Source organism: Pseudomonas sp. NCHU5216 (genome assembly GCF_052156495.1).
Lineage (GTDB): Bacteria > Pseudomonadota > Gammaproteobacteria > Pseudomonadales > Pseudomonadaceae > Aquipseudomonas.
In genome coordinates, this window is the sequence record NZ_JBQLIX010000006.1 from 55,566 (window position 1) to 111,968 (window position 56,403).

Here is a 56,403-nt window from a genome sequence, read left to right on the forward strand (position 1 = left end):
CTACTGTTACCTGAACAACGCCGCCATCGCCGCCCAGGCCTTCCTCGACCAGGGCCGCAAGAAGGTGGCCATCCTCGATGTCGACTACCACCACGGCAACGGCACCCAGGACATCTTCTACCAGCGCAGCGACGTGCTGTTCGCCTCGATCCATGGCGACCCGGCCGAGGAATTCCCGTTCTTCCTCGGTTACGCCGACGAACTGGGCGAGGGCGCCGGCGAGGGCTACAACTTCAATTACCCATTGCCCATGGGCAGCACTTGGGAAACCTGGAACGCAGCACTGCAGCAGGCCTGCCAGCGCATCGCCGACTACGGCGCCGAGGTGTTGGTGGTATCGCTGGGTGTGGACACCTACATGGAAGACCCGATATCGCAGTTCAAGCTCGACAGCCCGGACTACCTGGCCATGGGCAAGCGCATCGCCGCGCTGGGCCTGCCGACGCTATTCATCATGGAAGGCGGTTACGCGGTCGAGGCCATCGGCATCAATGCAGTGAACGTGCTGGAAGGGTTCGAGGGCGCGTAACTGGCGCTTCTCCATGCACCGGGCGTCAGACCTGGCATTGCAACGGTGGACGGATAAGGCGTCAGCTACGCGCCCCGATCCACCCTAACAAAAGACCAACAACGACACTTCAGGGGTGAGAAACGATGAAAGCCATCCAACAGATGCTCGGCGCCGCCTTGTGTGGCGCCACCCTGCTCAGCGGTGCGGTGCAGGCCAAGGAGCTGCGCGTGTACAACTGGGCCGACTACATCCTGCCGTCCGTGCCCAAGGACTTCCAGAAGGAAACCGGCACCCGGATCACCTGGGATACCTTCGAGACCAACGAGGCGCTGGAGGCCAAGCTGCTCACCGGCAACTCCGGCTACGACCTGGTGATCCCCTCCAACCAGTTCCTCGAAACCCAGATCAAGGCCGGCGTATTCGCCAAGCTGGACAAATCGAAGATCCCCAACTGGAAGAACCTCGACCCTGCGCTGCTCAAGCTGCTGGAGAAGAACGACCCGGGCAACCAGCATGGCGTGCCCTACATGTACGGCACCGTGCTGATCGGCTACAACCCGGACAAGGTCAAGGCCGCGCTCGGCGACAATGCCCCGGTCGATAGCTGGGATCTGGTGTTCAAGCCGGAAAACATGGAGAAGCTGAAATCCTGCGGCGTGGCCATGCTCGACTCGCCCAGCGAGATCATCCCCATCGCCTTGCATTATCTGGGGCTCGACCCCAACAGCACCAACCCGGCCGACTATGACGAGGTCACCGAGCTGCTGCTCAAGGTGCGCCCCTACGTCACCTACTTCCATTCCGCCAAGTACATGACCGATATCGCCAACGGCGACATCTGCGTGGCCATCGGTTACTCCGGCAGCTTCTACCAGTTCGCCAACCGCGCCAAGGAAGCGGGCAATGGGGTGAAGATCAACTGGCGCCTGCCCAAGGAGGGCGCGCCGATCTGGTTCGACACCTGGGCCATCCCCAAGAGCGCGCAGAACGTCGACGAGGCCCACGCCTTCATCAACTACCTGCTCGACCCGAAAGTGATTGCACCGATCAGCGATTTTCTCGGTTACCCCAACCCCAACGTGCCCGGCATGAAGCTGGTGAGCAAGGAGATCGCCGCCGACCCTGACCTGACCCCGACGCCGGAGATGCAGAAATCACTGTACGTGGTGCAACCGCTGCCGCAGAAGATCGAACGCGTACGCACACGGGCATGGACCTCGATCAAGTCGGGCATGTAACGCACTTCTACCGATGCTGCCCACGCCCTGCGTGGGCACCTGCGTTCGTGACGCTCCGCGTCATACCGGGCAGCACTGGCAACTACGAAGACCGCAACGGACACAGAAAGTAGGAATGACCCAACCCCGTAGGATGGGTAGAGCAACGCGAAACCCATCAGCCGACCCCGGGTTTCGCTGTGCTCTACCCAGGCTGCGTGCTAAAGCCCCTCCTACAGATGGCCTCACTTTGTGGGAGGGGCTTTAGCCGCGACAGCTTGGCCAGCGCATGTGCCCTACCTGCCCAACCAACGAATAGGTGCTGCAGAAATACTGGCCATGTCACATTACTGCCACTGGACTGGCGTCTCCAACTGATCGACACTCTCGCCCAGCGATCCCCCTGTGCAATGGAAGCCCTTGAACGCCGTTAACGCTTCGAGACGAGGACACGATATGGACAATCTCTACCCCGCCGGGCCCAGCGATGTGCCGGCAAACCTGACCCGCCCCAGCTCCCTCTACAAACGCCAAGCGTGGCTCGCCGTCGGCAGCCTGGCCTTGTTCGTCGCGCTGTATTTCGCCTTGGCCGGCTGGTTCGGCTGGACCGCCTGGCGCCTGATCAACAGTGGTCTGGCCGGCAGCGAAGAAGCCCTGGTGCACTTCCTGGTGGGCGGTTGCTCCGCCTTCCTCTGCGTGTTCATGCTCAAGGCGCTGTTCTTCGTCGAGCGCGGCGGCACGCCGAACCATGTGGAACTGCGCCCTGAAGAACAACCGCAGCTCTTCGCCTTTCTCTACCGCCTGGCCGATGAAGCCGGTGCACCACGGCCGCATCGCGTATACCTCTCGGCGCGAGTCAATGCGGCGGTGTTCTATGACCTGTCGGTGCTCAACCTGCTGTTCCCGTCGCGCAAGAACCTGGAGATCGGCCTGCCTCTGGTCAACATCCTCACTCTGAGCGAATTCAAGGCGGTGCTGGCCCACGAGTTCGGCCACTTCGCCCAGCGCTCCATGGCCATCGGCAGTTGGGTCTATATCGCCCAGCAGATCGCCTCGCACATCATCAGCAAGCGTGACGCCCTGGACAAGCTGCTGCGCGTGCTGTCGAAGTTCGACCTGCGCATCGCCTGGATCGGCTGGCTGCTGTCGTTGGTCGTCTGGTCGATCCGCTCGCTGCTCGACACCCTGTTCCGCCTGGTGGTGCTGGCGCAACGCGCGCTGTCGCGGCAGATGGAGTTCCAGGCCGATCTGGTCGCAGTCTCCCTGACCGGTAGCGACGAACTGGTGCATGCCCTGCACAAGCTGCAAGCCGCCGACGAAGCCTGGGATCGCACCCTGGCCTTCGCCAACGCCGAATACCAGCAAGGCCGCTCGGTGCAGGATCTGTTCAGCATCCAGACCCAGGTGCTGGAGAGGGTCACGCAGATTCTCAACGACCCCAGCTATGGCAAGGTGCCGCCGCGCTCCAGCGACGCTCCAGAGCAGCACCGCGTGTTCGTTTCCGGCTTCGCCCAGCCGCCGCAGATGTGGTCGACCCACCCGGCCAACAGCGATCGCGAAGAGAATGCCAAGCGCCTGTACCTGCCCGCTCCGCACGACGAGCGCAGCGCCTGGGTATTGTTCGACGAGCCGACGGCGCTGCGCCAGCGCCTGACCAGTGACTTCTTCCACGGCGCGCAGCTCGAGCCCGTCACCCTGGAAGAATCCCTGCGCAACCTGGCCGACCGCTACGACATGCTGCAATACGCCCCCGACTACCAGGGCGCCTACCTCGGCCGCAGCCTGACGCGCCACGCCGAGCAAGCCGCCGAGCTCTATCAGAACTCGGCACCCATCACCGATCTGCACGGCGCGTTGCAGGCCCTCTATCCGCCCAGCCTAAGCCAGCAGCTCCACCAGTTGCGCGCCCTGGAAGAAGAGCGCGGCATGCTGCAAGCACTGCGGGACAAGGTCTACAAGGCCTCTGGTGGCAGCATCGTGTTTCGTGGCAGCAGCGTTGCCCGTCGCGACCTGCCGCGCCTGATCGAGCAGGTCAAGGAAGAAACCGAAGCCCTGCGCCAGGAGATCCTCGATCATGATCGGCGCTGCCGGGCCACTCACCTGGCCATCGCCGAACGCTTCGGCAACGGCTGGCCGGCCTACCTGATCGGCCTGATCGAAGTGCTGCACTATGCCGAACACAGCCTGGCCGACCTGCGCGATGCGCAGGGCCTGCTCGCCAACGTGACCGCCGTGGTGCTGGCCGATGGCAAGGTCAGCTCCCGCGAACTCAAGCGCCTGCTGCAAACGGCCAACGCGCTGCATCGGGTGATGGCAGCCATCCACGAAGACAAACAGCTCGTGGTGCTCGATGAGCCGCTGCTGAAGCGTCTGGGCATCGACTCCTGGGCAGCCTCGCTGGAAGACTTCACCTTGCCGCAGGCGAGCACCGACAACGTCAACGAGTGGATGCAGGTGATCGATGGCTGGGGCAACAGCCTCGCCGCCCAGCTATCCGGCCTGTGCAGCGCCACCCTGGAGCAGTTGCTGCACAGCGAAGCCGAACTGGCTCGCCACCTGCGGCAAGACAGCCAGCCCGAAGCAGCACCGACACCTTCCCGCACGCCGCAACGTTATGCCGTGCTCCTGCCCGGGCAGGAGCGCAAGCGCCAGTTGAAGCTGGATTGGTGGGATCGCTTCCAGATTGCCGATGGCGCCTTCGCCACCAGCATGCGCTTGCTGGTGGCGGCGCTGATCGTCGGTGCCGTGCTCGGCTTCGGCAGCCTGACCGGCGTGGACACCCGAGTCGCGGTGTACAACGGCCTGGGTACCAGCGTACAGGTACGCATCGGCAAGCAGAGCGCGGTGGTTGGGCCCTACTCGTCCACCGAGCTCAAGACCGAGTTCACCCCCAACACCCAGGTGAGCGCTCGTACCCTAGATGGTCAGTTGATCGAAAGCTTCAAGCCCAGCCTGGGCAACCCAGGGCTGCATTACGTCTACAACATCGCCGGCGCCAGCCCGCTGGTTGCCTGGACGGCCTCATACGGCAACGCCGCCGAGGAAGAGCCACGCTTTCTCGGCGCGCCGCGCTGGCTCGACGCCCGTGCCGACTTCTTCTTCACCGACCCGCCCGAGTCCATCAGCAGCAAGACCGGTGGCGCCACGCGCCATATTCTCAGTGGCATGGGCGACAGCACTCCCGAGGAGGTTCTCAAGCTGGTCGGCAACGAAGCACAGGCGCAACAGATCATCCAGGCCCATGTGCGCTGGGATGCACCGAACGCAACCCACGCCAGCCTGTGGAAAGCCCATGCCCAAGGGCCCGCCAAGGCCGGTCAGAACGAATAGGGCACCTCTAAAAACTACCTGCGTGGCCATCACTGCGTTAAAAACAAGCTCAAAATGCTCATTTACAACTCGTAAACTCCGCTTTTTCGCTTGTTTTTGCCTTGTGCTGGCTGCCTCGCCTACGTTTTTAGAGGCGCCCAATAGGCGCACGCCTTCGTTAAATTCATTCGCGATAGGGTTTACCGCCCTGGCTGATCGTGATCACGAATGAATTCGCTCCTACAGGTTCTTGCGCAGCTCGTTGACCTGAGCCGCGCCAGGCAAGGATGCCGGGCGCACCTGCCGCTCGCTGCGCAGCACCACGGCCATATAGCCCACCACGATCAGATTGACCATGAGCACGGCCAGGCTCAGCAGGCTGGGGCGGGCAACCAGCTCATAGACCTCGAACGGCAGATAGATCGCCCCGCTGGCCAGGGCGAACCATTGCGTCCAGACCAGCCCCTTCCACAGGCCATAGGCCTCGATCAGGCGAATCACGGTGTAGGCGAGCGCGCCGAAGGCCAGCAGGGTCAGGTCGATATCGGGCAAGGCACTCACGGCGTGGATGAAAATACCGGGCCAGTGGCTGGCAGGGTTCAGATGCGCATGGCTGACCAGCGCCTCAGCCATCTGCTGCAGATTGCGCCCCGCCAGCTCATGCAGGCCAAGCGCGACCAGGAGCGAAGCAAGGCCCTTGCAAGCCTCCATTGCAGCGACGACCCGAAGACCGCTTCTCGTGGATGTCATCATCGACTCTCTAGCTTAGTCGCGCACATACACGCATTTTCAACGCCTTCGTCGTTTGCAGGAACCACAACTTCGTAGGATGGGTAGAGCAACGCGAAACCCATCAACGGCTGGCTCCCGGGTTTCGCTGCGCTCAACCCAGGCTACGTAGCTGAGACGGCGTTGCCATCTGTGAGTAAGGAGCGCAAGGGCAGCTCGCGCGCTCGGCTACTTTCCCGCCTCCAACTTGCGCCAGAGCAAGCGCACCGCCGCCTTGCGCACCAGGGCACAGCGGTACAGGCGGATTTCCAGGGGAATCTGCCAGTGTTCGCCGCCGCATATGGCCAGTTCGCCACGGGCCAGTTCGCCGCTTACCGACAGCCGTGGCACCCAGGTCACGCCCATGCCCTGCAGGGCCATGCTCTTGAGGCTGTCGGCCATGGCGGTTTCGTACACGGTGGTGGAGCGCAGCACGCGTTGGCGCAGCAGCAGGTTGACCGAACGACCGAGGAAGGCGCCAGCCGTGTAGGCCAGCAAGGGGATGCTCTGGCCGCTGTCGAGGTCGAACAGCGGCGCGCCACGCTCATCGGTGGCGCACACCGGCAGCATGGCGGTGGTGCCCAGGTGCAGGGAGGGGAAGATCTGCGGGTCCATCTGCAGGGCGGCGTCCGGGTCGTAGTAGGCGAGGATCAGGTCGCAAGCACCTTCGCGCAGTGAGTGCACCGCCTCGCCGACGTTGGTCGCCACCAGGCGGGTGTTGAGTGGCAGGCCGTCGCGGCGCAGGTCGGCGATCCATTGCGGGAAGAAGCCGAGGGTCAGCGAGTGCGCAGCAGCGATCTGCAGCACTTCGCCCTGCTGGCCTTCCAGATTATGCAGATGGCGCACCACCTCGCCGAGCTGCTCCACCAGGCTGCGTGCGGTGACCAGAAACAGCCGCCCGGCCTCGGTCAGCTCGATGGGGGTGCAGGAGCGATCCACCAGGGTCAGCCCGAGCATGGCTTCGAGGCTACGAATGCGCCGGCTGAATGCGGGCTGGGTAACGAAGCGCTTCTCGGCGGCCTGGGAGAAGCTGCGGGTGGCGGCCAGGGTGACGAAGTCTTCCAGCCATTTGGTTTCCAGGTTCATTGCAGGCTCCGGAGGATTGACCCGATAGATAGGGCGCGAACCTTGGGAGGGGCTTCAGCGGCGAGCAGTCGTGGTTGAAGCCCCTCCCACAGCGCGTAGCCCGGATGCAATCCGGGGCTCGAATGGGCATTCCCGGATTGCATCCGGGCTACGTGGTACGTCCAAATGCAAGCGAACGTCACATGGACATTATGCCGATCATGCATAGGGCAGCAAACAACGGCATTGGCCCGCACTCCGCCGAAAACCTTAATCTATAGGCATCGCGGCACTTGCCGTATCTCCCAGAGAGTCTGTCTCATCATGTCCGCTGCTGCATCCTTCCGCGTCGAAAAAGACCTGCTTGGTACCCTCGAAGTCCCCGCCGATGCCTACTACGGCATCCAGACCCTGCGTGCGGTGCAGAACTTCCGCCTGTCCGGTGTGACCCTGTCGCACTACCCCAAGCTGGTGATCGCGCTGGCCATGGTCAAGCAGGCCGCAGCCGACGCCAACCGTGAGCTGGGCCACCTCTCCGCCGCCAAGCACACGGCGATCAGCACCGCTTGTGCCCGCATCATCCAGGGTGAGTTCCATGATCAGTTCGTGGTGGACATGATCCAGGGCGGTGCCGGCACCTCGACCAACATGAACGCCAACGAGGTGATCGCCAACGTCGCCCTGGAAGCCATGGGTCATGAGAAGGGCGAGTACCAGTACCTGCACCCGAACAACGACGTGAACATGGCGCAGTCGACCAACGACGCCTACCCGACCGCCATCCGCCTGGGCCTGCTGCTCGGCCATGAAAGCCTGCTCAACGCACTGGACAAGCTGATCCAGGCGCTGGCAGCCAAGGGCCTGGAGTTCGGTCATGTGCTGAAGATGGGCCGCACCCAGTTGCAGGACGCCGTACCGATGACCCTCGGTCAGGAATTCCACGCCTTCGCCACCACCCTCGGCGAAGACCTGCAGCACCTGAAGATGCTCGCCCCGACCCTGCTGCACGAAGTCAACCTGGGCGGTACCGCCATCGGCACCGGCATCAACGCCGACCCGAAATACCAGGCCCTGGCGGTCAATCGCCTGGGCGTGATCAGCGGCCACCCGGTCAAGCCGGCCGCCGACCTGGTCGAGGCCACCAGCGACATGGGCGCCTTCGTGCTGTTCTCCGGCATGCTCAAGCGCACCGCGGTGAAACTGTCGAAGATCTGCAACGACCTGCGCCTGCTGTCCAGCGGCCCGCGCACCGGCATCAACGAGATCAACCTGCCGGCGCGTCAGCCGGGCAGCTCGATCATGCCGGGCAAGGTCAACCCGGTGATCCCCGAGGCGGTCAACCAGGTGGCCTTCGAGGTGATCGGCAACGACCTGGCGCTGACCATCGCTGCCGAGGGCGGTCAACTGCAGTTGAACGTGATGGAGCCGCTGATCGCCTACAAGATCTTCGACTCGATCCGCCTGCTGACCCGCGCCATGGATATGCTGCGCGAGCTGTGCATCGACGGCATCACCGCCAACGAAGCGCATTGCCGCGCGCTGATGGAGAACTCCATCGGCCTGGTCACCGCGCTCAACCCCTACATCGGCTACGAGAACGCCACCCGTATCGCCAAGGTCGCGCTGGAAAGCGGACGCGGCGTGCTGGAGCTGGTGCGCGAGGAAAAACTGCTGGATGACGCCACCCTCGACGACATCCTGCGCCCCGAGAACATGATCGCCCCGCGCCTGGTTCCGCTGCAGGGCTGAGCACGCGCATGACACACGCCGCCGCAAGGGCGGCGTGTTCGTTTCCATGGCAATAGCACCAAGGCCGCTCAGACGGCATCACAACAACGACAATCCAGGTGACAACCCACATGAATCAGAACCCCGCTGCAAAGTCTTTTCTCGCCCGCGTGCCACTGTGGCAACAGATCCTCGTCGGCCTAGTGCTCGGCGTGGTGGTCGGCATGCTGCTCAAGAGCGTCGCCGAGGCCCTGATGCCGATCGGCGCGTTGTTCCTCAACGCCATCAAAATGCTCATCGTGCCGCTGGTCTTCGTCTCTCTGGTGGCGGGCATCACCTCGATGAGCGACAGCGCCAAGCTCGGCCGCATCAGCGTCAAGACCATCGCCATCTACCTGGTCACCACCGCCTTCGCGGTGAGCATCGGCCTGCTGTTCGGCACCCTGTTCAGCCCCGGCGAGGGCATGCACATGGTCGCCAGCGGCGATGTGCAGGCCAAGCAGGCGCCGTCGCTGGTACAGATCCTGGTGGGCCTGGTGCCGACCAACCCGGTGACCGCCTTCGCCGAAGGCAACATCCTGCAGATCATCGTCTTCGCCATCGCCCTCGGCCTGAGCATGAATCTGGTAGGCGAGAAGGCGACCCCGGCGATTCGCCTGTTCGACAGCCTGGCCGAGGTGCTCTACAAGCTCACCGACCTGGTGATGCGCTTCGCCCCCATCGGCGTGTTCGCGCTGATCGCCGGTGTGGTCGCCTCCCACGGCATCGAGGTGCTGTTGCCGCTGGCCGGGGTGATCGGGGTGATCTACCTGGCCAGCCTCGCCCATATGCTGCTGATCTACGGCGGCCTGATCGGTGGCCTGGCACGCCTCAGCCCGCTGCGCTTCTTCCGTGGCATCGCCCCGGCGCTGGCGGTGGCCTTCAGTACTTCGAGCAGCTCCGGCACCCTGCCGGTGTCCATCGAGTGTGCACGCAAGAACCTCGGCGTATCCCAGGGCGTGGCCGGCTTCGTGCTGCCGGTGGGCGCCACCATCAACATGGACGGCACCGCCATCTACCAGGGCGTGCTGGCGCTGTTCATCGCCCAGGGCTTCGGCATCGATCTGAATGCCGGGCAATACCTGATGATCATTCTGACCGCCACCCTGGCCTCGGTCGGCACCGCCGGCATTCCCGGCGCCGGCCTGATCATGCTCGGCCTGGTGCTGAGCTCGGTGGGCCTGCCGCTGGAAGGCGTGGCGTTGATCGCCGGCATCGACCGCATCCTCGACATGGCGCGCACCACGGTGAACGTCGCCGGCGACCTGATGACCACCACCCTGGTCGGGCGCAGTGAGAACGAGCTGGATCGCGAGATTTACAACAGCGACAACGCCGCCTGAACAACGATTTTCATAGGAGGCCTCACCAGCCTCTCCACTTCGGGATGGCTTCGGCCATCCCTTTTTTTGCCTGCCATTCAAGGGTGGCTGCCGTAGGGTGCGCTGCGCGCACCGCAGGTTGGTTCTCCATGCTCAAACACTCCGCACTAATTCTGGGTTACCGCAGGTTCAGGCGCGTGCAGAGCCCGCCCAGGAGGGCGAACGGAATCGTCGTGGAAGAGGTTGAGCGACATGGATGTCGCGACGACTGCATGGAAGCAGGAGGTAGAGCGGCGCAGGATGCCAAAGCCGAGAGCCGCGATGGGCCACCGCGGCGGGCCTCTGGAACGGCGATGGAGTGAGCGAACCCCGGCGCAGCAGGGCGGGGGCGCCTAGCTCGGGAGGGCGAAACCAGAAACATCAGCAAAAACGCGGCAATCCGGAACAGACACCCGAATAACCAACACCGTATTGCCAATCCGGTGTCAATCAAGCATCCCCCCTAAAATGCTAAAGTTTCCAGGCCTGCCGGAGCCGTCGCACGGCCTCGACGATCTGCGCCTCGGGCACAGCAGCAAAACCCAGCACCAGCCCGGCGCGGGCGTCCTCAGCTACTTCGCTGTCGGGCAGCCAATAACCGCTCAGCGGGTTCATCTCCACCCCGGCAGCACGCGCCGCGCTGACCAATTCCTGCTCACGGGCCAGGCTATCAACACGCAAACACAGGTGCAGGCCGGCCTCCACCGCCGGCAACAGCGCACCGCCAGGGATCGCCTGCGGCCATTCACGCAGCAAGGTGTCGCGCCGCGACCGCGCGGCCTGGCGCATGCGCCGCACATGCCGCTGGAAGTGCCCGGCCGCGATAAATTCGGCCATCACCGCCTGGGTGCCGATCTCCAGATGACGCATGTCCAGCGCCAGACGGCGACTGAAGCCCTCGACCAGAGCCATCGGCAGCACCAGGTAGCCAAGCCGCAGGGCAGGGAAGGCCAGCTTGCCGAAGGTGCCGACATAGATTACCCGCTGCAAGGCATCCAGCGCGGCCAGAGGCGCCAGCGGCGTGCCGCTGTAGCGGTATTCGCCATCGTAGTCGTCCTCGATGATCCAGCCACCCGAACGCTTGGCCCATTCCAGCAGCGCCAGGCGCCGAGGCAAGGACAGGGTCACGCCGCTGGGGTACTGGTGCGAAGGCGTCAGGTAGGCCAGCCGGCAATCGTCGACACCTTGCAGGGCATCGACCTGCAGGCCTTCACCATCCACCGGCACGCCCCGCACCTGCGCTCCGGCGACGGCGAAGGCATGCCCGGCAGCGCGATAGCCGGGGTTTTCCACCGCCACCCGCTCACCGGGCTGCACCAGCAATTGGGCGCACAGGCTGATGGCCTGCTGCGCACCCGTGGTGAGCACGATCTGCCTGGGGTCGCAGTCCAGACCACGGCCATTGCGCAGGTAGGCGGCGATCAGCTCGCGCAGTTCCAGCAGGCCGGCGGGGTCGCCATAGCCCATGCGCGCCAGCGAAGGCTTGCGCCAGAAGCGCGCCTGCAAGCGTGCCCAGGTGGCGAAGGGGAACAGGTCGAAGGCTGGCACACCGATGCGAAACGCTCGTGGCGCACCCTCGACCGGCATCGGCAGATGATGCCCACGCAAGCGCTGCAGCGCAGGGGTGCCGTTGGCCGTGGCAACAACGGCGGGCGAGGCTGGACGCGGTTGCGCCAGCTCGACGACATAGGTGCCATCACCCACCCGCCCGGCCACATAGCCCTCGGCATAGAGCTGGTCGAGGGCGCGGGTCACGGTATTGCGCGAAATACCGAGCAAGCCGGCCAGCTCACGACTGGCGGGCAAACGAGTACCACCGACCAGACGACCGTCGAGGATACGCTCGCGCAGCGCCTGATAGAGCTGGCGCGCCAGGCCCTGACCAGGCTGCAGGCGAATGCCGGAAAGATCGAAGGGCAGGGCGGGCGAGTTGGCCATGGCAGCGGTGATTGGCTCCATCGAAGTAATCTGAAATGGATCTTACGTCAGGCCAATATCCTGCCTAGCATGGGTTCATCACGCTAGGAGAAACCCTCATGTACTGCCCCGCTGCCTTTCGCCAGGAGGATCTGACAGCGCTGCACGCGCAGATCCGCGCCAGCGGCCTGGCCCTGCTCAGCAGCGCCGGCCAGCAAGGCTTGCAGGCCAGCCACCTGCCGCTGTTGCTGGAGGCCGGCGAAGGAGAGTTCGGCACGCTTTACGGCCACTTCGCTCGCGCCAACCCGCACTGGCGTGATCTGGCCGACGGCGCCGAGACCCTGGTGGTATTTAGCGGCCCGGAGGCCTACGTGCATCCCGGCTGGTATCCGGCCAAGGCCGAGCACGGCAAGGTGGTGCCGACCTGGAACTACATCGCCGTGCACGCCTGGGGCCAGGCCGAGGTGTTCGACGAGCCCGAACGCCTGCTGCAACTGGTCAGCCGCCTCAGCGAACGCCACGAACAGGGTCGCCCGCAGCCCTGGGCGGTCAGCGATGCGCCGCGCGACTACCTCGACGCCATGCTACGCGCCATCGTCGGCTTCGCCCTGCCGATCCGCCGCCTCGAAGGCAAATGGAAGCTCAGCCAGAACCGCTCGACGGCCGATCAGGCTGGCGTGCGCAATGGCCTGGCCGCTTCAGCCAACCCGCGCGAACGGGAACTGGCAGCGCACATGCCCCTTAGCGACTGAAGACCAAAGGAAAGCCCCATGCTCGACATCCGCCCCATCACCGCTGCCGATCACACCGTCTGGCTGCCGCTCTGGCAGGGTTATCAGCGCTTCTATCAGGCCGAGATTGCGGCCGAAACCAGCGCCCTCACATGGCAGCGCTTCCTCGACCCGAACGAGCCGATGCAAGCCGCACTGGCCTGGCAGGATGGCGAGGCGGTCGGCCTGGTGCACTTCATCTACCACCGCAGTTGCTGGACGACGGGCGATTACTGCTACCTGCAGGATCTGTTCGTCGCCGAGCACATCCGTGGCGGCGGGGTGGGTCGCGCGCTGATCGAGCATGTCTACGCCCAGGCGCGCGCCGCAGGCGCCAGCCGCGTGCACTGGCTGACCCAGGAAACCAACTACCAGGGCCGCATGCTCTACGACCGCATCGGCGACCGTTCCGGGTTCATTCAGTACAGGAAGCTGTTCCAATGACCGACGATCTGAGCCACTGGCAACCATGCCCGACACCCGACCAGCGGCTGCTTCAGGGTCGTTTCGTGCGTCTCGAGGCACTCGCCGCCTCGCGCCATGGCGATGACTTATGGCACGCCTTGCAGGGGCCGGATCCGAAGCTTTGGGATTACCTGCCCTACGGCCCGTTCGGCGAGCGCGCCGCCTTCGATACCTGGCTGGCGGGCAATGCCGAACACCGCGACCCGCTGTTCTATGCCGTGGTCGATCAGGCCAGCCACCGCGCCCTGGGCTTGTTCAGCTACCTGAACATCGCCGCGCAAGACGGCTGCATCGAGATCGGTCACGTCGCCTTCGGCGCGGCAATGCAGCGCACGGCAGGCGCGACCGAGGCCGTTTACCTGCTGGCCCGCCACGCTTTCGACGACCTCGGCTACCGCCGTCTGGAATGGAAGTGCAACGCGGCCAACAGGCGCTCCGTGCGAGCGGCCGAACGCTTCGGCTTCAGCCATGAAGGCCTGTTTCGCCAACACCGGGTAATCAAGGGCAAGAACCGTGACACGGCCTGGTTCTCCATCATCGATGGCGAGTGGTCGCGCTGCCGGGAGGCCTTCCAGCGCTGGCTGGCGCCGGAAAACTTCAATGACCGAGGCCAGCAAAAACAAGCCCTGGAGGCCCTGCGCCAGTAGCCGCCGCTCACTCGATCTCGAACAGCCCATCGCGCAACTGCACACCGCCCAGGCGCTGGCGGATGTCGTCGTCGATGCGCGGGTCGTCCGGGGCGTAGAGCATCACCTGGCGGTAGGCGTTGACCCGGTTGATCTCGTTGCCCAGGTATTGCCAGACCACGCGGGTGCAGGCCGGGGTGCGCCGGTCGCCGCTGGAAACACCGGTCTTCAGGCCATTGAGGCGGGTGATATGGCTCTTGAAGCTGGGGATAAGGATGGTCTGGCTCATCTCGTTGCCGGTCAGCGACTCGTAGTCGATGAGAAACAGCCGATCCTGCAGGTAGAAGGCGGCCCCCAGGTAACGGCAGCGCACCCAGTCCTCGGCGACGCCGCCGCGCGCACGCTCCTGCCGTTCCTGGCGCTCGAACACGTAGCTGCCGCGCTCCTCGCGCAGGTGCACCAGCGACAGTAGGATCTGCCCTGGCACCGACATGCAGTTGGAATATTCGAAGTAGTAGCCGCAGTAACGCGCCAGCGAACTGGCATGGCTGCGCAATGGCTCGAACAGCTCCAGTAATGGGTCGCTGCCATGGCTCGACTGTGGTTCGCCATGGCGCGTGCCCATCAGCCGGGCAAACGCTTCGCTCGGCAGCGCCAGTTCGTGGGCCTCGACGCCGAAGAAATCGCAGATGCGCTTGAGGTTATGCGCGGTCGGTCGACTCTGCCCGGCCAGGTAGCGATTGAACTGCGCACGGTTGATGGCCAGCTTGCGGCAGACCTCGGCAATCGAACGGTAATGACTGCAAAGCAGCTTGAGATTGCTGCCGAGGGAATCGGACATATGGGCGCCCCAGGTGATGCGAGTGACGCGATTCTAGCATCAACTCGCATCAGTTCGCCGCGACCTGCGAAATTGCCCTATGAGGCTCCTATCGCGAACCATTCCGCTATCCGCCCAGAGGGCACCTCTAAAAACTACCTGCGTTTTTAGAGGTGCCCCAGAGAGGCGTATTTCCCATTCAGAACAACAAGAGAGAAAGCCTCCATGCTCGATCTTCTCAATGACCTCATCTGGAGCAAGCTGCTGATCGTGATGCTGATCGGCCTTGGCCTGTTCTTCACCATCGCCTCACGTTTCGTCCAGTTCCGCTACTTCAGCAGCATGTTCCGCATCTTCAGCGAGGCCTTCCAGCGCCAGCCGGGGCAGCTCAGCTCGTTCCAGGCGCTGATGCTCTCGGTGGCCGGCCGCGTCGGCGCCGGTAACATCGCCGGGGTATCCGTGGCGATCATGCTCGGCGGCCCAGGCGCCATCTTCTGGATGTGGGTGGTGGCCCTGGTCGGCATGGCCACCAGCTATTTCGAGTGCTCCCTGGCCCAGCTCTACAAGCGCCGCGAGCCCGACGGCAGCTACCGTGGCGGCCCGGCCTTCTACATTCAGCATGGCCTGAAACAGCGCTGGTTGGGCATCGTCGTCTCGTTGCTGCTGCTGGTGACCTTCGGCTTCGGCTTCAACGCCGTACAGTCCTTCACCGTGGCCAGCTCGCTGCACGACACCTTCGGCGTACCGACCCTGGTCAGCGGTATCGCCCTGACCGTGGTGATCGGCCTGATCATCTTCGGCGGCATCAAGCGCATCGCCCAGTTCGCCGACGTGCTGGTGCCGGTCATGGCCTTCTCCTACATCGCCATGGCCGTGCTGGTGATCGGCATGAACATCAGCGAGGTGCCGGCCACCTTCGCGATGATCCTCAAGAGTGCTTTCGGCCTGGAGCCGGCATTCGCCGGTGGCATCGGCGCGGCCATCATCATGGGCGTCAAGCGTGGCCTGTTCTCCAACGAAGCCGGTCTGGGCAGCGCGCCGAACGTGGCCGCAGTCGCCGAGGTCAAGCACCCGGCTGCACAGGGCATCGTGCAGTCGCTGAGCGTGTTCATCGACACCCTGATCCTGTGCACCTGCACCGCGCTGATCATCCTGCTCTCCGGCGTCTACCAGCCAGGCATGGAAGAGGCTGGCGTGGTGCTGACGCAAACCGCCATCGCTGCCGTGGTCGGCGAGTGGGGCCGCGTCTTCATCAGCATCGCCCTGCTGCTGTTCGTCTTCACCACCCTGATCTACAACTACTACCTGGGTGAGAACGCTCTGGGCTTCTTCAGCGAGAAGCGCGGCCCGGTGCTGGTCTACCGCGTGCTGGTGGTGATTCTGGTGCTGTGGGGTTCGGTTCAGGATCTGGGCACCGTGTTCGCCTTCGCCGACGTGACCATGGGCCTGCTGGCGATCTGCAACCTGATCGCCCTGGCGCTGCTGTTCAAGGTGGGCCTGCGTCTGATGCGCGACTACGACGATCAGATCAAGGCCGGTGTCGAGTCGCCGGTGTTCGATCCGCAGAAGTTCGCCGACCTAGATCTCGACCCCAAGGCCTGGCATGCCCCGGCACAGGCGTCGGTCAACCAGGCCGAACTGGGTGATCGCGCTCACCAGCGCTGACAGCCCCTGCTCGAAGAAGGGGGCGCTACAGACCGTGTGAAAACGTAGCGAGCGAAGGTCAGGCAAGGCAAAAAACGGCGAAAAAGCGCAGTTTACGAGTTGTAAATGAGCATTTTGAGTCGTTTTTTAACGCAGCATGACCGAGCGCAGTAGTTTTCACACAGTCTGGCTGCCCCCTTTTTTATCGCCCGAATTTCCCGAGTAAAGCCCATGGCAACCCCAGAAAAACTCCTGGTGCTGTATACCGGCGGCACCATCGGCATGAAGATGAGCGCAGACGGCCTGGCCCCGGCCTCCGGTTTCGAGGCGCGCATGCGTGCCCGGCAGAGCGAAGAGAACCCGGCCGAGCTACCGCACTGGGTGTTCCGCGAGCTGCTGCCGTTGATCGACAGCGCCAACATGACCCAGCACCACTGGCTGGCCATCCGCGATGCCATCGTCCAGGCGATCGAAGGCGACGGCTGCGACGCCGTGCTGGTGCTGCATGGCACCGATACCCTGGCCTATAGCGCAGCGGCCTTGAGCTTCCTGTTGCTCGGCCTGCAGGTACCGGTGGTGCTCACTGGCGCCATGCAGCCGGCTGGCGTGCCGGATGGTGATGCCTGGCCCAACCTGTTCGGTGCCCTGCGTGCGCTGCACAAGGGCGTGGCACCCGGCGTGCACCTGTATTTCAACGGCCAACTGATGCACGGCGCGCGTTGCGCCAAGCTGCGCAGCGATGCCTTCGACGCCTTCCAGGTGCTGCAGCGCACGCGCCAGGCCGAACGGGCTGCCAGCATCGACGCGACCATCGACTACCGCCAGCAGCGCCAGCCGGTCAGCCTCGCCGTGCTGCCGTTCTACCCCGGCCTGCAAGCCGCCCAGGTGCACGCGCTGGTGGCCAGCGGCGTTCGTGGCCTGCTGCTGGAATGCTATGGCAGCGGCACCGGCCCGGCCGGCGATGCCGAGTTCATGGCGGCGTTGCGCGAAGCCCATGAGCAGGGCGTGGTGCTGGCCGCCATCAGCCAGTGCATGCGGGGCCATGTGCAGTTCGGCGTGTACGCGGCCGGCAGCCGCCTGGCCGAAGCCGGCCTGGTGTCCTGCGGCGGCATGACCCGCGAAGCGGCGCTGGGCAAGCTGTTCGCCCTGCTCGGTGGCGGCCTGGCGCAGTCCGAGGTGGAACACTGGCTGGGGCTGGATCTGTGCGGGGAAATGGCTGACTGAGGGGCAGCCATCCAAAGGTTCTGTCTAGCGCAAGCCTGCTGATTAGCTGGCCTTTGGACATTATTTCGTCATAACGCCCGGGCATCTTCGTTGGCCATTCTTATTCCAACGAAGGGTGCCCGCCATGAACCCGCTGCTGCGTCCACTTCCCCTTGCGCTGGCCTTGCAGGCTCTGATCGCCAGCCCGGCCCACGCCGACTTCACCATCACCGCCGGCAGTACGGAAACCTCCGGACAGAATCTCAGCGGTACCGGCACGGTGGAGCAGACGGCCAGCCTGGCAACCAGCGGCAGCACAGTGGCGGTCACGGTGGCCAGCGGCAGCTCGCTGCTGAACAACGCTGGCAGCATCAGCCAGAGTGGCACGGCCAGGGCCATCGACGCCAACAGCGGCACCCCCGACTTCACCCTGCGCAACGCCGCTGGCGCCCTGATCGATGCCACCGGCAACGTCGCCATCCGCCTCAACCGCGCCAATGGCCACTACCTCATCGACAACCAGGGCACCATCTCGCAAAGCGGCGCCAGCGTGGACGGTGAGCGGGCGATCAAGGCCGACGCCAATTACAGCAGCAGCGGCAACCAGATCATCAACGGCAGTGCCAGCAACCGCGACGCGGTGATCAGCTCCAGCGGCAACGACGCCCTGCGCCTGGGCAGCAACTTCACCCTGAGCAACTATGGGCGCATCTTTTCCACGGGCCTGGTCAACACCAGTTGCCCGAGCTACGTGAACTGCGTGAACGATTACTCCGCTGCCGATGGTCTGGCCATCGAGGATGGCCGCAGCAATGTGGCCATCCTCAACCATGGCAGCATCGAAGGCCCACGCCATGGCATCGATGGCGGCGACCCCGTGGCATTCAACCCCGACGCCAATCTGCTGGGGCTGGAGCGCCTGATCATCACCTCCGCCGACGGCAATGGGGTGACCTTCGACAAGGTGGTCGATGGCGCGACCAGCAGCGGCGTGCGCATCGCCGACCCGGTGGTGATCAACTATGCAGACGGTCGCATCATCGGTAACAACGGTTCCGGCGTCGGCCTCGACAGCCATGGCGTGGTGTTCAACTACGGCCTGATCAGCGGCCGTTACGCCGGTGCCGGCAATGTCTACGATCACGAAGGCGCAGGCCAGACCACCAGCAATGGCGACGGCGATGGCGTCGACATCGACGGCGTGGCCTATATCGAGAACCATGGCCGCATCGAAGGTCTCGGCGCTGGTGGCCTGGACTCCGGCGGTCGGCCCAACGGTGCGGATGGTATCGCCGCCGGTGGCGGCACCATCATCAACGCCAGCGGCGCGAGCATCTTCGGCCAGTCCAAGGGCATCCTCATCGACGACGGTGCCAACGGCACGGCGGTGGCCAGCGGCCGTGGCACCAGCAGCGTGGCCGCCACCCTGGCGCGCATCGACAACGCCGGCAGCATCATCGGTGAGGAAGAGGCGGCCATCGGCCTGGTGGGTGACTTCGACGATCTGCTGTTCAACCGCAGCGGCGGCGTGATCCAGGGCGGCAGCGCCACCACCCGTGTGGACGAGCTGGGCAGCACCACGGCAGGCGCCGCCGTACAGATGGGCGCTGGCGACGACCTGCTCAGCAACGCCGGCCTGATCGAAGGCCGCAATGGCCTGGCGGTGGATCTGGGCGCCGGTGACGACCGCCTGGAGGTGCTTGGCGGCGGGCGCTTCATTGGCGGCATCGACGGCGGCGCCGGCTACGACCAGGTGCAGTTGAATGGCGCCGAGGGTGGCAGCTTCGGCAACAGCACTGGCTTCGAGCGTCTCGAAGTGCTCGCAGGCGACTGGACGCTCGACAGCAACGACTTCAGCGACAGCGTGCAGGTACTCGGCGGCAGCCTGCACAACCAGGGGCGCATTCTCGGCGATGTCAGCGTCGCCAATGGTGCCGGCTTCGGCGGCGGCCAGGTGGATGGCAACCTGACGCTGGCCAGCGGCGCCAACTTCGACTTCCACCTCACCCCCAGCAGCGCCGACGCCACCCGGGTCAATGGCAGCGCCGGCCTGGCCGGCGGCAACCTGCGCATTCTTGCCGCGCCGGGTGACTATGCCCTGTCCCGGCAGTATCAGATCCTCCAGGCCGGTGCCGGCGTCAGTGGCCAGTTCGCCACGGTCAGCAGCAACCTGGCCTTTTTTACCCCGACCCTGAGCTACGCCGCCGACAGCGTCACCCTGACCCTGCAGCGCAACGACCTGGGCCTGGCCGATTTCGCCGGCAATGCCAATACCCGCAGCCTGGCCAGGGCGCTGCAGAACCAGAACGCCAGCGCCTTGCAGCAACGCTTGCTGGGCGCCAGCGCGCAGGATGTGCAGCGCGGTCTGGAACAACTGGCTGGCAGCAGCAACGCCAGCAATGCCGGCGCCACCCTGGCCAGCAGCACGCAGGTGGGCAGCAGCATGCTGGCGGCCATGCAGCAGGTAGCCGGCGGCGGCCTGCAAACCGCACAACTGGACGAAGACGGGCCGTTGCTCGCCGCCCTCGGCGTGCCCCAGGAAGCGCGCGAACTGAACGACCCGAACGCCGCCGCACGACTGTGGATACAAGCCCTGGGCAGCCACGGCAAACTCGACAGCGTGGCCGGCGACATTCGCCAGGACAACGGCGGAGCGGTGATCGGCGCCGACTGGCCGGTCGGTGGGCAATGGCGCCTGGGCGTGCTGGGCGGCTACGGCAAGACCCAGGTGGACGCCACTCAGGGTGCCGAGAACGACATCGGTAGTCTGCACCTGGGTCTATACGCACAACGCCTCGACGGCCCCTGGGCATTGCGCCTCGGCGCGGCCTACAGCCGCCATGACAACGACAGCCAGCGCCGCCTCGATTTCGCCGGGCTGCAGGAAAAACTCAAGGGCGACTTCGACGCCAACAGCCAGCAGGCCTTCGCCGAACTGGCCTATCGCACCGCCCATCAACGCCTGCTGGCCGAGCCCTTCGCCGCCCTCGGCTACCAGCGCTACAGCAGCGAAGGCTACGACGAGCACGGCGGCAGCGGTGCCCTGCACGTCGAGGGCAACGACCAGGACAACCTGAGCAGCAGCCTGGGCGTGCGCCTGGCCCACCTCGGCACCCTGGACAACGGCATGAGCCTGACCCCGCGCCTGAGCCTGGGTTGGCGCCACACCTTCGGCGAGCTGGAAAGCAGCGCTCGGCAATCCTTCCTCACCGGCGGCAATGCCTTCGAGGTGGAGGGCACGGCCCTGGATCGCGACAGCCTGCTGGTCGAAGCGGGACTGGATCTCGGCCTCTGCGTCGGGCAGAACCTGGCACTGAGCTACAACGGCGAAATGGGCGACAAGGCGCAGAACCATGCGTTGATCCTGCGCTGGCAGGCTCGTTTCTGAGCCTCAACGGCGTTCAGAACACCGACCAGCCAATGCGCTCGCTGAGCAGCTCCAGGGCCTTGATGCCAGCCAGGGAGTTGCCGGCGGCGTTTAGCTCCGGCGACCACACGCAGACGCTGAAACGCCCCGGCACCACGGCGACGATGCCGCCGCCGACGCCGCTCTTGCCCGGCAGGCCGACGCGGTAAGCGAAGTTGCCGGCCTCGTCGTACAGCCCGCTGGTGGCCATGATGGCGTTGACCTGCTTGCTCTGCCGCGCCGACAGCACCTGCTCGCCACTGTGCTGGCAGAAGCCCTGGTTGGCCAGGAAGCCGAAGGCGCGAGCCAGGTCGACGCAGCTCATGCGCAGCGCGCAGCAACTGAAATAGCTGCGCAGCACCGCCTCGACATCGTTGTGGAAGTTGCCGAAGGCCTGCATCAGGTAGGCCGCTGCGGCATTACGCGCGCGGTGCTGGTATTCGGAATCGGCGACATGGTTGTCCACCGTCACCTCCGGGTTGCCCGACAGGCGCCGGGCGAAATCGCGCATCGACAGCGCCGGGGCCGCGTAGCGCGACTGGTTGATATCGCAGATCACCAGCGCGCCGGCATTGATGAAGGGATTGCGCGGCTTGCCCCGCTCGAACTCCAGTTGCACCAGCGAGTTGAACGGCTGCCCGGAGGGCTCGTGGCCCAGGCGCTGCCAGATCGCCTCGCCGCTGTGGCCGATGGCCTGCACCAGGCTGAACACCTTGGAAATGCTCTGGATGGAAAAGGGCGTGCGCGCATCACCGGCCACATGCAACTGGCCGTCGTTGCCGTACACGGCGATACCCAGTTGATCGGGCACCACGCTGGCCAGCGCGGGGATGTAGTCGGCCACCTTGCCCTGGCCGATCAGCGGGCGGACTTCATCGAGAATCTCGTTCAACAACGCTTGCATGCTTAGAGCCTGTTCCAAGTCGCGCGACACAACGCCGGAGCATCCCGGCAGGTCAATGCTAGACGCCTGCATCGGCCAGCGAATCACAGCCAGCGGCTTGCCCTGAGCGCCCTACGCCCCTAGGCTCTGGCCTCTTTGCGCCGATGGCCTTGTCGATGTCCACCGTTTTCAACGTGCTGCTGCCGATCTTCGGCCTGATCCTGGTCGGCTTCGTCTGCCGCCGCAGCAACCGCCTGGGGCCGACCGCCGCCTCGGAGATGAACCGCTTCGTGGTCTGGCTCGGCCTGCCAGCGCTGCTGTTCAGCCTCACGGCCAAGGCCGACTGGGCGCATATCTGGCAGCCGGGCTTTCTGCTGGCCTTCAGTGGCGGCACCCTGGCGGTGTTCCTGGTCACCCTGGCGTACCGCTGGAAGACCACTGGCAGCCTGGTCGACGCCAGCATCGACGGGCTCAGCGCCGGCTATGCCAATACCGGCTACATCGGCATTCCGCTGTGCGTGCTGGTGCTCGGCGAAGACGGCATGGCGCCGGCGCTGATCGCCTCGCTGATCGTGGTCTGCGTGCTGTTCGCCCTGGCGGTGGTGTGCATCGAGGTTGGCCTGCAAAGCCAGAAGGGGTTGGGCGGAGCGATTGCTCAGGTCAGCCTGGCGCTGTTGAAGAACCCGCTGGTGGTCGCCCCCGCGCTGGGCTCCCTGTGGTCGCTGGGCGGCTGGCAACTGGCGCCCGCGCTGGACGAGTTTCTGCGCCTGCTGGGTGCGGCCACCGTGCCCTGCGCGCTGGTGTCGCTGGGGCTGTTCCTGGCACAGCGGCAGAGCGGCCCGGCCCAAGGCGCCTGGCCGCTGGTGGCGCTGAAGCTGCTGCTGCAACCCTTGGTGACCTGGTTCATCGCCTTCGTGCTGCTCGACCTGCCGCCGTTCTGGGCACACGCCGCGTTACTGCTGAGCGCACTGCCCACCGGCACCGGGCCGTTCATGCTGGCCGAGTATTACCAACGCCAGGCGGCGCTGGTGTCGCGGGCGATCCTCTACTCGACGCTCGGCTCGCTGCTTACGCTGTCGCTGCTGCTACTGGTTCTCGCTCCGTAAGCTGCAGGTCGACGCCCAACTGGCGCGACAGGCAGGGCCAGCGCTGCCAGGCCGAGGCGGTATCCGGCGCGGCCAGGCGCTCGCGGTAAGCCTGCACCGATGGCTGATCGAAGCTGGCGTCGTCGAGCATGCCGCTCAGGGCATGGTGCACCGCCTCGTCGAGCTGATTGGCGAAGGGCTCGCCGATCAGTTGGTGGGCGATCAGGTTGGCGCGGGTAGTGTCCAGCGGGATCAGCGGCTGGCCGAAGTGGGCGATGTAACGATCATTCACCTCCTCCACCAGGCGGTGGGCCAGGTAGGCCTCGTCGAGCAGGCCATCCAGCCCCTCGTGCCCGGCCATCAGCGCCAGTGGCTGGAGGAAGAACTGCTCGGCAATCTTCAGCACCGGCTTGATCGCCGCCTCGATGCCCGCTTCGCGCGCCACCTCGGCCGCCGCATCGAGCACGTCCGGCACCTCGTCGATGTAGGCGACGACGAAATTGGTCAGGGCACCCGGGGCGTCCTCGTGCGGCAGGCGGATGGCGGGGTGCAGTCCCTCGAAGCGGGCTTGCAGGCTCTGCGCGAGCGCCTGGCTGGTCGCCTCGTGCTGGCGAGCCTGGGCAATGAGCTGGCGAATGGCGGCGGTATTCATGATGACTCCGAAGCGGGCAAGACATGGAGGTGAACCTTAGCTGGCGACCTGCACCGGCTAAGACGCAATTGTCATAACTTCTTCACAGTTATGCGAGCCCGCTATAAAGAACGCCGTGCAATTCGCGCCAGACCACGCCGTCCGTGGTCTGCATCCCTTCGCGGCGCCTAGCCCGTCTGGCTTGGCCGGTACGTTGCGGCCCTGGGGGTGCTGTCTATACTCGAACTCGAAAGGCAGTACCTGATGGAACCGGACGGGCTCAGGCACGAGGTTTCGACAGCAGTTGCCGTAGTCGCGACGGCGTATGGCTCGTGCAAGCCACTATGCCGCCACGTGGTAGTCGACCCCACCCAAAAGGGCACCTCTAAAAACGTCAGCGAGGCAGTCAGCGCAAGGCGCAACGACCAACGGGAGTAACAGCCAAAGGCTGGCCCGAAGGGTGAGCGCCAGCGAATCAAACAGGCGAAAAAGCGGAGTTTACGCGTTGTAAATGAGCATTTTGAGCCGGTTTTTAACGCAGCGATGGCAACGCAGGTAGTTTTTAGAGATGCCCTACGGCTCAGCCGGCGGGATAACAAAAACAATATCGAGGGGAACCCGCGATGATGCGACATCCACGAGTCTGGATGGGCCTCTTGCTGTGGCTGATATTGAGCTCGGCGCACGCCCAGTGGACGGTGAACATGGCGCCCGGTGTCACCGAGGTCAGCCGCTCCGTGTTCGACCTGCATATGACCATCTTCTGGATCTGCGTCGTGATCGGCGTGATCGTGTTCGGCGCGATGTTCTGGTCGATGATCATTCACCGCCGCTCAACCGGCCAGGAACCCGCGCACTTCCATGAAAGCACCACGGTGGAGATTCTCTGGACCGTGGTGCCGCTGGCAATCCTGGTGGTCATGGCGATCCCCGCGACCAAGACCCTGATCGACATCTACGACACCTCCGAGTCGGATCTGGACATCCAGGTCACCGGCTATCAATGGAAGTGGCATTACAAGTACCTGGGCCAGGATGTCGAGTTCTTCAGCAACCTGACCACGCCGCGCAGCCAGATCAACAACCGCGAGGCCAAAGGTGAGCACTACCTGCTGGAAGTGGACGAGCCGCTGGTGGTGCCGGTAGGCGCCAAGGTGCGTTTCCTCATCACCTCCGCCGATGTCATCCATTCCTGGTGGGTGCCGGCACTGGCGGTGAAGAAGGACGCCATCCCCGGCTTCATCAACGAATCCTGGACGCGCATCGAGGCGCCCGGCACCTACCGTGGCCAGTGCACCGAGCTGTGCGGCAAGGATCACGGCTTCATGCCCATCGTGGTCGAGGTCAAGAGCAAGGAAGACTTCGCCGCTTGGCTGGCCGAACGCAAGCAGGCCGCCCTGGCCGAGCGCGAGCTGACCAGCAAGGAATGGACGATGGAAGAACTGATGGCGCGCGGCGAGAAGGCCTACAACACCACCTGCGCCTCCTGCCATCAGCCCACCGGCGAAGGCCTGCCGCCGATGTTCCCGGCGCTCAAGGGCTCGGCCATCGCCACCGGCCCGGCCGAGGGGCATATGGACATCGTCTATCACGGCAAGCAGGGCACCGCCATGGCGGCCTTCGGCAAGCAACTGTCGCCGGTCGACCTGGCCGCCATCATCACCTACGAGCGCAACGCCTGGGGCAACAATGTCGGTGACATGGTCACGCCCAAGGACATTCTCGACTTCGCCAAGGCGCAGGAGTAAGGACATGAGTGCAGTGATCGACCACGGTCATACTGACCACCACCATGGCCCCGCCAAGGGCCTGATGCGCTGGGTGCTGACCACCAACCACAAGGACATCGGCACCATGTACCTGTGGTTCAGCTTCTGTGCCTTCCTGCTCGGCGGCTCGATGGCGATGGTGATTCGCGCCGAGCTGTTCCAGCCGGGGCTGCAGATCGTGCAGCCGGAATTCTTCAACCAGATGACCACCATGCACGGCCTGATCATGGTCTTCGGCGCGGTGATGCCGGCCTTCGTCGGCCTGGCCAACTGGATGATCCCGCTGATGATCGGCGCGCCGGACATGGCCCTGCCCCGCATGAACAACTTCAGCTTCTGGCTGCTGCCAGCGGCCTTCGGCCTGCTGGTCAGCACCCTGTTCATGGAGGGCGGCGGGCCGAACTTCGGCTGGACCTTCTACGCACCGCTATCGACCACCTACGCGCCGGAATCGGTGACCTTCTTCATCTTCGCCATCCACCTCATGGGCATCAGCTCGATCATGGGGGCGATCAACGTGATCGCCACCATCCTCAACCTGCGCGCCCCGGGCATGACCCTGATGAAGATGCCGCTGTTCGTCTGGACCTGGCTGATCACCGCCTTCCTGCTGATCGCGGTGATGCCGGTGCTGGCCGGCGTGGTGACCATGATGCTGATGGACATTCACTTCGGCACCAGCTTCTTCAACGCCGCCGGCGGTGGCGACCCGGTCTTGTTCCAGCACGTGTTCTGGTTCTTCGGCCACCCCGAGGTGTACATCATGATCCTGCCGGCCTTCGGTGCGGTCAGCTCGATCATCCCGGCCTTCGCGCGCAAACCGCTGTTCGGCTACACCTCGATGGTCTACGCCACGGCGAGCATTGCCTTCCTCTCGTTCATCGTCTGGGCGCACCACATGTTCACCGTGGGCATCCCGCTGACCGGCGAGCTGTTCTTCATGTACGCCACCATGCTGATCGCCGTGCCCACCGGGGTGAAGGTGTTCAACTGGGTGACCACCATGTGGCAGGGCTCGCTGACCTTCGAGGCGCCGATGCTGTTCGCCGTGGCCTTCGTCATCCTGTTCACCATCGGCGGTTTCTCCGGGCTGATGCTGGCCATCGCCCCGGCGGACTTCCAGTACCACGACACCTACTTCGTGGTGGCGCACTTCCACTACGTGCTGGTGCCGGGGGCGATCTTCGGCATCTTCGCCTCGGCCTACTACTGGCTGCCCAAGTGGACCGGGCACATGTACGACGAAGTGCTGGCCAAGCTGCATTTCTGGCTCAGTTTCGTCGGCATGAACCTGGCGTTCTTCCCCATGCACTTCGTCGGCCTGGCCGGCATGCCCCGGCGCATCCCCGACTACAACCTGATGTTCGCCAACTTCAACATGGTGTCGAGCATTGGCGCCTTCCTGTTCGGCGCCACCCAGTTGCTGTTCCTGTTCATCGTCATCAAGTGCATCCGTGGCGGCAAACCGGCCCCGGCCAAGCCCTGGGACGGCGCCGATGGCCTGGAGTGGACGGTGCCATCACCGGCGCCCTACCACACCTTCAGCACGCCACCGGACGTGAAGTAGGCAGGAGGTGAGCCGTGAGCGAAACCATCGCAACCCGTCGCCTGGTCACCCGCCTCTTGCTGGTGGTGGTGGTGATGTTCTGCTTCGGGGTGTTCGTCCTGCCGCCGTTCTACGACGCCATGTGCCGTGCCTTCGGCATCAACGGCAAGACGGCCGGCGCCTATCAGGGCGCGCAGCAGGTCGATGCGGTGCGCGAGGTGCGGGTGCAGTTCCTCGCCACCAACGCCGCCGGCATGGTCTGGGAGTTCGGGCCGAAAGCCGACGACCTGGTGGTACACCCCGGGGAGACGCGCGACATGCTCTTCGTCGCCTACAACCCGAGCGACGAGCCGATGACCGCGCAGGCCATCCCCAGCGTCTCGCCCGCGCGAGCGGCGGCCTTCTTCCACAAGACCGAATGCTTCTGCTTCACCCAGCAGGTGCTGCAACCCGGTGAACGCATCGAGATGCCGGTGCGCTTCATCGTCGACCGCGACCTGCCCGAGGATGTCAGGCACCTGACCCTGAGTTACACCCTGTTCGATATCACCGCGCGCAAACCGCCCGTGGCACAGGCGGCTCCCTGAGGAGAGATGAGATGTCGAGTCACGAAAACTACTACGTCCCGGCCCAGAGCAAATGGCCGATCATCGCTACCCTGGGGCTGTTGACCAGCGTCGCCGGGGTCGGCACCTGGTTCAATGACCTGTCCGCCGGGCGCGAGACCTCCAACGGCCCGCTGATCTTCTTCGTCGGCGGGCTGATCCTGGCGTACATGCTGTTCGGCTGGTTCGGCAACGTGATCAAGGAAAGTCGCAGCGGCCTGTACAGCGCGCAGATGGATCGCTCGTTCCGCTGGGGCATGACCTGGTTCATCTTCTCCGAGGTGATGTTCTTCGCCGCCTTCTTCGGTGCGCTGTTCTACATCCGTGCCTGGTCTGGCCCCTGGCTCGGCGGCGAAGGCGACAAGGGCATCGCCAACATGCTCTGGGAGGGCTTCGAGTACAGCTGGCCGCTGCTGCAGAACCCCGATTCCAAGCTGTTCCCGCCGCCGAGCGGGGTCATCGACCCCTGGCACCTGCCGCTGCTCAACACCGTTCTGCTGGTGTCGTCCAGCGTCACCGTGACCTTCGCCCACCATGCCTTGAAGAAGAACAACCGCGGTGCTCTGAAGGCCTGGCTGGCTGCGACCATCCTGCTCGGCGCGACCTTCCTGTTCTTCCAGGTGGAGGAATACATCGAGGCCTACACCAAGCTGGGCCTGACCCTCGGCTCGGGCATCTACGGCGCCACCTTCTTCATGCTCACTGGTTTTCACGGCGCCCACGTCACCCTCGGTGCGCTGATCCTCACGGTGATGCTGATCCGCATCCACAAGGGTCACTTCGATGCCGAAAAGCACTTCGGCTTCGAAGCCGCGTCCTGGTACTGGCACTTCGTCGACGTGGTCTGGCTGGGGTTGTTCATCTTCGTCTATGTGCTTTGAGGCAGCTACAAGCCGCAAGCTGCAAGCCTCAAGTGAGTCGCAGCGCTTGTCTTGCAGCTTGCAGCTTGTCGCTACCAGGTGACATGCGACACCAGTTGCCCTGAATAGAAGCCCCAGGCGATCAGGGCGAGGGTGATGGCGGTCAGCCCGACGCGCACGCTCAGGGCATTGACCAGGCGGGTACCACGGCCTTCGTCCTTGACCAGGAAGAACAGGCCACTGAACAGGCTGGCGAGGGTCGCCAGCAGCATGAGGACGATCGCGGCCTTGAGCATGCGAGACTCCGGGGGGATTGGGCGATGCCTTGCAGTATAGCCAGCCATCTCATGCCGAACGGAGACGTCCGATGAGCGCCTTCCGCCCCGGCTGGCTGCCCAGCGTTCTGGTGGCGCTGCTGCTGCCACTGCTCTGTGGCCTGGGCGTCTGGCAACTGCAACGCGCCGAGGAAAAGCGCGAACTGCTGGCCAGTTACCAGGCGCGCCAGCAGGCAGCGCCGGTTGGCCTGGTGGAGCTCGAGCAGGCTGGCGACCCGGCCTATCGCCGGGTGCGCCTGCAAGGCCTTTTCGATGGCGAGCACAGCCTGCTGCTGGACAACCGCATCCGCGATGGCCAGGCCGGTGTCGAGCTGCTGCAACCCTTCTACGACCAGCCCAGCGGCCTCTGGGTACTGCTCAACCGTGGCTGGCTGCCCTGGCCGGATCGGCGCCTGGCACCGCAATACAGCACCCCCGATGGCCCGCTCCAGCTCGACGCCTGGGTCTATGTCGCCCCGCCCGGTGGCTTGCACCTGCAAGGCAATGCAGCGGCGCAAAGGGGCTGGCCACGGCTGATCAGCGAGGTCGACAGCGCAGCGCTGTGGCAACAACTGGGGCGCGGTGGCCTACCGCTGGAGCTGCGCCTGGACAGCGGCCTGGCCAGCTACCGGGTCGACTGGCCGGTAGTGGCCATGAGCCCGGCCAAGCATCAGGGCTACGCCGTGCAGTGGTTCGCCATGGCGGCGGCGCTGCTCGGCCTGTTCATCTACCTCGGTGTGCACAACGCACGGGAGAAACGCCATGCACCCAGCCATCACCCTGCCTGAAGCCCCGCGCAAGGGGCGCGGGCGCCTGCAGTTGCTGCTTCTGCTGGCCATCGTCTTCGGCCCCATGCTGCTGGCCAGCGCCATGTACCGCTGGCAGTTCTGGGTGCCGGAAAGCCGTACCTACCACGGCACCCTGATCGGCGATGGGCGCACCCTGGAGGATCTCGGCGTGCAGGGCCAACTGGCGCCGCACTGGCAGATCCTGGTGACCACGCCCGGCGCCTGTGAAGCCGACTGCCAGCGCCTGGTGTACCTGGCGCGGCAGATCCAGATTGGCCTCAACCGCGAGACATCACGCGCCAGCCACGGCCTGGCCACTGGCGAGCCATTGAGCGCCGATTACCTCGCCACCCTGCAACGCGAATATCCGCAACTGGGCCGCTACCACCTCGACAGCCGCCGCTACCAGCAGGCCAGCGAGGCTCCGTCAGGCGCACAACTGTGGCTGGTGGATCCGCACGGCAACCTGGTGCTGCGCTACGACGCCAGCAGCCAGGGCAAGGCGATTCTCGATGACCTGCGCTACCTGCTGAAAATTTCCTTGATCGGTTGAGCCAGCCCTGTGTCCCACCTTTGAAGAGGACAACACATGAGCAAACCCGGATACCGACTCGCCCTGTTCGCCACCCTGCTCGCCGCCGTGGTGGTGCTGCTCGGCGCCTACACTCGCCTGACCCATGCCGGCCTCGGTTGCCCGGACTGGCCGGGCTGCTACGGCTTTCTCGGCGTGCCCATGAGCGAGCACAAACAGGCCCTGGCCGAGAGCCGTTTCCCCGAAGTGCCGGTGGAAGTGGCCAAGGGCTGGGCAGAGATGATCCACCGCTATTTCGCCGGCGTGCTCGGCCTGGTCATCCTCGCCCTGGCAGTACAGGCCGTGCGCCAGCGCAGCCTGCCGCAGCAACCGTTGAAACTGCCGCTGGCCATCCTCGCCCTGGTGATCATGCAGGCCGCCTTCGGCATGTGGACGGTCACCCTCAAGCTATGGCCGCAGGTGGTCACAGCGCACCTGCTCGGCGGTTTCGCCACCCTGAGCCTGCTGGCCCTGCTCACCCTGCGTCTGTGCGGCCGCTTCGCCCCGCTGCAGGTCTCGCCGCGATTGCGTGCACTGGCTGCCGCCTGCCTGCTGCTGGTGGTCGGGCAGATCACCCTGGGTGGCTGGGTCAGCTCCAACTACGCCGCCGTGGCCTGCGTCGATCTACCCACCTGCCATGGCCAGTGGTGGCCAGAAATGAACTTCGGCAAGGGCTTTCATTTCACCCAGCACATCGGCCCCAACTACCTCGGTGGCCAGCTCGACAGCGAAGCGCGCACGGCCATCCACATGAGCCACCGCCTCGGCGCCTTGCTGGTGACCCTGGCCTTGCTGGTACTGGCCTGGCGTCTGCACGTCGCGCACCTGTCGCGTCTGGCCGGCCTGGTGCTGCTGGCACTGGCCGCGCAGGTCAGCCTGGGCATCGCCAATGTGCTGCTGCACCTGCCGCTGCTGGTGGCGGTGGCGCACAACGCGGGTGGCGCCGCGTTGCTGCTGACGCTGGTACTGATCAATTACCGCCTGCATGCGGCGGCGCCGATCCTGCGCATCGGTCGCCAAGGCGCCGCCATGCAACGTCCGCTCGTCCCTGCCAGGCTGATTCAGGTCGGGAAATAACCGCAAAAGGAGCATCATCATGGCCACAGCACTACGTGCCCACCACGAACCTGCCACCTGGCGCGACTATCTGGAGCTGACCAAACCCAAGGTGGTGCTGCTGATGCTGATCACCTCGCTGGTCGGCATGTTCCTCGCCACCCGCGCCGGCGTGCCCTGGACGGTACTGCTGTTCGGCAACCTCGGCATCGGCCTGTGCGCCGGGGCGGCGGCGGCGGTGAACCATGTGGTGGATCGGCGCATCGATGCGATCATGGCGCGCACGCACAAACGCCCGGTGACCACGGGGCGCGTCTCACCGCTGGCTGCATTGACCTTCGCGCTGCTGCTGGCCCTTGCCGGCATGAGCCTGCTGCTGGTGTTCACCAACGCCCTGACTGCCTGGCTGACCCTGGCCTCGCTGCTCGGCTACGCGGTGATCTACACCGGCTTTCTCAAACGCGCCACGCCGCAGAACATCGTCATCGGCGGCCTGGCCGGCGCCGCACCGCCGCTGCTGGGCTGGGTCGCGGTCACCGGCCACCTCGGTGCCGAACCTCTGCTGCTGGTGCTGATCATCTTCGCCTGGACGCCACCGCACTTCTGGGCGCTGGCCATCCATCGCAAGGCCGAATACGCCAAGGCCGACATTCCCATGCTGCCGGTCACCCATGGCGAGCACTACACCAAGGTGCATATCCTGCTCTATACCCTGGCGATGTTCGCCGTGACCCTGCTGCCCTACGCCATCCACATGAGCGGGCCGCTCTATCTGGCGTGCGCGCTGGTGCTCGGTGGGCGCTTCCTGTACTGGGCCTGGGTGCTGTACCGTGACAGCCGACCGCATGCGGCGATCAACACCTTCAAGTACAGTATCTGGTACCTGTTCCTGCTGTTCATCGCCCTGCTGCTGGATCACTACTTGCTACTCAATCTTTGAAGGCTCTCATGACCCGCACCCATATCACCGTTTTCGTTCTCGTCGCCGTTGTCGCCCTGGTGCTGGGTCTGACCGTCAACAAGGTGCTGAGCAGCAAGGGCCAGGGCGACCCGGCTGCCTTGCTCGACGCAGGTATCGTGCTGCTGCCGCAAGCGCGCACCCTGCCGGCGGTGACCATGACCAACCAGGAGGGTGAAACGGTCGCGCTGGATCAGCTCAAGGATGATTGGACGCTGCTGTTCTTCGGCTACACCTTCTGCCCGGACATCTGCCCGGCGACCCTAGCCCAGTTGCGCCAACTCAAGAGCCAGCTACCCAAGGCAACCCGCGAGCGCCTGCGCATCGTGCTGGTCAGCGTCGACCCGCACCGCGACACACCGCAGCAGTTGAAGAAATACCTGGGTTACTTCGACGCTGGCTTCCAGGGCCTGACCGGCGACGAAGCCAGCCTGCAGAAGCTGGCCAATGCGGTGAGCATTCCCTACATCCCCGCTGACACCAGCAAGGAAAACTACACCGTCGACCACAGCGGCAACCTGGTGATCCTCGGCCCGGACGGCACCCAGCGCGGTTTCATCCGCGCACCGATCAACAACGCCAAGCTGGCCGAACAGTTGCCGGGGTTGGTTTCCGGTAGCTAACCCGGACGTAGGGTGGATGACGCTCTTTTCATCCACCGTGCATGCGTGGGGCGTACCGGGCGCCGCTGCGATCCGCGTTACAACGCCAACGGCAGCGGCAGGTCGACCTGCTGGCGCTGCGCCAGGCGACGCTCGAACTCCCTCGGGTCGTGAATCAATACATCCTGCCCGGCAAAGGACTCGGCGGCGATCAGGCGTGACAGCCAGAAGCGCACGCAGGCCACTCGCAGCAGGGTCGGCCACAGCTCGACCTCGGCGGCGGTGAAGGGGCGCAGCGCCGCGTAAGCGCCCAACAGTGCGCGGGCACGGGCGCCATCGAGGCTGCCGTCTGCGTGCGAGCACCAGTCGTTTAGGGTGATCGCCAGGTCGTAGAGCATCGGCCCCGAGCAGGCGTTGTAGAAGTCGATCACCCCCGCCAGGTGGTTGCCATCGAACAGCGCGTTATCGCGGAACAGATCGGCATGCAGGTTGGCCCTTGGCAGGGCGAGAATGCGCGGCTTGAGCTCGGCAATTTCCTGCAAGGCATCACGCAGCAGAGGCAGGGCCTGCTCGTCGAGCTTCAACGCCTGACTCGGGCCTTCGCTGAGCATCCAGTCCAGCCCCCGATCACTGCGTCGCTCGATGGGGCGCTCGCAGGTCGCCAGGTGGATGTTGGCGAGCAGGCGGCCCACCTCCTGGCAGTGATGGGCGTTGGGGTCGTGCAGATGCTTGCCGTCCAGGCGCGGCTGCAACAGCGCCGGCTTCTCGGCCAGGCTGCGCAGCGCCTCGCCCTCCTGCGTGCGCAGGGCGTAGGGCACCGGCAAGCCGGCCTCGTGCAGCACATCGAGCAATTCGATGAAGAACGGCAAGTCGGCCACCGGCCCACGCTCGACCAGGGTGAGAACGAACTCACCCTGCTCCAGGCTGACGAAGAAGTTGCTGTTCTCGCTACCGGCGGCGATGCCTTGAAAGCTCTTCAGTCGACCGAGCCCGTAGGGCGCCAGGAATACTTCGAGCTCGTGACGCTCCAGGGGGGTGAATACCGACATTTCGTTGCCTTGTTACCAACTGAAGATTTCCCAGGACGGGATCAGCATGTCCGGGTCATCCGAGCGGATGAAATTACCGTCGCTGCCATCGGCGCGAACGAGAAAATAGGGTTTACCGTTCTTCGGAGTGATCTTGATGGCATAGAGGAAGCCATTGACCCGATACTCCTGAATGGTGCGGTCGCCGTCCTGGCGAATGGTGACGTCGGGATCGGCGGAAACCGGATCCTCGGCATGAGCAGCAAGCGGAAGACAGGCCATCAGGCCGACCAGCAACAGGCGATTCAGCGTACCCATGATAACCTTACTCCTTCGTTTTTCACCGATGCAGCCATTCTACCGCTGCACCCGCCGAAAAGGTTGATCCCGCGCATGAGCCAAGCCCCCCTCGTTCTGGTCGACGGTTCCTCGTACCTGTACCGCGCCTTCCACGCCCTGCCGCCGCTGACCACCTCCAGGGGCATGCCCACCGGAGCGGTCAAGGGTGTGCTGAACATGCTCAAGAGCCTGCGCAAGCAGTACCCGAACAGCCCCTTCGCGGTGGTCTTCGATGCCAAGGGCGGCACCTTCCGTGACGAGCTGTTCGCCGAGTACAAGGCCAATCGCCCATCCATGCCGGACGAGCTGCGCGTGCAGGTCGAGCCACTGCACGCCAGCGTGCGCGCCATGGGCCTGCCGCTGCTGTGCGTGGAAGGTGTGGAAGCCGATGACGTGATCGGCACCCTGGCCCGCCAGGCCGCCGCGGAAAAGCGCGACGTGGTGATCTCCACCGGCGACAAGGACATGGCGCAGCTGGTCTGCCCGCACGTTACGCTGGTCAACACCATGACCGGAAGCGTCTACGATGCCGATGGCGTAAAGGAGAAATTCGGTGTCGGCCCTGAGCTGATCATCGATTACCTGGCACTGATGGGCGACAAGGTGGACAACATCCCTGGCGTGCCGGGTGTCGGCGAGAAGACCGCCCTGGGTCTGCTGGTCGGCGTCGGTGGCGGCCTCGACGTGCTCTACGCCAACCTCGACAAGGTGCCCGAGCTGCCGATCCGCGGCGCCAAGAGCCTGCCGGCCAAGCTCGAGGAACACCGCGAGATGGCCTACCTGTCCTATCAACTGGCGACCATCAAGACCGACGTGCCGCTGAATATCGAGATCGACTCGCTGCACCCCGGCGAGCCGGATCTGGCCGCGCTGGTGCAGCTCTACGGCGAGCTGGAATTCAAGGCCTGGCTCGATGAACTGCTGCGCCAGAACAAGGCGCTGGCGGCCAAGGCTGCGGCGCCCGCCGGCGACCTGTTCGCCGAGCCGAGCGGCGATGAGGGCGAAGACAGCGCCGAAGCGACGTCGCCCAGCGCCGGGGATTATCAACTGGTGCTGGAACAGGCGCAGTTCGACGCCTGGCTGAAGAAGCTGGAGCAGGCCGAACTGATCGCCTTCGACAGCGAGACCACCAGCGTCGACGCACAGAAGGCGCAACTGGTCGGCCTGTCATTCGCCGTCAAGGCCGGCGAAGCGGCATACGTGCCACTGGCGCACAGCTACATGGGCGTGCCGCAACAGCTCGACCGCGATGCGGTGCTCGAAGCGCTCAAACCGATCCTTGAAGACCCGGCCAAGGCCAAGGTGGGCCAGCATGCCAAGTACGACATCAACGTCCTGGCCAATGCCAGCACGCCGATCGCCGTGCAGGGTGTGGCCTTCGACACCATGCTCGAATCCTACGTGCTGGATTCCACCGCCACCCGCCACGATATGGACAGCCTGGCGCTGAAGTACCTCAACCACAGCACCATCCGCTTCGAGGACATCGCCGGCAAGGGCGCCAAGCAACTGACCTTCGACCAGATCCCCCTGGAGCAGGCCGGCCCCTACGCCGCCGAAGACGCCGATGTGACCCTGCGCCTGCACCAGGAACTGTGGCGCCGGCTCGAGGCCCTGCCGTCGCTGGCCAAGGTGCTGCGCGAGATCGAGATTCCGCTGGTGCCGGTGCTGGCGCGCATCGAGCGCAACGGTGCGCTGGTCGACGCCAAGCTGCTCGGCGTGCAGAGCGTCGAACTGGGCGAGAAACTGGTGGAGCTGGAGCGCCAGGCCTTCGGGATCGCTGATGAGGAATTCAACCTGTCCTCACCCAAGCAGCTCGGCGCCATCCTCTACGAGAAACTCGGCTACCCGGTGATCAGCAAGACCGCCAAGGGCCAGCCTTCCACCGCCGAGGCGGTGCTGGCGGAACTGGCCGAGCAGGACTACGAGCTGCCCAAGGTGCTGATGCAGTACCGCTCCTTGAGCAAGCTCAAGAGCACCTACACCGACAAGCTGCCGGAACAGATCAACCCGCGCACCGGGCGCATCCACACCAGCTACCACCAGGCGGTGGCGGCCACTGGCCGGCTGTCGTCGAGCGACCCGAACCTGCAGAACATCCCCATCCGCACCGCCGAAGGCCGGCGCATCCGCCAGGCCTTCGTCGCGCCCAAGGGCTACAAGCTGATGGCGGCCGACTATTCGCAGATCGAGCTGCGCATCATGGCCCACCTGGCCAAGGACGAAGGCCTGCTGGACGCCTTCCGTCATGACCTGGACGTGCACAAGGCCACCGCCGCCGAAGTCTTCGGCGTGGCCCTGGAAGAGGTGACCAGCGATCAGCGGCGCAAGGCCAAGGCCATCAACTTCGGCCTGATCTACGGCATGAGCGCCTTCGGCCTGGCCAAGCAGATCGACGTCGAACGCAAGGAAGCGCAGGCCTACATCGACCGCTACTTCGCCCGCTATCCCGGTGTGCTGAGCTATATGGAACGCACCCGTGCGCAGGCCGCCGAACAGGGCTACGTGGAAACCGTATTCGGCCGCCGCCTGTACCTGCCGGAAATCCACGCGCAGAACCAGGCCATGCGCAAGGGTGCCGAGCGCGCGGCGATCAACGCGCCGATGCAGGGCACGGCGGCGGACATCATCAAGCGCGCCATGATCGCGGTGGACGGCTGGCTGCAGGACAGCGGCATCGACGCCCGCATCATCCTGCAGGTGCACGATGAACTGGTGCTGGAAGTGCGCGAGGAACTGATCGGCGAAGTCAGCGGCCAACTCCAGCGCCTGATGGGCGCAGCCGCCGAGCTGGACGTGCCGCTGCTGGTCGAAGTGGGCGCCGGCAGCAACTGGGATGAAGCGCACTGAGCCTCGCTAAGCCGCGGCGGCTCTAGCTTATGGATTTGAGAGCAGTAAAAACTGGTAGTTATGGCAAATAGTTGTAAGAAAACCTGAACTTTCCGCTCAACCACCCGGTCAGAACTCTTGAATGGCCGTTAAGCCTTTCAATGCTCCTTTGTTGTGTTAAGTGTTGGCAGACATCTGAACCCCGCCCTAGCGGTTCAGAGCTTGAACCCCGAACTTCTCCCTCCCCATACGAAGCTCGGGGTTTTTTTTGCCTGTAAAAAACTGACGCCAGCGGCCATCTCACGACCCCCTCCCTCCGGAAGAGGGTGGACTGCACCCGCTACATGGCTACGATTCCGTAGGGTGCGCTGTGCGCAGCGATATGCCATAGGTCGTGGTGCGCACAGCGCACCCTACGACTGAGCCACCCTCTCCCCAGCCCCGCTCTGCGCCTCATAAAGGGGAGAGGGATCAGACCGTGCATGCCGGGTGTGCCGCACACCCTGAGAAATGCGGGAATGTGTGCCAGAAGAGGAGGTTGGCTGCAATTGCGTAGGGTGCGCTGTGCGCACCGAATGCGTCATACGTCGTGGTGCGCGCAGCGCACCCTACTCCTGAGCCGCCTGATCTTCTTCCGGCAACAGATCCAACCAGCCGGCCAACACCATCTGCGCCTCTTCCACGCCCATGCGCTTGGGCGCCGAGAACAACTGGATGCTGACGCCCTCACCCCATTGCTTGCGAATCTCCTGACGCACCTTGAGCAGGGCGTTCTTCGCTGCACCGAAGGCCAGTTTGTCGGCCTTGGTCAGCAGGATGTGCAGCGGCATGCCGCTGGCCACCGACCAGTCGAGCATCATGCAGTCGAACTCGGTCAGCGGATGGCGAATGTCCATCATCAGCACCAGCCCACACAGGCTTTCGCGGCTGCCCAGGTAGGCCTCCAGATGCTTCTGCCAATGCTGCTTGAGCGGGATGGGCACCTTGGCATAGCCATAGCCGGGCAGGTCGACCAGACGGCGCTCGTCATCCAGGCGGAAGAAATTGAGCAGTTGCGTGCGTCCTGGCGTCTTCGAGGTGCGTGCCAGGCTGGCATGGGTGAGCGTATTCAGCGCGCTCGACTTGCCCGCGTTGGAGCGGCCGGCAAACGCCACCTCCAGGCCACTGTCCTCGGGGCACTGATCGACCTTGGCGGCGCTGATGAGGAAGCTGGCCTGCTGGCACAGACCGATGATGGGATTCTTCGGGAGCATGGGGGTATCCGGTGGGCGCCCTGATCCGGCATGGGATTCGGGACTTGCGACATTTCCGCGCACCCACCGCCGGCAAAGGCATGTAGCAGGTGGCGTCGTTTCCGTTTAAGCGTTGCCAGTATATAATGCCGCAGATTTTGTGTGCGCTTTGTCCCACCCGCAGGAACCGTAGCCAAGGGAACGCTCATTCCATAACGCCCGCTAGAGGCAGGATGTTCCCACCCTGATGAGGTTGATTTGATGAAGAAAATGCTGCTCGCGGCTACTCTGACCTTGCTGTCACTGAACGGTCAGGCCGCCCAGGATCCGCAAGCGGTATTCGACCGCGCCTGTGGCGTATGCCACAACGGCCAGCTTCCCATGGCACCCAAGAAAGGCGACAAGGCCGCCTGGGAACCACGTCTGGCCAAGGGCATGGATACACTGGTGCAGAGCGTCACCAATGGTTTGAACGCCATGCCGCCCCGTGGGCTGTGCATGGACTGCACGGCGGAGGATTACCAGGCGGTCATCAAGCTGATGAGCGAATGAGTAAGCCCGGCCGATAACCCTTTCTCTCTTAGCCGTAATTGGATTAGCTGATGAACAAAGTACTCGTGAGTCTGCTGTTGACCCTGGGCCTCACCGGCGTGGCACAGGCTGCCGGTGATGCACAAGCCGGTCAGGGTAAAGTCGCCGTCTGTGGTGCCTGCCATGGCGTCGATGGCAATAGCCCTGCACCCAACTTTCCCAAGCTGGCTGGCCAAGGCGAGCGCTATCTGCTCAAGCAACTGCACGACATCAAGTCCGGCAACCGTCAGGTCGTGGAAATGACCGGCCTGCTGGACAACCTCAGCGATCAGGACATGGCCGACATCGCGGCCTACTTCGCCAGCCAGAAGATGAGCGTCGGCGCTGCCGATCCCAAGCTGGTCAAGCGCGGCGAAGCCCTGTTCCGTGGCGGCAAGCTGGAAGAAGGCATGCCAGCCTGCACCGGTTGCCATTCGCCCAACGGCGCTGGCATCGCCGCAGCCGGTTACCCGCACCTGGGTGGCCAGCATGCGCAGTACGTCGCCAAGCAGCTGACCGATTTCCGCGAAGGCAACCGCACCAACGATGGCGACGCCATGATCATGCGTACCATCGCCTCCAAGCTGAGCAACAAGGATATCGAAGCCGTTTCCAGCTATATCCAGGGTCTGCACTGACAGACCGCCGTTGCACTTGGCAAGACAAAGGGTGGCTTCGGCCACCCTTTTTCGTATGTGCCATGGCTACAATAGAGGAACTGGCCCAACGGTAGCGAGTCATAGTTCCGAATCGCCACCAGGCAACCGCGCGTACGACGTGCCGGCTTGCTGGGCGACGCTTATCCAGCCAAGGAGTAACCCCATGCGTAACCTGATTTTCGGCGCCGCTCTGGCGATCAGCAGCCTGTTCGGCCTCACTGCCCATGCCGAGCCGGTCGCAGGCCAGCAGTATGTCGAGCTCAGTAGCCCGGTACCGGTTTCCAAACCGGGCAAGATCGAAGTCGTGGAAATGTTCTGGTATGGCTGCCCGCACTGCTACCAGTTCGAGGCGACGCTCAACCCCTGGATCAAGCAACTGCCGGATGACGTCAACTTCGTCCGCATCCCGGCGCTGTTCGGCGGCCTGTGGAACGTGCATGGCCAGGCCTTCATTACCCTGGAAATGATGCAGGTCGAGCACAAGGTGCATGATGCCGTGTTCAACGCCATCCACCAGGAGAAGAAACGCTTGGCCACGCCTGAGGAGTTCGCCGACTTCGTCGCCACCCAAGGCGTGGATCGCGATGCCTTCCTCAAGACCTTCAATTCCTTCGCCGTCAAAGGCCAGATGGAAAAGGCCAAGAAGCTGGCCATGGCCTACCAGATCACCGGCGTGCCGGTGATGATCGTGGACGGCAAGTACCGCTTCGATATCGGCTCGGCCGGTGGCGCACAGCAGGCGCTGGAAGTGGCCGACTACCTGATCGCCAAGGAACGTGCCGCGCGCTGAGCGGCGCTAGGCGCATAAGATGCTGCGCCGCTGGCGGAAGACCCGCGCGGTTGGCCTGTGTGACCCACAGGTCAACCCGCATTGCCGTTCCCCCGAGAGGAGTTGGCCAGCCGATGGCCTGCTGCGACTGCTCAGCTTCAACGTCCAGGTCGGCATCAATACTCAGCACTACCACCACTACCTGACCCGTAGCTGGCAGCACCTGTTGCCGCACGCCGGGCGCAGCGGCAACCTGCAGCGCATCGGTGACCTGCTCGCCGACTTCGACCTGGTCGCGCTGCAGGAAGTCGACGGCGGCAGCCTGCGCTCGGGCTATGTCAACCAGGTGGAATACCTGGCCCAGCAGGGCGCCTTCCCTTACTGGTATCAGCAACTCAACCGCAACCTCGGACGCTTCGCCCAGCACAGCAACGGCCTGCTCAGCCGTCTGCGCCCGCAGGCTCTGGAAGACCATCCGCTACCCGGCCCTCCCGGACGCGGCGCGATATTCCTGCAACTGGGCAAGGGCGAACAGGCGCTGCTGGTGGTGATGATGCACCTGGCGCTGGGCGCTCGTACCCGTACCCGCCAGCTCGCCTACATTCGCGAGCGTGTCAGCGAGTTCCGCCACCTGGTATTGATGGGCGACATGAACACCCATGCCGTCGACCTGCTGGAAAACTCCCCCCTGCGCGATCTCGGCCTGCTGGCGCCACAAGTCGAGGCCACCTTTCCGAGCTGGCGGCCACAGCGTTGCCTCGATCACATCCTGCTCAGTTCCAGCCTGGAGCTGGGCCGTTTCGATGTGCTCGCCCAGCCGATTTCCGATCACTTGCCCGTGGCGGTGGAAATACGCCTGCCGAACGCTCAAAGTAATGGCCAACCGCCTGCACCCAACCCGCCATCCCTGGAATAAGCCAAATGAGCGATGACGCCCAGCGCTGGAAAGACAAGTACCTGAGCAGCCTCGAACAGCAGGAAAAGCTGGAGAAACGCTGGGACGCGCGCCTCGACCTGCTGCGCCGTGGCCTGGTACGCAGCAGCCTGGCGGCGGAGGGTGCCGACAAGGCGGTGGATCAGTGCATGAAGGAAATGCGCGAGATCCTGCGCCGTGACGACATGGACGCCCCACTCGGCAACCTCATCCCGCGCCTGGAAAAGGCCGTGCTGGAGTCGGAAAAGCGCCGCCAGCAACGGGCCGGCGAAGCACTCGACGCCCTGCAGCAGGCAATCGACCAGTTGCAGGAGCTCGACCCTCCACGCGAAGTACGCAAAGCCCTGAAAGCCCTCGGCAAGCAGCTCGAGGAAGCCACCAGCCACAGTTACCTGCTGCCGGCGCTGCTCAGCCAACTGAGCCAGTTGCAGGGCCAGGCGCTGCAACAGGTGCGCAATAGCCAGCCGGAACAGCCCGGCCTGCTGCAGCGCCTGTTCGGCAGCCGTGGCGATGGCCAGGCCGCCTCGAACGAAACCAGTGAGACAAGCCTGCAGCCCAGCGATGCACCGCCGCTTGCGCAGCCCGAGGCTACGTCTCAGCCTCAGCCTCAGCCTCAGCCTCAGCCTCAGCCTGTCAACGAGGATAGGTCGGTCGCGCCGCCACAGGAAACACCTGCGACGAGCGCCACATCGGCTCCGCGCGCGACGCTCGACAGCCTGCCGGCACCGCCCGGCCTGGTGCCCAGCCCGCAAGCGGAGAACGGCGCGTTCGACCTGCCCAGCAGCGAGCCCGGCTACAGTTCGGTCGCCCCGCATATCGCCGAAAGCCTGCGCAAGCTGCTGGCCGAACTGGAACTGCCCGCACGTCACCAGCCCCAAGGCGAGGCACTGCTGCTACGCCTGCAAGGGCCGCTGAACTGGTACGAGCTGGTGCCCGTTCTCGACGATCTGTCGGTGCTGGTGCTGGCGGTCAGCGGCAGCGGGCAACGTGAGTTCGCCCTCTACCTCAAGCAGCTCAACGAGCGCCTGGCAGCGTTCATCAGCACCCTCAACGAAACCCACGAAGGCTATAGCGGTTCCATCGAGCAGGCGCGCAGCTTCGATCAGGAACTGCGCGATCAGGTCAGCGAACTGCAGAACAGCGTGCAGGACGCGGTGGATCTGGAATCGCTCAAGCAGGCGCTGGAGCAACGCCTCGAAGGCCTGCTGCAAACGGTCGCCACCCACCAGCACCAGCGCAACGAACGTGAAGATGCGGTGGCCGAGCGCCTGCAAGGCCTGGTAAAGCGCGTGGCGGAAATGGAACAGGAGGCCCAGCAGTTCCGTGACCACCTGGAAGAACAGCGGCAGAAGTCGCTGCTCGATCCGCTGACCGGCCTGCCCAACCGCGCCGCCTGGAGCGAACGCCTGGAAATGGAGGTGGCACGCCGGCAACGCTACGGCGGCGAATTGCTGCTGGCGGTCATCGACATCGACCACTTCAAGCGGGTCAACGACAACTACGGCCACCTGGCCGGTGACCGCGTGCTCAAGATCATCGCTGGCGAGCTGCACAAGCGCCTGCGCAAGAGCGACTTCATGGCGCGCTTCGGTGGCGAGGAGTTCGTCCTGCTGATTCCAGGCACCCCTCTGGAAGGCGGCCTGCAGCTTCTGGAAACCCTGCGCGCGGCCGTCGCGGCCTGCCCCTTTCACTTCAAGGGCGAGCCGCTGGTCATCACCTGTTCGGCCGGCCTTACCGAGTTCCGCGGCGACGAGAAGAGCGACATCACCTTCGACCGCGCCGACAAGGCGCTGTATCGCGCCAAGGCGAATGGCCGCAACCGGGTCGAACAGGGCTAGCAGGTTGTTGAAAAACTACCTGCTGAGGGTTGTCAGGCCGCCGGCAGGTAAGGCCGCCAGCTCTCCGGTAGCTGCTGCAGACGCGGATAACGCATGGCCTCCAGTTGCAGCGGCGGCAACAGGAAGGGCGTATGCCGCAGGTGCGCCGCGACGGTGTGCAGCTCCGGCATCCACAGGCTCACGTAGCTGGCATCCGGGTCGTACTGGCGCGCCTGGCGCAGCACGTTGAACACGCGGTTCTGCCGCGGATCGCTGCCGACACCGGCCAGGTAGGCCCAGTTGCCCCAGTTGCTCGCCGGGTCGTAATCGAGCAGATGTTCCTCGAACCAGGCAGCGCCATGGCGCCAGTCCTGCTGCAGGTCATGCACCAGGTAGCTGGCCACCACCTGGCGACCACGGTTGGAGATGAAACCCGTGGTCGCCAGTTCGCGCATGTTGGCATCGACGAACGGCATGCCGGTGCGGCCATGGCACCACTGCTCGAAGCGTTCGTCGAGATTGCGCGGCGCATGGCTGGTGGCCTTCAGGCCTGCGGCCTTGAACAGCGCGCTGCCATGGCGCAGCAACGTCCAGCGAAAGAAATCGCGCCAGAGCATCTCCACCCACAGCCAATGCGTGGAGTCGTTGCGGCCGTACTGGGATTCGTGGCGCCGCAGTTCCGCCAGTACCCGCCGCGCGGACAGGCAGCCATTGGCCAGCCAGGGCGAGAACTTGGAGGAGTACTCGCTGCCGATCAGGCCGTTGCGGGTTTCCTGGTATTGCCGCACCGCCTGGGTATTCCACAAGTAGTCACGCAAACGCGCCTGCGCAGCGGCCTCGCCGCCGGAGAAGGGAAAGGCGCTGAACGGCATGTTGAGCGGCTCGCCCAGGCCGAGTTGGGACAGTGTCGGCAAGGGCTGCAACAAGTCCAGCGCGGCATCCGGCAGAGGCGGCAGGGCAGGGGGCGCGGGCTGCGGCTGGAACACCAGCACGCGCTCTTCGCACAACTCGCGGAACTGGCTGAAGACCGCCGGCAGCTCACTGGGCAGGCACGGCAGTTCGTGCTCGCGCAGCAGGCCATTGCCAGCAAATTCGCGCATCGGCACCAGACCGAGCGCGTCTTTCACGCGCTTCTGCAGCGCGCATTCATCCGGCGCGATCTCGGCGTGCGTCAGCACCTCCTGCAGCGCCAGGCGTTCGACCAGCTCGGGAATGACCCGCTCGGGCTCGCCCTGCACCACCAGCAGATGCGAGCCGCGCTGGCGTAACGCACTGTCGAGCGCCACCAGGCTCTCGAGCAGGAAGCGCGTGCGCTGCACGCCCTGGCGACGGCTGCCGAGCGGGCCGATCTGCAGCACGCGCGGATCGAGTACGTAGACCGGCAACAAGTGCTCGCAGGCAAGCCCGGCCTGCAAGGCCGGGTTGTCATCGAGACGCAGATCCTGTTTGAGCCACAGCAGAGCGCTCTGCATGCTTCACTCCTTGAGGGCAATGACCTCGGTATACCGCAATGGCTGGCAGTTGCAAGGTCGGCCAGCACCTGCTGATCAAGACTCTTATACGCCCGTCGGGTTCCTGCCGCCCAAAAGCGGCTGATGGAAGGGCAAGCGACTTGGTGGACGGACACACTCGGCAAAACAAAGTTGCCGCATGGCCAGCCGCCTCAGCTCAGCAGTTGCCGCCGCAGCTCGGCCAACACTGGCGCAGTGTCGGGACGCACGCCCCGCCACAGGGCGAAAGCCTCGGCGGCCTGCTCCACCAGCATGCCCAGACCATCCAGGCAGCGTGCTGCGCCCTGGGCGGCAGCCCAGCGATTGAAGGCGGTCGCCTCGCGGCCATACATCATGTCGTAGCAAAGGGTATGCCCAGGCTCGATCAGGCTCGCTGCAATCGGCGGCAGCTCGCCGCCGAGGCTGGCCGAGGTGCCATTGACGATCAGGTCCACCGGCGCCTCGTTCCAGTCGAAACCGGCGGCATGCAGCGGGCCGAGATCGGCGAATTCGCGCACCAGTTGCTCGGCCTTGGCCACCGTGCGGTTGGCGATCACCAGCAGGGCAGGGCGCTGCGCCAGGAAGGGTTCGAGCACGCCACGCACGGCGCCACCGGCGCCGAGCACGAGGATGCGCTTGCCGGCCAGGGCAAAGCCGGCGTTGTCCTGCAGGTCGCGGGTCAGCCCGGCGCCATCGGTGTTGTCGCCGAGCAAGCGACCATCCGCCAGCTTCTTCAGGGTATTCACCGCCCCGGCCCGGCGCGCACGCTCGGTCAGCTCGTCGGCCAGGCGGAAGGCCTCCTCCTTGAACGGCACGGTGACGTTGCCGCCCAGACCATCGGCGAAGAACGCGCGGGCATCACCGACGAAGTCATCCAGCGGGGCCAGGCGCGCGTCGTAGCTCATCACCTGGCCGGTCTGCTCGGCGAACAGACGATGGATCAGCGGCGATTTGCTGTGGCCGATGGGGTTGCCGAATACGCAGTAGCGATCCATGGGATTCCTCGAGTTGCAAGCTACAAGCCACAAGCTGCAAGCGTCATTGCTCGGCTTGTAGCTTGCAGCCTGGGGCTTACGGCTGTGTTCTCAACTACTATCTGGTGCGCGCAGCGCACCCTACGTAGGTCAGTTCGTAGCCCGGATGAAATCCGGGCTACGGGGTCATGGCGCCGCCTGGAGCCAGTCGCGATCGGTGAGGAAGTATTCGGTCAGGCGCGCTTCCTCGCTGCCTGGCTCGGGCTTCCAGTCGTAGCCCCAGCGCACCTGCGGCGGCAGCGACATGAGGATCGACTCGGTACGCCCACCCGATTGCAGGCCGAACAGGGTGCCACGGTCGAACACCAGGTTGAATTCCACGTAACGGCCACGGCGGAAGGCTTGGAACTCGCGCTCACGCTCGCCAAAGGGGGTGAGCTTGCGGCGCTGGACGATGGGCAGGTAGGCCTCCAGGTAGGCATCACCGATGGCGCGCATGAAGGCGAAGCTGGTGTCGAAGTCCCATTCGTTGAGATCGTCGAAGAACAGGCCGCCGATACCGCGCGGCTCGCCACGGTGCTTGAGGTGGAAGTAGCGGTCGCACCAGGCCTTGAACTTGGGGTAGACCTCGGCGCCGAAGGGCGCACAGGCGTCATGCGCCACCTGATGCCAGTGCACGCAGTCTTCTTCATGGGCGTAGTAGGGCGTCAGGTCGAAGCCGCCGCCGAACCACCACACTGGCTCCTCGCCTGCCTTCTCGGCGCTGAAGAAGCGCACGTTGGCGTGCGAGGTGGGCACATGGGGATTTTCCGGGTGGATCACCAGCGACACGCCGAGGGCCTGGAAGCCGCGCCCGGCCAGTTCCGGACGATGGGCGCTGGCCGAGGGCGGCAGGCTGTCGCCGAACACGTGGGAGAAATTCACCCCGCCCTTTTCGATCAGCGCGCCATTCTCGATCACCCGCGTGCGCCCGCCGCCGCCAGCCGGGCGTTGCCAGGCGTCTTCGGCGAACACGGCCTGGCCGTCCTCGGCTTGCAGGGCGGAGCAGATACGGTCTTGCAGGTCGAGCAGATAGGCCTTCACGGCCTCGGTACGGTCAGTCACGGCGGCACCTTAGAACGGGGAGCGGGTCGAAATCGGCGGGCAGCATAGCATTCACGCCGGGCATACCACAGTTGACGCTGATCGACCGAGCCTGTTGGATAGCCCTTCGCTCAAATCAGACAAGGAATCAAAGATGGCCAAGCGTATCGAGTTCAGCCAGCACGGTGGCAGCGAGGTGCTGCAATACCGTGACTATCAACCCGCCGCCCCCGGCCCGCACGAGATTCGGGTGGCCAACCGGGCCATCGGTCTGAATTTCATTGATACCTACTTCCGCAGCGGGCTGTATCAGCCACCGACGTTACCCTCGGGCCTGGGCACTGAAGGCGCCGGCGTGGTCGAGGCGGTGGGCAGCGCAGTCCAGGGCTTTGCCGTGGGCGATCGCGTGGCCTACGCCACAGGCCCCTTGGGTGCCTACAGCGAGCTGCACGTGCTGCCCGCCGACAAGCTGGTGAAGTTGCCGGACGCCATCGCCTTCGAGCAGGCCGCTGCGGTGATGCTCAAGGGCCTGACGGTGCAGTACCTGCTGCGCCAGACCTATGAGCTCAAGGGCGGCGAAACCATTCTGTTCCACGCCGCAGCCGGCGGTGTCGGCTCCTTCGCCTGCCAGTGGGCCAAGGCGCTTGGCGTCAAGCTGATCGGTACCGTCAGTTCGCCGGAAAAGGCCGCGCGAGCCAAGGAGCAGGGCGCCTGGGCGACCATTGATTACAGCCATGAGAACGTGGTGCAGCGCGTGCTGGAGCTGACCGACGGCGCCAAGTGCCCGGTAGTCTACGACGGCGTCGGCAAGGACACCTGGGAAACCTCGCTGGACTGCGTGGCGCCACGCGGCCTGCTGGTCAGCTTCGGCAATGCCTCCGGCGCGGTCACCGGAGTCAACCTGGGCATCCTGGCGCAGAAGGGCTCGCTGTACGTCACCCGCCCGACCCTGGCCGGCTACGCCAATACGCCAGAGCGCCTGCAAGCCATGGCCGACGAGCTGTTCGGCATGATCGCCAGCGGCAAGTTGCAGGTGGAGATCAGCAATCGCTACGCGCTGAAGGACGCCGCCGCCGCGCAGGACGCGCTGAGCGCACGGCAGACCACTGGCTCGACCATATTGCTGCCTTGATAGCAGCTGCAAGCTGCACAGCGTGACGGTGAATACCGAGATGACAAGCGCTCCGGTCGCTTTTCGCTGTTACTTGAAACTTGTGGCTTGCAGCTTGGAGCTGCTCTTCAGGATGGGCGAACCACATCGCCGGTGCGCAGGTCGCGGATCAGGCTGGGGTTCTTGCGTCCGCCCAGGGCGCCAACCAGCACCTTGTCCAGCTCGCCGGGAAAGTACTGCTCGACGCGCAGGCGCGAACGCGCGGCAGGGCGTCCCGCCGGGTTGGCCGAGGTGGAGATCAGCGGCCCGGTCAGACGACACAGCGCGCGCACCAGTGGGTGGTCGCTCACCCGCAGGGCGACGCTGTCGTGCGCGCCGGTCACCCACTCGGGCAAACGGCCCTGATGCGGCACCAACCAGGTGTTCGGCCCAGGCCAACTGGCGGCCAGGCGCTCCTGCCAGATCTCCGGCAGATCTTCGAGAAGAAAATCGAACTGCTCGATCTCATCGGCCACCAGGATCAAGCCCTTGGCCACAGGCCGCTCCTTCAGCGCCAGCAGGCGGTCGACCGCAATCTCGTTCCAGGGGTCGCAACCCAGGCCCCAGACCGCCTCGGTCGGATAGGCGATCACGCCGCCGTCGAACACCACCCGCGCTGCCCGCTGTATCTGCCAGTTGCTGGTCATCGACTTTCTCTCGCTAGCGAATGATCGGCAGTCTATCCAAGCCTGCCCTGGCACAGTAGCCCGGATGCAATCCGGGGAGGACTGGCCTATCACTCCTGGATTGCATCCGGGCTACGGCTTGCGTGCCAGCCAGCGCCCGGCCTCGTTGCACACCCGGCCATCGAGTTCCAGTTCGGTCAGGGCGGCCAACACCTCGTTCAGCGGCCAACCCGTGGCCTGCACCAATGCCTCGCTGCTCTGCGGCGCGGCATGCAGCAGCGCCAGCAGGGGATGCTCGGCCTGCACCTCAGCAGGTACGCCAGGCGGCTCAGCCACGGCCTGCCAACCCCGTAACGCCTCGAGGATATGCTCGACGCTTTCCACCAGGGTGGCGCCATCGCGGATCAACTGATGACAGCCGCGCGACCCGGGATGATGAATGGAGCCGGGTATGGCATAGACCTCGCGCCCCTGCTCGGCGGCCAGGCGCGCGGTGATCAGCGAGCCGCTGGACGGGCTGGCTTCAACCACCAGCACGCCGAGGGACAGACCGCTGATGATGCGGTTGCGCCGCGGAAAGTTGCTGGCCTGTGGCGCGCAGTCCAACGGCAGTTCCGAAACCAGCGCGCCGCCCTGTTCGAGGATCTGCGCCGCCAGGCGCTTGTGCCGGGACGGATACAGGCACTGCAGCCCCGTACCGAGCACCGCCACGGTCTTGCCGCCGCCGTCCAGCGCACCCTGGTGCGCAGCACCGTCGATGCCCAGGGCCAGACCGCTGGTGATGACGAAACCACCGGCCGCTAGGCTGCGGGCGAAGGCACGGGCATTGTCCAGCCCCGGCCCGGAGGCGCGTCGGCTGCCAACCATGGCCAGTTGCGGTGCATCGAGCAGCTCCGGATCACCGGCAACGAACAGCAGCGGCGGGGCATCGGGCAGTTCGCCGAGCAGCGCGGGATAACGCGCGTCGTCCCACATCAGCAGGTGCTGGCCAGGCATTTCCAGCCAGGCCAGGGCGCTGGCGGCACGCTGACGGATCTCGGCGCTGCGCCTGGGTTCGGCACACTCGGCGGGCAACCCCAGGGCACGCCAGGCGCTGGCCGGCGCACTGAGAGCGGCCGAGGCACTGTCTAAAGCACTGAGCAGCTTGCGAAAACGTCGTGGCCCCAGCTCCGGCAGCAGATGCAGGCGCAGACGGGCTTCGAGTTCGGCGGGGGAGAGAGAGGCTGGAATGGGTGGCATAAGCAATCTTCCCTGATCGATGGAGCCGCCATCCTGGCGGCCATAAAGCACGAGCCCTGCATCAGGCAGGGCTCGAAGGTGTCACGGGTTGCGGATCTTGTCCATCACCGCCAGTTGCCGGGAGGCCTGCAGGATCAGACCGTAGCTGAGCTTGTCGTAGGTGCGGAACACCATCAGCAAGCCAGAGCGCTCGTCGGGAATCTTCACGCTTTCCCCGGTGATGCGGTCACGCACGGTTTCGCCGGTCTTGTACACCGCCAGCACGTTGCCGACCTCCAGGCCGTCGCGGGAGCCCTTGCTCAGGGTGACCACGTCGAACTGGCCGATCTGGGTCACGCCACGCGGTACATCGAGAATCAGGCCGTCGATCTGGCTGGAGGGCTCGCTGGGCATGAAGGTGGAGTTGATCGCGCGCTCCTCGGTGGGGAACAGGCGGTCACCCAGACGCACTTCCTGAGTCGAGCGGCTCAGCAGCAGAGTGCCGACATCGCCTTCTTCGGCAACGATCTCGCCGGTGCCGATGTCATCGGCATTGATGCCGAGAAACTCCTGGGTTTTCGGATCCAGGTAGGTCTTGCCCTGACGGAAGATGCCGTACACCGGATGCTGCGCGTCGAACTTGCCCCGGGCGTAGATGCGATCACCGACGCCGCTGATCACACGCTCGGCATTGCCGGCGACGACGTAGGGCTTGCTGTTGAATTCTTCCGGCGTGTTGACGATGCGATTGCTCAGCAGAAAGCTGTTGATCGCCTCCAGCGGGATGGTCGGAATCGCCTCGGCCATCGGCGTGCTGCGCACCTGCGGCGACAGCTTGATGGTGCCGCGCGACTCGCCACGGTTGAGCATCAGCCGCGGCTGCCCGTCGATGTAGACCAGGTTGAGGGTGTCACCCGGATAGATCAGGTGCGGATTGCTCACCTGCGGGTTGGCGTGCCAGATCTCCGGCCACTTCCACGGCTGGCTGAGGAATTTACCGGAGATGTCCCAGAGGGTATCGCCCTTGACCACGGTGTAACGGTCTGGGTGACCGTCCTTGAGTTGCACTGCGGCCTGAGCCATGCTGGTCAGAACCAATCCGCCGGCTGCCAGGAGCAGGGCGAGTAGTGATTTCCTCATACGGTGAATCCCTTTATTATGTGCTTTCGCGTGAAGCGCCCTAGCGCCGCGCTCAAACCCGCTGATTACGCGGCTTGAAGCCGTTTTTCAATGCTGTTCATCATCTTAGCAGCGGATTTTGAATTTATTCTACAAGTGCATCACAAACGCATATGGCGATTCTGAATATCCTCGAGTTTCCCGATCCACGCCTGCGCACCATCGCCAAGCCGGTGGAGATCGTGGACGACTCCATCCGCCAACTGGTCGACGATATGTTCGAGACCATGTATGACGCTCCGGGTATCGGCCTGGCCGCCACCCAGGTCAACGTGCACAAGCGCGTGGTGGTCATGGATCTGTCCGAGGACAAGACCGAGCCACGGGTGTTCATCAACCCCGAGTTCGAGCCTTTGACCGAGGAGATGGATCAGTACCAGGAAGGCTGCCTCTCGGTGCCTGGCTTCTACGAGAACGTCGACCGCCCGCAGAAGGTCAGGATCAAGGCGCTGGATCGCGACGGTCAGCCCTACGAGATGATCGCCGAAGGCCTGCTGGCCGTGTGCATCCAGCATGAGTGCGATCACCTCAACGGCAAGCTGTTCGTCGACTACCTGTCCAACCTCAAGCGCGACCGTATCAAGAAGAAGCTGGAAAAACAGCATCGCCAGCGCGCTTGACCCCCGATTACCCGAAAGGCTTGCCACGGCAAGCCTTTTTCTTTGGTGACTGCCCCATGTCCGATTCACTGCGTATCGTCTTTGCCGGCACCCCGGAATTCGCCGCCGAACACCTCAAGGCCCTGCTGGCCAGCCAGCACCAGATCATCGCCGTCTACACCCAGCCGGATCGCCCGGCCGGCCGTGGCCAGAAGCTGATGCCCAGCCCGGTCAAACAGCTAGCCGTGGAGCACGGCATCCCAGTCCACCAACCGGCCAGCTTGCGCAATGCAGAAGCCCAGGCCGAGCTGGCCGCGCTGCAGCCGGATCTGATGGTGGTGGTGGCCTACGGCCTGATCCTGCCGCAGGTGGTGCTCGACACCCCGCGCCTGGGCTGCATCAACAGCCACGCCTCCTTGCTGCCACGCTGGCGCGGTGCTGCGCCGATCCAGCGCGCGGTGCAGGCCGGTGATGCCGAGAGTGGCGTGACCGTGATGCAGATGGAGGCCGGCCTGGATACCGGGCCGATGCTGCTCAAGGTCAGCACGCCGATATCGGCCAGCGACACTGGCGGCAGCCTGCACGACCGCCTGGCCCAGCTCGGCCCGCAGGCCGTACTGCAGGCCATCGATGGCCTGGCCAACGGCACGCTGAAAGGCGAAGTGCAGGACGATGCCCAGGCCAATTACGCACACAAGCTGAACAAGGAAGAGGCGCTGCTGGACTTCAGCCGTCCAGCCGTAGAACTGGAGCGCCTGGTGCGCGCCTTCCACCCCTGGCCGATCTGCCACACCACGCTCGGCGGCGACGCCATGAAAGTGCATGCCGCCGAGATGGGCGAGGGCAGTGGCGCGCCTGGCAGCATCCTCGCCGCCGACAAGCATGGCCTGACCGTGGCCTGTGGCGAAGGCGCGCTGCGCCTGACTCGCCTGCAATTGCCCGGTGGCAAGCCGCTGGCCTTCGCCGATCTGTATAACAGCCGTCGTGAGCAGTTCGCCCCCGGCCTGGTGCTCGGCCAATGAACCCACGCCTGGCCGCCGCTCGCGCCCTGACAGCCGTGCTCTCCGGCAAGGCCTCGTTGGGCAGCAGCCTGCCGCCGCAACTGGACAAGGTCGAACACCATGACCGCGCCCTGGTGCAGGATCTGGCCTTTGGCGCTGCGCGCTGGCAGCCACGCCTGCAACTGCTGGCCGAGAAGCTGCTGGAAAAGCCCTTCAAGGCCGCCGACAAGGACGTGGAAGCGCTGCTGCTGATCGGCCTTTACCAGTTGCTGCATAGCCGCATCCCCGAACACGCGGCCATCGGCGAAACGGTGGGCTGTGCCGGCGCGCTGAAAAAGCCTTGGGCCAAGGGCTTGCTCAACGCCGTGCTGCGCCGCGCCCAGCGCGAGCACGAGGCCCTGACAGCCGCCCTGGATCGCGACCCGGTGCTACACACCGCGCACCCGCGCTGGCTGCAGAAAGCGCTCAAGACGCACTGGCCCGAGCATTGGCAGGCCATCTGTGCCGCCAATAACGCTCACCCACCGCTGATCCTGCGGGTCAATCGCCGCCATGGCAGTCGCGATGCCTATCTCGACGAGCTGCGTAGCGCCGGAATCGATGCCGAGCCCTGTGCCTTCAGCCGCGACGGCGTACGCCTGCTGCAACCTTGCGATGTGACCACCCTGCCGGGCTTCAAGGAAGGCCGCGTCAGCGTGCAGGACGAAGCCGCACAACTGGCCGCCGACCTGCTCGAACTGGCGCCCGGCCAGCGCGTGCTCGACGCCTGCGCCGCACCGGGCGGCAAGACCTGCCATCTGCTGGAGGTCGAGCCGGGCTTAAGCGAGGTGGTTGCCGTCGATCTGGAAGCCAAGCGCCTGGCCCGAGTGCGCGAGAACCTCGAGCGCCTGCACCTTGAGGCCACCCTGATCGCCGCCGATGGCCGCGATACAGCCGCTTGGTGGGATGGCCAGCCGTTCCAGCGCATCCTGCTCGACGCGCCCTGCTCGGCCACCGGCGTTATCCGCCGCCACCCGGATATCAAGCTGACCCGTCAGCCCGAGGACATTCCCGCCCTGGCGCAACTGCAGGGCGAACTGCTCGATGCCCTGTGGCCAACTCTGGCGCCCGGCGGCATTCTGCTCTACGCCACCTGCTCGGTGCTGCCAACGGAGAACAGCGATACCATCGCCGCCTTTCTCGCTCGCACCGCGGATGCACAAGAAGTGGCGATCGCCGGCGAGTTCGGCCTGCAGCCAGGCCACGGTCGCCAGTTGTTGCCGCAGGTAGACGGCCACGACGGCTTCTACTATGCCAAGCTGATAAAAACCGCCGTAACGACCCACGGCTAACGGAGCGATCAGTGAAAATCATCATTCTCGGCGCCGGCCAGGTAGGCGGCACCCTGGCCGAACACCTGGCCAGCGAAGCCAACGACATCACCGTGGTCGACACCGATGGCGACCGCCTGCGCGACCTCGGCGACCGCCTGGACATCCGCACCGTGCAGGGCAAGGGCTCCTTCCCCACCGTGCTGCGCCAGGCCGGTGCCGATGACGCCGACATGCTGGTGGCAGTGACCAACAGCGACGAAGTCAACATGATCGCCTGCCAGGTCGCCTACACCCTGTTCCACACCCCGACGCGCATCGCCCGGGTGCGCGAGTCGGCCTACCTGACCCGCGAGGCGCTGTTCGACAACGAGGCGATCCCGGTCGACGTGCTGATCAGCCCAGAGCAGGTGGTGACCAACTACATCAAGCGTCTGATCGAATACCCCGGCGCCCTGCAGGTGATCGACTTCGCCGAAGGCAAGGCCCAACTGGTGGCGGTCAAGGCCTACTACGGCGGCCCGCTGGTGGGCCAGCAACTGCGCCAGCTTCGCGCCCACATGCCCACCGTGGACACCCGCGTGGCCGCCATCTTCCGCCGCAACCGGCCAATCATGCCGCAGGGCGATACCGTCATCGAAGCGGATGACGAGGTGTTCTTCATCGCCGCCAAGGCGCACATCCGCGCGGTGATGAGCGAGATGCGCCGCCTCGAGGACAGCTACAAGAAGGTGGTGATCGCCGGTGGCGGGCATATCGGTGAGCGGCTGGCCGAGGCCATCGAAAGCCGCTACCAAGTGAAGATCATCGAGATGAACCCGGCCCGTTGCCGCTACCTCTCGGAGAACCTGGAAAGCACCATCGTTTTGCAAGGCAGCGCCTCGGACAAAGACCTGCTGGTGGAAGAGAACATCAGCGACGCCGACATCTTTCTGGCCCTGACCAACGACGACGAGGCCAACATCATGTCGTCCTTGCTGGCCAAGCGTCTGGGCGCACGCAAGGTCATGACCATCATCAACAACCCGGCCTACGTGGATCTGGTGCAGGGCGGTGAGATCGACATCGCCATCAGCCCGCAGCTCGCCACCATCGGCACCCTGCTCACTCACGTGCGCCGCGGCGATATCGAAAGCGTGCACAGCCTGCGCCGTGGCGCGGCAGAAGCGCTGGAGGTGATCGCCCACGGCGACGCCAAGTCGAGCAAGGTGATCGGCCGCATGATCGGTTCTATCGCCCTGCCACCGGGCACCACCATCGGCGCCATCATCCGCGACGAGGAAGTGCTGATCGCCCACGACGACACGCTGATCGAATCCGGCGACCACGTGATCCTGTTCCTGGTGGACAAGAAGTACATCCGCGACGTCGAGCGCCTGTTCCAGGCCGGGTTAACGTTCTTTTGAGCTACAAGCCACAAGCTTCAAGCCGCAAGCTAGCTTTCTTGCAGCTAGAAGCTTGCCGCTTGTAGCTGGCCAACGAAGGAGGCCCACCCATGAGCACCGAAGCACTGGAAAAGATGCTGGCCAAGGGCATGGACAATGCCCTGCTGCGTTTCGGCCTGGGCAAGGGCCATCTGGATGCCGGCGACGCTGCGCAGGCTGCCGAGCACCTGCAACGTTGCGTGGCGTTTGACCCCGCCTACTCCGCCGCCTGGAAGCTGCTGGGCAAGGCCCTGCAGGCCGAAGGCGATGAGGATGGCGCGCGCCAGGCCTGGCAACAGGGCATCGCTGCCGCCCAGGCCAAGGGTGACAAGCAGGCCGAGAAGGAGATGAGCGTGTTCCTGCGCAAGCTGGAGAAGTCAGCTAGCAATCGCGGCTAAAGCCCCTCCCACTACCTCATAGCTGCGTAGCCCGGATGCAATCCGGGAAAATTTCTGCAGTCCGTCCCCGGATTACATCCGGGCACTTGCAAGACGACTCAGGCGGCAGCGGTGCGCTGCGGCAGAGCCCGCAAGATGGCGCTGAGCAGCATGCCGTACAGCGGCACGAACAGCATCAGGCTGATGGCCAGCTTGATCACGTAATCCACCGTGGCGATCTCCACCCAGTTGGCCGCCATGAACGGATCGTCGCTGCGCCAGAAGGCCACCGAGAAGAACAGGAAGGTATCCAGCAGGTTGCCGAAGATGGTCGAAGCGGTCGGTGCGATCCACCACTGGCGCATCTGGCGCAGGCGGTCGAACACCTGGATATCGAGCAACTGACCGAAGGCGTAAGCGAGGAAACTGGCCAGGGCGATGCGGAAGACGAACAGGTTGAACTCGCCCAGCGCCGCCAGGCCGCCAAAGACGCCCTCATGGAACAGCACCGACACCACGTAGGAGGCAACCAGTGCCGGCAGCATGACGCGGGCGATGACCACCCGCGCGGCATGTTTGCCGATCAGGCGCACGGTAAGGTCGGTGGCCAGGAAGATGAACGGGAAGCTGAAGGCGCCCCAGGTGGTATGCCAGCCGAACAGGGTGATCGGTAGCTGCACCAGGTAATTGCTGGCGATGATGATGAGAATGTGGAAGGCGATCAGGCCGGCCAGCACGGGCCGGCTGACCGACGCGGGAATCAGGGTCATGTCTGTGTCCTTTTTCGTGAAGTGGGGTGAGGGAACCCACTGCCGCAGCCGGCATGGCCGCGAGCGGCGCGCATTCTAGCGCGATCCTGACCCTGGAGATAGGTTTATGGCGACCGTCGGGCGGACAGGCGCTTGCCATTCGCGATCAGGCATCGGGCCAATCCCATCGCGCACGAGGGCGTGATCGATCAACGCCTCAAGCCTGCGGCACCACCCGCTTGGCCAGTTGGAAATGACGCCTCCAGTAGGGCGTGTTGAGACGGTCGATGCGCACGTTGCTGCCACGGCGGGGCGCGTGGATGAAACGCCCCTCACCCAGGTAGATGGCGACGTGATCCACCGAGCGGCTGCGAATGCGGAAGAACAGCAGGTCGCCCGGTTGCAGGTCGCCGCGCTCGACTGAGGGGGCATCGACGCGGGACAAGGCATGGGAAGTACGCGGCAGGTCGAGGTCTTCGAGAGGCTGGAAAGCGTATTTGACCAGGCCGCTGCAGTCGAAACCCTGCTT

Annotated in this window: 51 protein-coding genes (2 of these 51 running past the window's edge); 33 read left to right on the plus strand and 18 right to left on the minus strand. The window is 64.7% G+C overall.

The window, feature by feature from the left end; all coding sequences use genetic code 11:
- The 3 genes from ACSVIK_RS06835 to ACSVIK_RS06845 all read left to right on the plus strand — a co-directional run.
- Positions 1–529 carry the 3' portion of a histone deacetylase family protein gene (locus ACSVIK_RS06835; RefSeq protein ID WP_442443600.1) on the plus strand. It extends 500 nt beyond the left edge of the window, so only the last 529 of its 1,029 coding nucleotides appear in the window; the start codon falls outside the window, past its left edge; the stop codon is at positions 527–529.
- A gap of 125 nt (positions 530–654) precedes the next feature.
- Complete coding sequence (locus ACSVIK_RS06840; RefSeq protein ID WP_442443601.1) at positions 655–1,749, plus strand: polyamine ABC transporter substrate-binding protein; 1,095 nt, start codon at positions 655–657, stop codon at positions 1,747–1,749.
- Positions 1,750–2,184: 435 nt separating this feature from the next.
- Positions 2,185–5,058, plus strand: coding sequence for a M48 family metallopeptidase (locus ACSVIK_RS06845; RefSeq protein WP_442443602.1), 2,874 nt, complete (start codon positions 2,185–2,187; stop codon positions 5,056–5,058).
- A 219-nt stretch (positions 5,059–5,277) separates the two neighbouring features.
- Here the strand turns inward: ACSVIK_RS06845 and ACSVIK_RS06850 are convergent, their stop codons facing one another.
- Together ACSVIK_RS06850 and ACSVIK_RS06855 are read right to left on the minus strand one after the other, a co-directional pair.
- The gene (locus tag ACSVIK_RS06850) at positions 5,278–5,790 is read right to left on the minus strand and encodes a DUF2127 domain-containing protein (protein WP_442443603.1); all 513 of its coding nucleotides are present in this window, start codon (positions 5,788–5,790) and stop codon (positions 5,278–5,280) included.
- Between the two features lie 204 nt (positions 5,791–5,994).
- The gene (locus tag ACSVIK_RS06855) at positions 5,995–6,891 is read right to left on the minus strand and encodes a LysR substrate-binding domain-containing protein (protein WP_442443604.1); all 897 of its coding nucleotides are present in this window, start codon (positions 6,889–6,891) and stop codon (positions 5,995–5,997) included.
- A 303-nt stretch (positions 6,892–7,194) separates the two neighbouring features.
- Here ACSVIK_RS06855 and aspA point away from each other — a divergent pair, with 303 nt between their 5' ends.
- Both aspA and ACSVIK_RS06865 read left to right on the plus strand, forming a co-directional pair.
- Positions 7,195–8,619, plus strand: coding sequence for an aspartate ammonia-lyase (gene aspA / locus ACSVIK_RS06860; RefSeq protein ID WP_442443605.1), 1,425 nt, complete (start codon positions 7,195–7,197; stop codon positions 8,617–8,619).
- Between the two features lie 110 nt (positions 8,620–8,729).
- On the plus strand, positions 8,730–9,980 hold the full coding sequence (locus ACSVIK_RS06865) for a dicarboxylate/amino acid:cation symporter (RefSeq protein WP_442443606.1): 1,251 nt from the start codon (positions 8,730–8,732) through the stop codon (positions 9,978–9,980).
- A 489-nt stretch (positions 9,981–10,469) separates the two neighbouring features.
- Here the strand turns inward: ACSVIK_RS06865 and pdxR are convergent, their stop codons facing one another.
- Positions 10,470–11,936: a MocR-like pyridoxine biosynthesis transcription factor PdxR gene (pdxR, locus tag ACSVIK_RS06870; protein ID WP_442443730.1), complete on the minus strand. Its 1,467-nt coding sequence runs from the start codon at positions 11,934–11,936 to the stop codon at positions 10,470–10,472.
- Between the two features lie 98 nt (positions 11,937–12,034).
- On the opposite strand from pdxR, the gene ACSVIK_RS06875 reads away from it, so the two are divergent.
- From ACSVIK_RS06875 to ACSVIK_RS06885, 3 genes are read left to right on the plus strand one after another with little or no spacing between them, the layout of a single operon-like run.
- On the plus strand, positions 12,035–12,667 hold the full coding sequence (locus tag ACSVIK_RS06875) for an FMN-binding negative transcriptional regulator (RefSeq protein ID WP_442443607.1): 633 nt from the start codon (positions 12,035–12,037) through the stop codon (positions 12,665–12,667).
- 18 nt (positions 12,668–12,685) lie between these two features.
- Positions 12,686–13,129: a GNAT family N-acetyltransferase gene (locus ACSVIK_RS06880; RefSeq protein WP_442443608.1), complete on the plus strand. Its 444-nt coding sequence runs from the start codon at positions 12,686–12,688 to the stop codon at positions 13,127–13,129.
- Positions 13,126–13,797, plus strand: coding sequence for a GNAT family N-acetyltransferase (locus ACSVIK_RS06885; protein WP_442443609.1), 672 nt, complete (start codon positions 13,126–13,128; stop codon positions 13,795–13,797). Before ACSVIK_RS06880 ends, ACSVIK_RS06885 begins: the two co-directional genes overlap by 4 nt.
- 7 nt (positions 13,798–13,804) lie before the next feature.
- Here the strand turns inward: ACSVIK_RS06885 and ACSVIK_RS06890 are convergent, their stop codons facing one another.
- Positions 13,805–14,617, minus strand: coding sequence for a helix-turn-helix domain-containing protein (locus tag ACSVIK_RS06890; RefSeq protein ID WP_442443610.1), 813 nt, complete (start codon positions 14,615–14,617; stop codon positions 13,805–13,807).
- Positions 14,618–14,821: 204 nt separating this feature from the next.
- On the opposite strand from ACSVIK_RS06890, the gene ACSVIK_RS06895 reads away from it, so the two are divergent.
- From ACSVIK_RS06895 to ACSVIK_RS06905, 3 genes are all read left to right on the plus strand, one after another.
- Complete coding sequence (locus tag ACSVIK_RS06895) at positions 14,822–16,261, plus strand: alanine/glycine:cation symporter family protein (RefSeq protein WP_442443611.1); 1,440 nt, start codon at positions 14,822–14,824, stop codon at positions 16,259–16,261.
- Between the two features lie 210 nt (positions 16,262–16,471).
- Positions 16,472–17,464 (plus strand): asparaginase, encoded by a 993-nt coding sequence (locus ACSVIK_RS06900; protein ID WP_442443612.1) that lies wholly within the window; start codon positions 16,472–16,474, stop codon positions 17,462–17,464.
- Between the two features lie 124 nt (positions 17,465–17,588).
- Positions 17,589–20,831, plus strand: coding sequence for an autotransporter domain-containing protein (locus ACSVIK_RS06905; protein WP_442443613.1), 3,243 nt, complete (start codon positions 17,589–17,591; stop codon positions 20,829–20,831).
- 13 nt (positions 20,832–20,844) lie between these two features.
- Here the strand turns inward: ACSVIK_RS06905 and glsB are convergent, their stop codons facing one another.
- Positions 20,845–21,753, minus strand: a complete 909-nt coding sequence (gene glsB / locus ACSVIK_RS06910) for a glutaminase B (protein ID WP_442443614.1) — start codon at positions 21,751–21,753, stop codon at positions 20,845–20,847.
- Between the two features lie 155 nt (positions 21,754–21,908).
- On the opposite strand from glsB, the gene ACSVIK_RS06915 reads away from it, so the two are divergent.
- Complete coding sequence (locus ACSVIK_RS06915) at positions 21,909–22,838, plus strand: AEC family transporter (protein WP_442443615.1); 930 nt, start codon at positions 21,909–21,911, stop codon at positions 22,836–22,838.
- Here ACSVIK_RS06915 and ACSVIK_RS06920 read toward each other — a convergent pair.
- Positions 22,801–23,469: a hypothetical protein gene (locus ACSVIK_RS06920; RefSeq protein WP_442443616.1), complete on the minus strand. Its 669-nt coding sequence runs from the start codon at positions 23,467–23,469 to the stop codon at positions 22,801–22,803. The genes ACSVIK_RS06915 and ACSVIK_RS06920 overlap by 38 nt on opposite strands.
- A gap of 602 nt (positions 23,470–24,071) precedes the next feature.
- Between ACSVIK_RS06920 and coxB the strand changes: the two genes are divergently transcribed.
- From coxB to ACSVIK_RS06940, 4 genes are read left to right on the plus strand one after another with little or no spacing between them, the layout of a single operon-like run.
- Positions 24,072–25,196 carry a cytochrome c oxidase subunit II gene (coxB, locus tag ACSVIK_RS06925; protein ID WP_442443617.1) on the plus strand — a complete coding sequence of 375 codons (1,125 nt, stop codon included), beginning with the start codon at positions 24,072–24,074 and terminating at the stop codon, positions 25,194–25,196.
- 4 nt (positions 25,197–25,200) lie between these two features.
- The gene (gene ctaD / locus ACSVIK_RS06930; protein ID WP_442443618.1) at positions 25,201–26,784 is read left to right on the plus strand and encodes a cytochrome c oxidase subunit I; all 1,584 of its coding nucleotides are present in this window, start codon (positions 25,201–25,203) and stop codon (positions 26,782–26,784) included.
- 14 nt (positions 26,785–26,798) lie between these two features.
- Complete coding sequence (locus tag ACSVIK_RS06935) at positions 26,799–27,350, plus strand: cytochrome c oxidase assembly protein (protein WP_442443619.1); 552 nt, start codon at positions 26,799–26,801, stop codon at positions 27,348–27,350.
- A gap of 11 nt (positions 27,351–27,361) precedes the next feature.
- Entirely contained in the window at positions 27,362–28,249 is an 888-nt protein-coding gene (locus ACSVIK_RS06940; protein WP_442443620.1) for a cytochrome c oxidase subunit 3, read from the plus strand.
- Between the two features lie 71 nt (positions 28,250–28,320).
- Here ACSVIK_RS06940 and ACSVIK_RS06945 read toward each other — a convergent pair whose 3' ends face one another.
- Positions 28,321–28,524, minus strand: coding sequence for a twin transmembrane helix small protein (locus ACSVIK_RS06945; protein ID WP_442443621.1), 204 nt, complete (start codon positions 28,522–28,524; stop codon positions 28,321–28,323).
- 71 nt (positions 28,525–28,595) lie between these two features.
- On the opposite strand from ACSVIK_RS06945, the gene ACSVIK_RS06950 reads away from it, so the two are divergent.
- Genes ACSVIK_RS06950 through ACSVIK_RS06970 form a run of 5 tightly spaced genes read left to right on the plus strand, consistent with a single transcriptional unit; the run spans position 28,596 to position 32,538 of the window.
- Positions 28,596–29,330: an SURF1 family protein gene (locus tag ACSVIK_RS06950; protein WP_442443622.1), complete on the plus strand. Its 735-nt coding sequence runs from the start codon at positions 28,596–28,598 to the stop codon at positions 29,328–29,330.
- Positions 29,305–29,883, plus strand: coding sequence for a hypothetical protein (locus ACSVIK_RS06955; protein ID WP_442443623.1), 579 nt, complete (start codon positions 29,305–29,307; stop codon positions 29,881–29,883). Before ACSVIK_RS06950 ends, ACSVIK_RS06955 begins: the two co-directional genes overlap by 26 nt.
- A gap of 36 nt (positions 29,884–29,919) precedes the next feature.
- The gene (locus ACSVIK_RS06960) at positions 29,920–30,978 is read left to right on the plus strand and encodes a COX15/CtaA family protein (protein ID WP_442443624.1); all 1,059 of its coding nucleotides are present in this window, start codon (positions 29,920–29,922) and stop codon (positions 30,976–30,978) included.
- Positions 30,979–30,997: 19 nt separating this feature from the next.
- Positions 30,998–31,897 carry a heme o synthase gene (gene cyoE / locus ACSVIK_RS06965; RefSeq protein WP_442443625.1) on the plus strand — a complete coding sequence of 300 codons (900 nt, stop codon included), beginning with the start codon at positions 30,998–31,000 and terminating at the stop codon, positions 31,895–31,897.
- 8 nt (positions 31,898–31,905) lie between these two features.
- The gene (locus ACSVIK_RS06970) at positions 31,906–32,538 is read left to right on the plus strand and encodes an SCO family protein (protein ID WP_442443626.1); all 633 of its coding nucleotides are present in this window, start codon (positions 31,906–31,908) and stop codon (positions 32,536–32,538) included.
- A gap of 77 nt (positions 32,539–32,615) precedes the next feature.
- Here ACSVIK_RS06970 and ACSVIK_RS06975 read toward each other — a convergent pair whose 3' ends face one another.
- The gene (locus ACSVIK_RS06975) at positions 32,616–33,566 is read right to left on the minus strand and encodes a homoserine kinase (protein ID WP_442443627.1); all 951 of its coding nucleotides are present in this window, start codon (positions 33,564–33,566) and stop codon (positions 32,616–32,618) included.
- Positions 33,567–33,578: 12 nt separating this feature from the next.
- A complete protein-coding gene (locus tag ACSVIK_RS06980; RefSeq protein ID WP_442443628.1) occupies positions 33,579–33,863 on the minus strand; it encodes a DUF2782 domain-containing protein in 285 nt (94 codons plus the stop codon).
- Between the two features lie 75 nt (positions 33,864–33,938).
- Here ACSVIK_RS06980 and polA point away from each other — a divergent pair, with 75 nt between their 5' ends.
- The gene (gene polA, locus ACSVIK_RS06985; RefSeq protein ID WP_442443629.1) at positions 33,939–36,734 is read left to right on the plus strand and encodes a DNA polymerase I; all 2,796 of its coding nucleotides are present in this window, start codon (positions 33,939–33,941) and stop codon (positions 36,732–36,734) included.
- Positions 36,735–37,321: 587 nt separating this feature from the next.
- Here the strand turns inward: polA and yihA are convergent.
- Positions 37,322–37,966, minus strand: coding sequence for a ribosome biogenesis GTP-binding protein YihA/YsxC (gene yihA, locus ACSVIK_RS06990; RefSeq protein ID WP_442443630.1), 645 nt, complete (start codon positions 37,964–37,966; stop codon positions 37,322–37,324).
- Positions 37,967–38,206: 240 nt separating this feature from the next.
- On the opposite strand from yihA, the gene ACSVIK_RS06995 reads away from it, so the two are divergent.
- From ACSVIK_RS06995 to ACSVIK_RS07015, 5 genes are all read left to right on the plus strand, one after another.
- Positions 38,207–38,497, plus strand: a complete 291-nt coding sequence (locus tag ACSVIK_RS06995; protein WP_442443631.1) for a c-type cytochrome — start codon at positions 38,207–38,209, stop codon at positions 38,495–38,497.
- A 50-nt stretch (positions 38,498–38,547) separates the two neighbouring features.
- Positions 38,548–39,153, plus strand: coding sequence for a c-type cytochrome (locus ACSVIK_RS07000; protein ID WP_268180195.1), 606 nt, complete (start codon positions 38,548–38,550; stop codon positions 39,151–39,153).
- Positions 39,154–39,337: 184 nt separating this feature from the next.
- Positions 39,338–39,964 (plus strand): thiol:disulfide interchange protein DsbA/DsbL, encoded by a 627-nt coding sequence (locus ACSVIK_RS07005; RefSeq protein WP_442443632.1) that lies wholly within the window; start codon positions 39,338–39,340, stop codon positions 39,962–39,964.
- Between the two features lie 19 nt (positions 39,965–39,983).
- Positions 39,984–40,859, plus strand: a complete 876-nt coding sequence (locus ACSVIK_RS07010; protein WP_442443633.1) for an endonuclease/exonuclease/phosphatase family protein — start codon at positions 39,984–39,986, stop codon at positions 40,857–40,859.
- A 5-nt stretch (positions 40,860–40,864) separates the two neighbouring features.
- Complete coding sequence (locus ACSVIK_RS07015; protein ID WP_442443634.1) at positions 40,865–42,715, plus strand: diguanylate cyclase; 1,851 nt, start codon at positions 40,865–40,867, stop codon at positions 42,713–42,715.
- Positions 42,716–42,747: 32 nt separating this feature from the next.
- On the opposite strand, the gene ACSVIK_RS07020 is transcribed toward ACSVIK_RS07015, so the two are convergent.
- The 3 genes from ACSVIK_RS07020 to hemF form a co-directional block, all read right to left on the minus strand.
- Entirely contained in the window at positions 42,748–44,166 is a 1,419-nt protein-coding gene (locus ACSVIK_RS07020; RefSeq protein WP_442443635.1) for a DASH family cryptochrome, read from the minus strand.
- 191 nt (positions 44,167–44,357) lie between these two features.
- On the minus strand, positions 44,358–45,179 hold the full coding sequence (gene aroE / locus ACSVIK_RS07025; RefSeq protein ID WP_442443636.1) for a shikimate dehydrogenase: 822 nt from the start codon (positions 45,177–45,179) through the stop codon (positions 44,358–44,360).
- A 165-nt stretch (positions 45,180–45,344) separates the two neighbouring features.
- Complete coding sequence (gene hemF / locus ACSVIK_RS07030; protein ID WP_442443637.1) at positions 45,345–46,262, minus strand: oxygen-dependent coproporphyrinogen oxidase; 918 nt, start codon at positions 46,260–46,262, stop codon at positions 45,345–45,347.
- A gap of 133 nt (positions 46,263–46,395) precedes the next feature.
- Between hemF and ACSVIK_RS07035 the strand changes: the two genes are divergently transcribed.
- A complete protein-coding gene (locus ACSVIK_RS07035; protein WP_442443638.1) occupies positions 46,396–47,373 on the plus strand; it encodes an NADPH:quinone reductase in 978 nt (325 codons plus the stop codon).
- A 107-nt stretch (positions 47,374–47,480) separates the two neighbouring features.
- Here ACSVIK_RS07035 and ACSVIK_RS07040 read toward each other — a convergent pair whose 3' ends face one another.
- From ACSVIK_RS07040 to ACSVIK_RS07050, 3 genes are all read right to left on the minus strand, one after another.
- Positions 47,481–48,038, minus strand: coding sequence for an L-threonylcarbamoyladenylate synthase (locus ACSVIK_RS07040; RefSeq protein ID WP_442443639.1), 558 nt, complete (start codon positions 48,036–48,038; stop codon positions 47,481–47,483).
- Between the two features lie 111 nt (positions 48,039–48,149).
- Positions 48,150–49,256 carry a DNA-processing protein DprA gene (gene dprA / locus ACSVIK_RS07045; protein WP_442443640.1) on the minus strand — a complete coding sequence of 369 codons (1,107 nt, stop codon included), beginning with the start codon at positions 49,254–49,256 and terminating at the stop codon, positions 48,150–48,152.
- A gap of 81 nt (positions 49,257–49,337) precedes the next feature.
- Complete coding sequence (locus tag ACSVIK_RS07050; RefSeq protein WP_442443641.1) at positions 49,338–50,375, minus strand: LysM peptidoglycan-binding domain-containing protein; 1,038 nt, start codon at positions 50,373–50,375, stop codon at positions 49,338–49,340.
- 152 nt (positions 50,376–50,527) lie between these two features.
- Between ACSVIK_RS07050 and def the strand changes: the two genes are divergently transcribed.
- The 5 genes from def (at position 50,528) to ACSVIK_RS07075 (ending at position 55,146) form a co-directional block, all read left to right on the plus strand.
- Positions 50,528–51,034, plus strand: coding sequence for a peptide deformylase (gene def / locus ACSVIK_RS07055; protein WP_442443642.1), 507 nt, complete (start codon positions 50,528–50,530; stop codon positions 51,032–51,034).
- 56 nt (positions 51,035–51,090) lie between these two features.
- Positions 51,091–52,035, plus strand: a complete 945-nt coding sequence (gene fmt / locus ACSVIK_RS07060; RefSeq protein ID WP_442443643.1) for a methionyl-tRNA formyltransferase — start codon at positions 51,091–51,093, stop codon at positions 52,033–52,035.
- A complete protein-coding gene (gene rsmB, locus ACSVIK_RS07065) occupies positions 52,032–53,345 on the plus strand; it encodes a 16S rRNA (cytosine(967)-C(5))-methyltransferase RsmB (protein ID WP_442443644.1) in 1,314 nt (437 codons plus the stop codon). The genes fmt and rsmB overlap by 4 nt, the downstream gene beginning before the upstream one ends.
- Before the next feature lie 11 nt (positions 53,346–53,356).
- Entirely contained in the window at positions 53,357–54,730 is a 1,374-nt protein-coding gene (gene trkA / locus ACSVIK_RS07070) for a Trk system potassium transporter TrkA (RefSeq protein WP_442443645.1), read from the plus strand.
- Positions 54,731–54,819: 89 nt separating this feature from the next.
- A complete protein-coding gene (locus tag ACSVIK_RS07075; RefSeq protein ID WP_442443646.1) occupies positions 54,820–55,146 on the plus strand; it encodes a tetratricopeptide repeat protein in 327 nt (108 codons plus the stop codon).
- A 98-nt stretch (positions 55,147–55,244) separates the two neighbouring features.
- Here the strand turns inward: ACSVIK_RS07075 and ACSVIK_RS07080 are convergent, their stop codons facing one another.
- Together ACSVIK_RS07080 and ACSVIK_RS07085 are read right to left on the minus strand one after the other, a co-directional pair.
- Positions 55,245–55,895, minus strand: coding sequence for a 7-cyano-7-deazaguanine/7-aminomethyl-7-deazaguanine transporter (locus tag ACSVIK_RS07080; RefSeq protein WP_442443647.1), 651 nt, complete (start codon positions 55,893–55,895; stop codon positions 55,245–55,247).
- A 196-nt stretch (positions 55,896–56,091) separates the two neighbouring features.
- On the minus strand, positions 56,092–56,403 hold the 3' portion of the coding sequence (locus tag ACSVIK_RS07085; protein ID WP_442443648.1) for a C40 family peptidase. 201 nt of this gene lie beyond the right edge of the window; 312 of the gene's 513 nt are visible here — the last part of the coding sequence; the start codon falls outside the window, past its right edge; its stop codon occupies positions 56,092–56,094.

Coding starts and splice junctions, on each gene's coding strand:
- ACSVIK_RS06955 (WP_442443623.1), top strand. CDS start 29,305: ATGCACCCAGCCATCACCCTGCCTGAAGCCCCGCGCAAGGGGCGCGGG.
- ACSVIK_RS06915 (WP_442443615.1), top strand. CDS start 21,909: ATGTCCACCGTTTTCAACGTGCTGCTGCCGATCTTCGGCCTGATCCTG.
- ACSVIK_RS06875 (WP_442443607.1), top strand. CDS start 12,035: ATGTACTGCCCCGCTGCCTTTCGCCAGGAGGATCTGACAGCGCTGCAC.
- ACSVIK_RS06865 (WP_442443606.1), top strand. CDS start 8,730: ATGAATCAGAACCCCGCTGCAAAGTCTTTTCTCGCCCGCGTGCCACTG.
- ACSVIK_RS06850 (WP_442443603.1), bottom strand. CDS start 5,790: ATGATGACATCCACGAGAAGCGGTCTTCGGGTCGTCGCTGCAATGGAG.
- pdxR (WP_442443730.1), bottom strand. CDS start 11,936: ATGGCCAACTCGCCCGCCCTGCCCTTCGATCTTTCCGGCATTCGCCTG.
- ACSVIK_RS07005 (WP_442443632.1), top strand. CDS start 39,338: ATGCGTAACCTGATTTTCGGCGCCGCTCTGGCGATCAGCAGCCTGTTC.
- ACSVIK_RS06940 (WP_442443620.1), top strand. CDS start 27,362: ATGTCGAGTCACGAAAACTACTACGTCCCGGCCCAGAGCAAATGGCCG.
- ACSVIK_RS07040 (WP_442443639.1), bottom strand. CDS start 48,038: ATGACCAGCAACTGGCAGATACAGCGGGCAGCGCGGGTGGTGTTCGAC.
- aroE (WP_442443636.1), bottom strand. CDS start 45,179: ATGGATCGCTACTGCGTATTCGGCAACCCCATCGGCCACAGCAAATCG.
- ACSVIK_RS06885 (WP_442443609.1), top strand. CDS start 13,126: ATGACCGACGATCTGAGCCACTGGCAACCATGCCCGACACCCGACCAG.
- ACSVIK_RS06945 (WP_442443621.1), bottom strand. CDS start 28,524: ATGCTCAAGGCCGCGATCGTCCTCATGCTGCTGGCGACCCTCGCCAGC.
- ACSVIK_RS07010 (WP_442443633.1), top strand. CDS start 39,984: ATGCTGCGCCGCTGGCGGAAGACCCGCGCGGTTGGCCTGTGTGACCCA.
- ACSVIK_RS06970 (WP_442443626.1), top strand. CDS start 31,906: ATGACCCGCACCCATATCACCGTTTTCGTTCTCGTCGCCGTTGTCGCC.
- ACSVIK_RS07000 (WP_268180195.1), top strand. CDS start 38,548: ATGAACAAAGTACTCGTGAGTCTGCTGTTGACCCTGGGCCTCACCGGC.
- ACSVIK_RS06880 (WP_442443608.1), top strand. CDS start 12,686: ATGCTCGACATCCGCCCCATCACCGCTGCCGATCACACCGTCTGGCTG.
- ACSVIK_RS07050 (WP_442443641.1), bottom strand. CDS start 50,375: ATGAGGAAATCACTACTCGCCCTGCTCCTGGCAGCCGGCGGATTGGTT.
- ACSVIK_RS06840 (WP_442443601.1), top strand. CDS start 655: ATGAAAGCCATCCAACAGATGCTCGGCGCCGCCTTGTGTGGCGCCACC.
- ACSVIK_RS06975 (WP_442443627.1), bottom strand. CDS start 33,566: ATGTCGGTATTCACCCCCCTGGAGCGTCACGAGCTCGAAGTATTCCTG.
- ACSVIK_RS06895 (WP_442443611.1), top strand. CDS start 14,822: ATGCTCGATCTTCTCAATGACCTCATCTGGAGCAAGCTGCTGATCGTG.
- ACSVIK_RS07075 (WP_442443646.1), top strand. CDS start 54,820: ATGAGCACCGAAGCACTGGAAAAGATGCTGGCCAAGGGCATGGACAAT.
- ACSVIK_RS06920 (WP_442443616.1), bottom strand. CDS start 23,469: ATGAATACCGCCGCCATTCGCCAGCTCATTGCCCAGGCTCGCCAGCAC.
- dprA (WP_442443640.1), bottom strand. CDS start 49,256: ATGCCACCCATTCCAGCCTCTCTCTCCCCCGCCGAACTCGAAGCCCGT.
- glsB (WP_442443614.1), bottom strand. CDS start 21,753: ATGCAAGCGTTGTTGAACGAGATTCTCGATGAAGTCCGCCCGCTGATC.
- def (WP_442443642.1), top strand. CDS start 50,528: ATGGCGATTCTGAATATCCTCGAGTTTCCCGATCCACGCCTGCGCACC.
- ACSVIK_RS07015 (WP_442443634.1), top strand. CDS start 40,865: ATGAGCGATGACGCCCAGCGCTGGAAAGACAAGTACCTGAGCAGCCTC.
- ACSVIK_RS06995 (WP_442443631.1), top strand. CDS start 38,207: ATGAAGAAAATGCTGCTCGCGGCTACTCTGACCTTGCTGTCACTGAAC.
- ACSVIK_RS06905 (WP_442443613.1), top strand. CDS start 17,589: ATGAACCCGCTGCTGCGTCCACTTCCCCTTGCGCTGGCCTTGCAGGCT.
- ACSVIK_RS07080 (WP_442443647.1), bottom strand. CDS start 55,895: ATGACCCTGATTCCCGCGTCGGTCAGCCGGCCCGTGCTGGCCGGCCTG.
- ACSVIK_RS06855 (WP_442443604.1), bottom strand. CDS start 6,891: ATGAACCTGGAAACCAAATGGCTGGAAGACTTCGTCACCCTGGCCGCC.
- ACSVIK_RS06890 (WP_442443610.1), bottom strand. CDS start 14,617: ATGTCCGATTCCCTCGGCAGCAATCTCAAGCTGCTTTGCAGTCATTAC.
- ACSVIK_RS07035 (WP_442443638.1), top strand. CDS start 46,396: ATGGCCAAGCGTATCGAGTTCAGCCAGCACGGTGGCAGCGAGGTGCTG.
- rsmB (WP_442443644.1), top strand. CDS start 52,032: ATGAACCCACGCCTGGCCGCCGCTCGCGCCCTGACAGCCGTGCTCTCC.
- fmt (WP_442443643.1), top strand. CDS start 51,091: ATGTCCGATTCACTGCGTATCGTCTTTGCCGGCACCCCGGAATTCGCC.
- yihA (WP_442443630.1), bottom strand. CDS start 37,966: ATGCTCCCGAAGAATCCCATCATCGGTCTGTGCCAGCAGGCCAGCTTC.
- ctaD (WP_442443618.1), top strand. CDS start 25,201: ATGAGTGCAGTGATCGACCACGGTCATACTGACCACCACCATGGCCCC.
- ACSVIK_RS07020 (WP_442443635.1), bottom strand. CDS start 44,166: ATGCAGAGCGCTCTGCTGTGGCTCAAACAGGATCTGCGTCTCGATGAC.
- ACSVIK_RS06980 (WP_442443628.1), bottom strand. CDS start 33,863: ATGGGTACGCTGAATCGCCTGTTGCTGGTCGGCCTGATGGCCTGTCTT.
- coxB (WP_442443617.1), top strand. CDS start 24,072: ATGATGCGACATCCACGAGTCTGGATGGGCCTCTTGCTGTGGCTGATA.
- ACSVIK_RS06900 (WP_442443612.1), top strand. CDS start 16,472: ATGGCAACCCCAGAAAAACTCCTGGTGCTGTATACCGGCGGCACCATC.
- polA (WP_442443629.1), top strand. CDS start 33,939: ATGAGCCAAGCCCCCCTCGTTCTGGTCGACGGTTCCTCGTACCTGTAC.
- aspA (WP_442443605.1), top strand. CDS start 7,195: ATGTCCGCTGCTGCATCCTTCCGCGTCGAAAAAGACCTGCTTGGTACC.
- ACSVIK_RS06960 (WP_442443624.1), top strand. CDS start 29,920: ATGAGCAAACCCGGATACCGACTCGCCCTGTTCGCCACCCTGCTCGCC.
- ACSVIK_RS06845 (WP_442443602.1), top strand. CDS start 2,185: ATGGACAATCTCTACCCCGCCGGGCCCAGCGATGTGCCGGCAAACCTG.
- cyoE (WP_442443625.1), top strand. CDS start 30,998: ATGGCCACAGCACTACGTGCCCACCACGAACCTGCCACCTGGCGCGAC.
- ACSVIK_RS06950 (WP_442443622.1), top strand. CDS start 28,596: ATGAGCGCCTTCCGCCCCGGCTGGCTGCCCAGCGTTCTGGTGGCGCTG.